The organism is Moritella sp. PE36 (assembly GCF_000170855.1).
Classification (GTDB): Bacteria; Pseudomonadota; Gammaproteobacteria; order Enterobacterales; family Moritellaceae; genus Moritella.
In genome coordinates this window covers 1-50,160 of the sequence record NZ_ABCQ01000034.1, presented here as the reverse complement: position 1 = coordinate 50,160, position 50,160 = coordinate 1, and the positions used below count along the sequence as shown (strand labels likewise).

42 protein-coding genes are annotated in these 50,160 nt (G+C 43.2%); 31 read left to right on the top strand and 11 right to left on the bottom strand.

Annotation, left to right across the window (positions count from 1 at the left end; all coding sequences use genetic code 11):
* Window positions 1–130: 130 nt before the first annotated feature.
* The gene (locus PE36_RS16505) at window positions 131–1,591 is read left to right on the top strand and encodes a NarK family nitrate/nitrite MFS transporter (RefSeq protein WP_043994663.1); all 1,461 of its coding nucleotides are present in this window, start codon (window positions 131–133) and stop codon (window positions 1,589–1,591) included.
* A gap of 89 nt (window positions 1,592–1,680) precedes the next feature.
* Here PE36_RS16505 and PE36_RS16500 read toward each other — a convergent pair whose 3' ends face one another.
* Window positions 1,681–2,184: a glycine cleavage system protein R gene (locus PE36_RS16500; RefSeq protein ID WP_006033189.1), complete on the bottom strand. Its 504-nt coding sequence runs from the start codon at window positions 2,182–2,184 to the stop codon at window positions 1,681–1,683.
* Between the two features lie 241 nt (window positions 2,185–2,425).
* On the opposite strand from PE36_RS16500, the gene PE36_RS16495 reads away from it, so the two are divergent.
* The 7 genes from PE36_RS16495 to PE36_RS16465 all read left to right on the top strand — a co-directional run bounded on the left by PE36_RS16495 (window position 2,426) and on the right by PE36_RS16465 (window position 12,568).
* Complete coding sequence (locus tag PE36_RS16495; RefSeq protein WP_006033188.1) at window positions 2,426–4,636, top strand: ABC transporter permease subunit; 2,211 nt, start codon at window positions 2,426–2,428, stop codon at window positions 4,634–4,636.
* 27 nt (window positions 4,637–4,663) lie between these two features.
* Window positions 4,664–6,310: a phosphate ABC transporter permease PstA gene (pstA, locus tag PE36_RS16490; RefSeq protein WP_043994662.1), complete on the top strand. Its 1,647-nt coding sequence runs from the start codon at window positions 4,664–4,666 to the stop codon at window positions 6,308–6,310.
* Between the two features lie 8 nt (window positions 6,311–6,318).
* Window positions 6,319–7,137: a phosphate ABC transporter ATP-binding protein PstB gene (gene pstB, locus PE36_RS16485; protein ID WP_006033186.1), complete on the top strand. Its 819-nt coding sequence runs from the start codon at window positions 6,319–6,321 to the stop codon at window positions 7,135–7,137.
* A 56-nt stretch (window positions 7,138–7,193) separates the two neighbouring features.
* Window positions 7,194–7,901 carry a phosphate signaling complex protein PhoU gene (gene phoU / locus PE36_RS16480; protein WP_006033185.1) on the top strand — a complete coding sequence of 236 codons (708 nt, stop codon included), beginning with the start codon at window positions 7,194–7,196 and terminating at the stop codon, window positions 7,899–7,901.
* A gap of 202 nt (window positions 7,902–8,103) precedes the next feature.
* Entirely contained in the window at window positions 8,104–9,009 is a 906-nt protein-coding gene (locus tag PE36_RS16475; RefSeq protein WP_006033183.1) for an alpha/beta hydrolase, read from the top strand.
* A gap of 253 nt (window positions 9,010–9,262) precedes the next feature.
* On the top strand, window positions 9,263–10,879 hold the full coding sequence (aceB, locus tag PE36_RS16470; RefSeq protein WP_006033182.1) for a malate synthase A: 1,617 nt from the start codon (window positions 9,263–9,265) through the stop codon (window positions 10,877–10,879).
* Window positions 10,880–10,963: 84 nt separating this feature from the next.
* Window positions 10,964–12,568: an isocitrate lyase gene (locus PE36_RS16465; protein WP_006033181.1), complete on the top strand. Its 1,605-nt coding sequence runs from the start codon at window positions 10,964–10,966 to the stop codon at window positions 12,566–12,568.
* 222 nt (window positions 12,569–12,790) lie between these two features.
* Here PE36_RS16465 and PE36_RS16460 read toward each other — a convergent pair whose 3' ends face one another.
* The 3 genes from PE36_RS16460 to PE36_RS16450 form a co-directional block, all read right to left on the bottom strand.
* Window positions 12,791–13,579 (bottom strand): slipin family protein, encoded by a 789-nt coding sequence (locus tag PE36_RS16460; RefSeq protein WP_043994661.1) that lies wholly within the window; start codon window positions 13,577–13,579, stop codon window positions 12,791–12,793.
* On the bottom strand, window positions 13,560–15,086 hold the full coding sequence (locus PE36_RS16455; RefSeq protein WP_043994660.1) for a nodulation protein NfeD: 1,527 nt from the start codon (window positions 15,084–15,086) through the stop codon (window positions 13,560–13,562). The genes PE36_RS16460 and PE36_RS16455 overlap by 20 nt, the downstream gene beginning before the upstream one ends.
* A 135-nt stretch (window positions 15,087–15,221) precedes the next feature.
* Window positions 15,222–16,922, bottom strand: a complete 1,701-nt coding sequence (locus tag PE36_RS16450; RefSeq protein WP_006033178.1) for a methyl-accepting chemotaxis protein — start codon at window positions 16,920–16,922, stop codon at window positions 15,222–15,224.
* Between the two features lie 389 nt (window positions 16,923–17,311).
* Here PE36_RS16450 and PE36_RS16445 point away from each other — a divergent pair, with 389 nt between their 5' ends.
* Window positions 17,312–18,676, top strand: a complete 1,365-nt coding sequence (locus PE36_RS16445) for a sodium:alanine symporter family protein (protein WP_006033177.1) — start codon at window positions 17,312–17,314, stop codon at window positions 18,674–18,676.
* Window positions 18,677–18,878: 202 nt separating this feature from the next.
* Entirely contained in the window at window positions 18,879–20,066 is a 1,188-nt protein-coding gene (metC, locus tag PE36_RS16440; protein ID WP_006033176.1) for a cystathionine beta-lyase, read from the top strand.
* A 91-nt stretch (window positions 20,067–20,157) separates the two neighbouring features.
* Here the strand turns inward: metC and cobD are convergent, their stop codons facing one another.
* The 3 genes from cobD to PE36_RS23800 form a co-directional block, all read right to left on the bottom strand.
* Complete coding sequence (cobD, locus tag PE36_RS16435; protein ID WP_006033175.1) at window positions 20,158–21,186, bottom strand: threonine-phosphate decarboxylase CobD; 1,029 nt, start codon at window positions 21,184–21,186, stop codon at window positions 20,158–20,160.
* Window positions 21,187–21,288: 102 nt separating this feature from the next.
* The gene (cbiB, locus tag PE36_RS16430) at window positions 21,289–22,239 is read right to left on the bottom strand and encodes an adenosylcobinamide-phosphate synthase CbiB (RefSeq protein ID WP_006033174.1); all 951 of its coding nucleotides are present in this window, start codon (window positions 22,237–22,239) and stop codon (window positions 21,289–21,291) included.
* Window positions 22,236–22,829 (bottom strand): histidine phosphatase family protein, encoded by a 594-nt coding sequence (locus tag PE36_RS23800; protein WP_006033173.1) that lies wholly within the window; start codon window positions 22,827–22,829, stop codon window positions 22,236–22,238. The genes cbiB and PE36_RS23800 overlap by 4 nt, the downstream gene beginning before the upstream one ends.
* Before the next feature lie 396 nt (window positions 22,830–23,225).
* Here PE36_RS23800 and PE36_RS16420 point away from each other — a divergent pair, with 396 nt between their 5' ends.
* The 13 genes from PE36_RS16420 to cobM all read left to right on the top strand — a co-directional run bounded on the left by PE36_RS16420 (window position 23,226) and on the right by cobM (window position 35,122).
* The gene (locus PE36_RS16420; protein WP_006033172.1) at window positions 23,226–23,423 is read left to right on the top strand and encodes a CbtB domain-containing protein; all 198 of its coding nucleotides are present in this window, start codon (window positions 23,226–23,228) and stop codon (window positions 23,421–23,423) included.
* 71 nt (window positions 23,424–23,494) lie between these two features.
* On the top strand, window positions 23,495–24,226 hold the full coding sequence (locus PE36_RS16415) for a CbtA family protein (RefSeq protein WP_006033171.1): 732 nt from the start codon (window positions 23,495–23,497) through the stop codon (window positions 24,224–24,226).
* Between the two features lie 61 nt (window positions 24,227–24,287).
* Complete coding sequence (locus PE36_RS16410) at window positions 24,288–26,057, top strand: ATP-binding protein (RefSeq protein WP_006033170.1); 1,770 nt, start codon at window positions 24,288–24,290, stop codon at window positions 26,055–26,057.
* Between the two features lie 73 nt (window positions 26,058–26,130).
* Complete coding sequence (locus tag PE36_RS16405) at window positions 26,131–27,447, top strand: cobyrinate a,c-diamide synthase (protein WP_043994657.1); 1,317 nt, start codon at window positions 26,131–26,133, stop codon at window positions 27,445–27,447.
* Window positions 27,448–27,451: 4 nt separating this feature from the next.
* Window positions 27,452–28,138: a hypothetical protein gene (locus tag PE36_RS16400; RefSeq protein ID WP_006033167.1), complete on the top strand. Its 687-nt coding sequence runs from the start codon at window positions 27,452–27,454 to the stop codon at window positions 28,136–28,138.
* Window positions 28,139–28,142: 4 nt separating this feature from the next.
* On the top strand, window positions 28,143–29,240 hold the full coding sequence (locus tag PE36_RS16395) for a cobalt-precorrin-5B (C(1))-methyltransferase (RefSeq protein ID WP_006033166.1): 1,098 nt from the start codon (window positions 28,143–28,145) through the stop codon (window positions 29,238–29,240).
* Window positions 29,241–29,246: 6 nt separating this feature from the next.
* Window positions 29,247–30,029, top strand: coding sequence for a precorrin-6A/cobalt-precorrin-6A reductase (locus tag PE36_RS16390; protein ID WP_006033165.1), 783 nt, complete (start codon window positions 29,247–29,249; stop codon window positions 30,027–30,029).
* Between the two features lie 62 nt (window positions 30,030–30,091).
* Window positions 30,092–30,733 carry a precorrin-8X methylmutase gene (locus PE36_RS16385; protein WP_006033164.1) on the top strand — a complete coding sequence of 214 codons (642 nt, stop codon included), beginning with the start codon at window positions 30,092–30,094 and terminating at the stop codon, window positions 30,731–30,733.
* A complete protein-coding gene (locus tag PE36_RS16380) occupies window positions 30,734–32,071 on the top strand; it encodes a bifunctional cobalt-precorrin-7 (C(5))-methyltransferase/cobalt-precorrin-6B (C(15))-methyltransferase (protein ID WP_006033163.1) in 1,338 nt (445 codons plus the stop codon).
* Window positions 32,061–32,786 (top strand): precorrin-2 C(20)-methyltransferase, encoded by a 726-nt coding sequence (cobI, locus tag PE36_RS16375; RefSeq protein ID WP_006033162.1) that lies wholly within the window; start codon window positions 32,061–32,063, stop codon window positions 32,784–32,786. The genes PE36_RS16380 and cobI overlap by 11 nt, the downstream gene beginning before the upstream one ends.
* Before the next feature lie 3 nt (window positions 32,787–32,789).
* Window positions 32,790–33,566 (top strand): cobalamin biosynthesis protein, encoded by a 777-nt coding sequence (locus PE36_RS16370; RefSeq protein WP_006033161.1) that lies wholly within the window; start codon window positions 32,790–32,792, stop codon window positions 33,564–33,566.
* 21 nt (window positions 33,567–33,587) lie between these two features.
* Window positions 33,588–34,364, top strand: coding sequence for a precorrin-3B C(17)-methyltransferase (gene cobJ, locus PE36_RS16365; protein ID WP_006033160.1), 777 nt, complete (start codon window positions 33,588–33,590; stop codon window positions 34,362–34,364).
* Window positions 34,361–35,122 (top strand): precorrin-4 C(11)-methyltransferase, encoded by a 762-nt coding sequence (gene cobM / locus PE36_RS16360; RefSeq protein ID WP_006033159.1) that lies wholly within the window; start codon window positions 34,361–34,363, stop codon window positions 35,120–35,122. Before cobJ ends, cobM begins: the two co-directional genes overlap by 4 nt.
* Window positions 35,123–35,278: 156 nt before the next feature.
* Here cobM and PE36_RS16355 read toward each other — a convergent pair whose 3' ends face one another.
* Window positions 35,279–36,367 carry a sirohydrochlorin chelatase gene (locus tag PE36_RS16355; protein WP_006033158.1) on the bottom strand — a complete coding sequence of 363 codons (1,089 nt, stop codon included), beginning with the start codon at window positions 36,365–36,367 and terminating at the stop codon, window positions 35,279–35,281.
* A gap of 166 nt (window positions 36,368–36,533) precedes the next feature.
* Between PE36_RS16355 and cobW the strand changes: the two genes are divergently transcribed.
* The 7 genes from cobW to cobO are packed head-to-tail and all read left to right on the top strand — an operon-like array spanning window position 36,534 to window position 45,214.
* Window positions 36,534–37,634 carry a cobalamin biosynthesis protein CobW gene (cobW, locus tag PE36_RS16350; protein WP_006033157.1) on the top strand — a complete coding sequence of 367 codons (1,101 nt, stop codon included), beginning with the start codon at window positions 36,534–36,536 and terminating at the stop codon, window positions 37,632–37,634.
* Complete coding sequence (gene cobN / locus PE36_RS16345) at window positions 37,634–41,581, top strand: cobaltochelatase subunit CobN (protein ID WP_006033156.1); 3,948 nt, start codon at window positions 37,634–37,636, stop codon at window positions 41,579–41,581. Before cobW ends, cobN begins: the two co-directional genes overlap by 1 nt.
* A 34-nt stretch (window positions 41,582–41,615) precedes the next feature.
* On the top strand, window positions 41,616–42,644 hold the full coding sequence (gene cobT / locus PE36_RS16340; protein ID WP_006033155.1) for a nicotinate-nucleotide--dimethylbenzimidazole phosphoribosyltransferase: 1,029 nt from the start codon (window positions 41,616–41,618) through the stop codon (window positions 42,642–42,644).
* Window positions 42,641–43,426 (top strand): adenosylcobinamide-GDP ribazoletransferase, encoded by a 786-nt coding sequence (locus PE36_RS16335; protein WP_006033154.1) that lies wholly within the window; start codon window positions 42,641–42,643, stop codon window positions 43,424–43,426. Before cobT ends, PE36_RS16335 begins: the two co-directional genes overlap by 4 nt.
* Complete coding sequence (gene cobU, locus PE36_RS16330; protein ID WP_006033153.1) at window positions 43,423–43,950, top strand: bifunctional adenosylcobinamide kinase/adenosylcobinamide-phosphate guanylyltransferase; 528 nt, start codon at window positions 43,423–43,425, stop codon at window positions 43,948–43,950. The genes PE36_RS16335 and cobU overlap by 4 nt, the downstream gene beginning before the upstream one ends.
* Complete coding sequence (locus PE36_RS16325) at window positions 43,951–44,568, top strand: histidine phosphatase family protein (RefSeq protein WP_006033152.1); 618 nt, start codon at window positions 43,951–43,953, stop codon at window positions 44,566–44,568. It begins immediately after the preceding gene.
* A gap of 43 nt (window positions 44,569–44,611) precedes the next feature.
* Window positions 44,612–45,214, top strand: coding sequence for a cob(I)yrinic acid a,c-diamide adenosyltransferase (cobO, locus tag PE36_RS16320; RefSeq protein ID WP_006033151.1), 603 nt, complete (start codon window positions 44,612–44,614; stop codon window positions 45,212–45,214).
* 77 nt (window positions 45,215–45,291) lie between these two features.
* Here cobO and PE36_RS16315 read toward each other — a convergent pair whose 3' ends face one another.
* On the bottom strand, window positions 45,292–46,185 hold the full coding sequence (locus PE36_RS16315) for a DMT family transporter (RefSeq protein ID WP_006033150.1): 894 nt from the start codon (window positions 46,183–46,185) through the stop codon (window positions 45,292–45,294).
* A 156-nt stretch (window positions 46,186–46,341) separates the two neighbouring features.
* Window positions 46,342–47,226: a DMT family transporter gene (locus PE36_RS16310; RefSeq protein WP_006033149.1), complete on the bottom strand. Its 885-nt coding sequence runs from the start codon at window positions 47,224–47,226 to the stop codon at window positions 46,342–46,344.
* 226 nt (window positions 47,227–47,452) lie between these two features.
* Between PE36_RS16310 and PE36_RS16305 the strand changes: the two genes are divergently transcribed.
* The gene (locus tag PE36_RS16305) at window positions 47,453–48,667 is read left to right on the top strand and encodes a hypothetical protein (RefSeq protein WP_006033148.1); all 1,215 of its coding nucleotides are present in this window, start codon (window positions 47,453–47,455) and stop codon (window positions 48,665–48,667) included.
* Between the two features lie 72 nt (window positions 48,668–48,739).
* On the opposite strand, the gene PE36_RS16300 is transcribed toward PE36_RS16305, so the two are convergent.
* Window positions 48,740–50,160: methyl-accepting chemotaxis protein (locus PE36_RS16300; RefSeq protein ID WP_006033147.1), on the bottom strand; the 1,421-nt coding region annotated here is incomplete at its 5' end.

The following is a 50,160-nucleotide window of genomic DNA, read 5'->3' as shown; positions in this document are numbered from 1 at the left end:
AACGTATGTTCGTAAGTGATTGATAATTAGTATTTTTATTGGGTTTCATTAAGTTGGCCTTAGTATTGCTTTGTTCTAGATAAGATAAAATTTTTTAAACTTTGTTTTATATATCTTAGAGGGATTTTTTATGGGACAGGAAAAATTTAACATATTGTCTTTTACAGGGAAGATGAAAACATTACATCTATCATGGATGGCTTTTTTTATTACGTTTGTGGTTTGGTTTAATGCTGCCCCCTTAATGCTGGCGATTAAAGATAGTATGGGGCTCACAACGGAAGAAGTGAAAACCTTACTTATTCTTAATGTGGCATTGACGATCCCAGCCCGGGTTATTATTGGCATGTTAACCGATAAATATGGGCCTCGGATTGTTTACTCTACGTTATTAGCGGTCTGTTCAATTCCATGCTTTATGTTTGCGTTGGCGACCACATTTGAACAATTGGCGATAGCGCGTTTCATGATGGGCTTGATTGGTGCTGGCTTTGTGGTCGGTATCCGTATTGTCAGCGAATGGTTTCCAGCGAATGAACTCGGTACTGCTGAAGGTATCTATGGTGGCTGGGGTAACTTTGGTTCCGCTGCTGCGGCATTCACATTACCAACAGTGGCATTATTGTTTGGTGGTGAAGATGGCTGGCGTTATGCGATTGCCATTACCGGTTTAATGAGTCTGCTATTCAGTGTGGTGTACTACTTTAATGTCACTGATACACCAAAAGGTGCGACTTATTTCCGTCCGAAAAAAGGCGGCGCAATGGAAGTCACCAGTAAAGGTGATTTCTATTTACTGCTGTTCATGAAGTTACCTATGTATCTCACGCTAGGTCTATTAGCGTGGAAATTATTACAGATTAGTATGTTCACTGAGACGACCACTAATGCGATTTATATTGGCTTAGCGGTACTGTATGTTTTTGATTGTTGGAAAACCTACCAGGTAAACAGCGATATTTTTGTTAACGATGTACCTGAGATAGAACGTTATAAGTTTAAACAAGTAGCGGTACTGAACGTATTATATTTTTCTACATTCGGTTCTGAGTTAGCGGTTATTTCTATGCTGCCATTATTCTTTGCGGAAACATTTGGATTAGGGATGGCGGAAGCGGGTATGGTCGCTGCGTCTTACGCCTTTATGAACCTTATGTCACGTCCAGGTGGCGGTTGGATCAGTGATCGCTTTGGTCGTAAGAAAACCTTATTGATTTTAACCGCTGGTTTAGCCGTTGGTTACTATGCAATGTCACAAATTACGGCTGCTTGGTCATTACCATTAGCTATCGCCACCGCCATGGCATGTTCATTCTTCGTGCAAGCCGGTGAAGGTGCGGTATTTGCTGCAGTACCTATGATTAAACGTCGCCTAACGGGACAGATCGCCGGTATGACAGGTGCTTATGGTAATGTCGGTGCGGTATTCTATTTAACGCTGTATTCAATCGTATCAACGCAAATGTTCTTTTACGCCATTGCGATCACTGCGGTCATTGGTTTTATGGCCTTATTCTTAATGGAAGAGCCAAAGGGTCATATTGCGGAAGTAGATGAAGACGGTAAGGTGACGTTAATTAATGTGTCATAAATAGCGTTAATAACAGTTATTGAAGTGCGGCGTCATTATCATGGTTTGGTAATGGCGCCGTATTGTTTGTGTGCCTATCTAACCATGACCTATGCTGTGGTCATTTCAGCAATCAAGGTAGGTGAAATTTTTGCTAGGTCAATATTAAACATCTCAAGATCTAAGCTATCAGGTAGTGCGAGCTTAAGTTTGGCATAAAATTGATTATTCTCCGATTGCCATAAGTCTTTGCAATGGGTAGTTATCGCTTTCAATTCAATATCATGTTGAGTCAGTACCTTAGATACTTCATTAATAATACCCGGACGATCGCTGTCTTGAATTATCAGGCAAGGAGATTGTTGCCAAATACTTTGATTTTTACCTTCAGCGAAATTAATAGTCAGGCCTGGGATCAGGCTTAATGCTTCGCATAAATCACGGTAATATTCATCTTCGACTGAAATTTGTAAAATGCCTGCAAATTGTCCTGCTAGCTCACTCATGTTACTTGCTAGCCAATTGCCCTTATGCTCGGCGACGACACGTGATAAATTGTTTATGAGACCTGATTTATCATCACCAATAAGCGTTACGATAAGTTGTTTAAGCATTACTAAGCCCTATGTAAGAAATTCCAGCTAAAACGTTTCGTGTTAGCTATTTTCATCACTCAATATGATGCGCCATACTATATGCAAAGAATATGCATAAATATAGTCTCGTCATCGAAATATCAGAACTTAGTCCAGCTAAATTAGAATTTATTTAATGTTGTTGAGTGATGTCATATAACTGTCATAAATATTACATATAATCGCGTTGTGATTAATTACAGCTAAAGACGAGGAAGAGATGGCTGAACAGTTTTCTTTAACGATTGCGGGCTCCCGCAAACGCTTACTTAAAGATAAACTCGCAGAATATGGCATTAAAATGGGTGGTGGTGTTGTACTGATGACACTGTTGCTAATATTTTTCTACCTTCTGTATGTGGTTTATCCGGTTTTTGAATCTGCGAAAGTAGAATCTAAAGCACAATACAGTCAGTCTTTTGCTGGTACTACTTATGCGTTAGCAATGGAAGAGCAAAATGAAATTGCTTACCGTTATAGTGAGTTAGGGATTAACTTCTTTAATACTTTAGATCCAAACGTTGAGTTAATGCAATATGCATTACCACAGTCGGCGATCTCATTTGGTCAAAGTGGACCAACATCGTCAGCCGTGGTATTCGGTTTTAATGATGGTAACGCATTAATTTTGGAAGCCGATTTTGATGTGACGTATCCTAACGATAAGCGTCTTATTACCCCACAAATTAAGTTTCCATTTGGCGAACAACCTATTGCAGTTGATAGCCAAGGGCAAGCATTACAACACATCGCGATTGAGGTTGAAGGTGAAGATGCGGCTATTGTCGCGGTGACTGCTGATAACCGCGGTGTATTAGTACGCTATGTGGCAGAAGAAAACTTCATGACGGAAGAGTTGGAATGGAGCAGCGAGATAATTGAACTGCCTTCAATGCCAAAGGATATTGAACAAGTATTGTTAACACCAAACTTCCGTTTTATCTTCATGCGCAGTGGTAACAAACTGTCTATCTATGATATTCGTGATACCGATGATATTTCGATTGTGGAAGTATTAGACATTAATGAAAAACAGCAAAACGTTACCCACGTTGCATTGTTAACTGGCGCTAGTTCATTACTGGTCGCGAATGATAACGGTGTAGTGAGTCAGTGGTTTGAAGTGGCGAAAGATGGCGAGCGTAAGTTTACTAAAATTCGTCAGTTTGATGCACAAGCCAGTGTCATCGATATTACCACGGAATATTCTCGTAAAGGTTTCATGACGGTTGGGGTGGATAATAGCCTTACCATTTTTCACGCCACAGGTGAAACCAAACTATTACACCAAGATCTTGGTATGGGGTCACTTAAGCATATTGCAATTTCTCCTCGTGCTAACGCTTTCTTAGTTGAATCAGAACAAGGTATTGGTTTTTACAAGTTAACCAATGAGCATCCAGAAGTGACATGGAGCGCGTTGTGGCAAGAAGTTTGGTATGAAGGCTATCCGGAACCCGATTACGTCTGGCAGTCAACATCAGCATCCGATGACTTTGAACCGAAACTAAGTTTAGTACCAATCACATTCGGTACCATTAAAGCGGCATTTTATGCGATGTTATTTGCGGTGCCAATCGCGGTAGCGGGCGCCATTTATACTGCTTACTTCATGAACTCGGGTCTGCGTAAAGTGATTAAACCTACGGTTGAAATCATGGAAGCATTACCCACTGTGATCCTGGGTTTCCTTGCTGGTCTATGGTTAGCCCCGTTTGTGGAAATGCATTTACCGGGGGTGATGATGATAGCCGTGCTCTTGCCATTTTCAACTGTGTTGGTGGCGGCCATTTGGCATTTCTTACCCCAAAAAATCATTAACCGTATCCCGCAAGGGGCGCATGTAATTATTTTAATACCTGTGCTACTGCTCGTCGGTTACTTCTCGGTATTAGCTAGCCCGCTTGTGGAAGACTTAGTCTTTGATGGTGATGCACGTGCTTACATCAATGATATCTTTGGCTTCGACCAACGTAACTCTTTAATTGTTGGTATTGCGATGGGGTTTGCGGTTATTCCGACTATTTTCTCAATTGCGGAAGATGCCATTTTCAGTGTACCAAAGCATTTAACCCAAGGTTCATTAGCGTTAGGTGCGACCAGCTGGCAGACGCTGATTAACGTCGTATTGTTAACCGCTAGTCCAGGTATTTTTTCCGCCGTGATGATGGGCTTAGGCCGTGCGGTTGGTGAAACCATGATTGTGTTAATGGCCACCGGTAATACCCCGGTAATGGACTTCAATATCTTCTCGGGTATGAGAACGCTAGCGGCTAATATTGCGGTAGAAATGCCAGAATCAGAAGTGGGTAGCTCGCACTACCGCGTCCTGTTTTTAGCCGCATTCGTCCTCTTTATTCTGACGTTTATATTCAACACGATTGCTGAATATGTAAGACAGCGTTTACGTGAAAAATACAGCGCGATTTAATCTAAGGCTTGTAACTAGGATATTAAAATGAAAAATTGGTTTCGCTCAGGATCGCCTTGGATATGGATGACAGGTGGTGCTGTAAGTATAAGTTTGATTGCCGTTCTTGGTTTGTTAATGTTGATCGCATGGCGTGGTCTCACTTACTTCTGGCCAAGTACGATACATGAATTTAATGTACAGCTTGAAGATGGCTCTAGTCGCATTGTTATTGGCGAGATCTATGATCGTGAAGTTGTGCCTATTCAACGTCTACTTGAAGCGGGTGTGAAGATCGACCCAACGTTAGAAACGGTAGAGCGTATCTTGGTGAAAACCGGTAACCGTGAATATGTTGATCTCGATTTCAGCTGGTTACTGGGACCGGCAATTACGCAACAATCAACACCCGCGGCGGTGGCGGTGTTTGAACGTTTCACTAACGGTAACTTTTATGGCTACCCTGTTGCTGTCGAAGAAGACGGGGTAACCAAAACGTTAACTTCTGCCGAGCAATTAGATGTCTTGATTGAGCGTGCGGTTGAACTAAACGACAAATCGCAAGGTTTACAGAAAGGTGAAATCAGTTCGGTTAACTACGAATTAGAACGCATTCGGTTAAAATTACGTAGCTACGAATTAAAAGATGAACTGACCAGTGAAATTGAAACGAAATACCAAAAGATTGCAGATACATTGCGTGCAAAATATCAAATTTATGAAGCGCAATTATTCAGTTATCGTGACCAAGCTAATCGTGATGCGGTGATTGTCAGAGACATGCGTGGTGTGGAAGTGCGCATTCCATTATCAAATGTTCTGGAAGTCACGTACCCGAATGACATGGGTATTGTGAGTAAAATCACCCACTGGTTTGGTAATATTGGTAGCTTTATTAGCAGTGATCCACGTGAAGCGAATACCGAAGGTGGTGTATTCCCCGCGATCTTTGGTACTATCTTCATGGTGATGTTGATGGCTGTTATCGTCACGCCATTAGGGGTGGTTGCGGCTATTTACTTACACGAATATGCCCCTAAAAATGGGCTAACGAAAATGATCCGTATTGCGGTGATTAACCTCGCTGGTGTACCATCAATCGTATACGGTGTATTTGGTTTAGGTTTCTTTGTTTACATGCTCGGTGGTTCAATTGATGATCTATTCTACCCTGAGTCATCACCATCACCGGTATTTGGTTCGCCTGGGGTATTATGGTCGGCATTAACACTGGCTATCTTAACGCTACCCGTAGTGATTGTATCAACGGAAGAAGGTTTATCCCGTATACCGACATCATTACGTCAAGGTTCGTTAGCACTGGGTGCCACAAAGTTTGAAACGTTATGGCGTATTATTATTCCAATGGCGAGCCCCGCTATTATGACGGGTCTGATTCTCGCTGTTGCGCGTGCCGCAGGTGAAGTTGCACCCTTGATGCTGGTGGGTGTGGTTAAATTAGCACCAACCTTACCGGTTGATATGAACTTCCCTTATATTCACGTTGAACGTAAGTTTATGCACTTAGGTTTCCATATTTATGATGTTGGTTTCCAAAGTCCAAACGTAGAAGCGGCTAGACCACTCGTTTATGCCACGTCGTTCTTGTTAGTCACGGTTATTATCGGACTCAACTTAACGGCCATTGCTGTGCGTAACCATTTACGTGAAAAATTTAAAAATCTAGAGCTATAGGAAAGAAAATGATTGATATGAGTTCAAATCTTACTGATGGAATAAGCCTAGATGTTGCTAACTTATCGGTAGAAGATACGGCATTAGAAATTAAAAATTTAGACTTATTTTATGGCGACAAACAGGCATTGTTTGATATCAGTATGAAAATACCGAAAAAACAAGTCACCGCGTTCATTGGCCCATCAGGTTGTGGTAAATCAACACTATTACGTTGTATTAACCGCATGAATGATTTAGTTGATATTTGTCATATTACAGGTGATATTAATTTACGGGGTAAAAATATTTACGACCGTGATGTTGATGTCGCGACACTGCGCCGTAACGTTGGTATGGTGTTCCAGCGTCCGAATCCCTTTCCTAAATCTATATATGAAAATGTGATTTATGGTTTACGCTTACAAGGCATCAAGGACAAACGTCATCTGGATGACGCAGCTGAATCTTCATTACGTGGTGCGGCGATCTGGGATGAAGTAAAAGACCGGTTACATGATAATGCCTTTGGGTTATCTGGTGGTCAGCAACAGCGTCTGGTGATTGCCCGTGCCATTGCTATTGAACCTGAAATCTTATTACTTGATGAACCAACATCAGCACTGGATCCGATTTCGACATTGGTGATTGAAGAGTTGATCACGGAACTGAAGAAAAAATTTACGGTTGTTATCGTCACCCATAATATGCAACAAGCGGCACGAGTATCAGATCATACGGCCTTCATGTATATGGGTAAATTGGTCGAATATTCAGATACCAATACCTTATTTACCACACCAGCTAAAAAGCAAACAGAAGATTATATTACGGGTAAATACGGTTAATTAAGATTTGCTTATATTTAATAAAGAATTAGCGTTATTAGTTTAAAGGATAACAAATGGATAATTTAACATTAGGCCGTCATATTTCCGGTCAATTTAATGCAGAATTAGAAAGCATCCGTAATCAAGTCATGGTGATGGGTGGTTTAGTTGAAGAACAGTTAAATTCAGCAATTGAAGTATTAACGTCACAAGATTTAGACATGGCGAACAAGATCATTGATACCGATAAAAGCGTCAACTCAATGGAAGTGGCTATTGATGAAGCTTGCACGCGTATTATTGCTAAGCGTCAACCTGCGGCAAGTGATTTACGTTTAGTGATGGCGATTATTAAAACCATTACTGATTTAGAGCGTATTGGTGACGTAGCCGATCGTATTGCCCGTACTGTCATTGAAAACCGTAACAAAAAATCACCACCACTGGTTAGCGTGGAAAATATGGGGCGTCATACCGTAAAAATGTTGCATGATGTACTGGATGCATTTGCCCGCATGGATGTGGATGCGGCATTTAAAGTGTATCAAGAAGATGCCAAAGTTGACCGTGAATACGAAAGTATCATTCGTGAATTGATGACGTATATGATGGAAGATCCACGTTCAATCCCACAAGTGCTGAATGTATTATGGTGTGTGCGTGCTCTCGAACGTGTTGGTGACCGTTGTCAGAATATTTCTGAATACATCATTTACTTTGTAAAAGGTAAAGATATTCGTCATATTAACCATGATGAAGTCAGAGACTTATTAGCAAAATAAGCGCGTTATATTGCGCATACTAGTTAGTGACTTAAGCCTTGTTTATCATTTGATAAGCAAGGCTTTTTTGTTTATTGTCGATCCTTAATGTTTGAGTTGGCATAAATAACATTTCAGCTTCATTTCGCTTTACAAGTCTAGTCAGCATGCGACTATATTCATCATTAACTTGATCTTGTATTTAACCGATAAGGATATAGTAATGCATTCTGTGCTGACGGCGAGTGATGGCCGCGAGATAAAATTATTTGCTTGGCTACCAGAGCAAGAGGTTCGTCACGTGATGGTACTAAGCCACGGCATGGCAGAGCATATACAACGCTATGAAACGTTTGCGTTAGCCTGTAATGCGGCGGGTATTGCGGTGTATGGTGCTAATCATCGTGGTCATGGTGCAGATGCGCCAGTATTAGGTCATTATGCCGATGATAACGGTTGGCAGAAAGTGATCAGTGATTTAGACCTTATCATTGATGAAATCGCTAAGCGTCATACTGTACCCTTAGTATTATTTGGTCACAGTATGGGCTCTTTTATTGCTCAGCAATATGCCATTTTACACGGTAATAAACTCAATGGTTTGATATTGAGTGGTTCTAATTACCAACCCCCGATCATGTATAAACTGGCTACCTTGGTCAGTAAAATTGAAAAAGTGCGTATTGGTGCTCGTTCGCCAAGTCGCTTTTTAGATTTTGTGTCATTTGGCGCGTTCAATCGTAAATTCAAACCGCCGCGCACAGCATCGGATTGGTTAAGTCGTGATCCTGAGCAAGTCGATAAGTACATTAATGATGATTATTGTGGCTTCCCCTGTAGTCCACAATTTTGGCTCGATTTCATGTCGGGTTTAATTACCATCAGTCAAAAATCAGAGATAGCTAAAATCCCCAATCAATTGCCGATTTATATTTTTAGTGGTGAGCAAGATCCGGTCGGTTTACAAGGTAAAGGTGTATTAGCATTAAAACAACATATTGTTAACAGTGGTTGTGAGCAAGTGCAATATAAGCTTTATCCCGGTGGTCGCCACGAGATGCTAAATGAATCCAATGCCAATGAGGTATTTAACGATGTAACGGATTGGGTTACATCAACAATTGTCTAATTAGCATGGGTGAAATTAGCTTCATTTGAAAGTGCGTTTTGCTTCAGTTTTAGTTGTTTTTTGCTAAAGCGAAACGATATAATTTGACACTGTGTCATCAGTGTGAAATTTGTTGCATTTATTGCTAAGTTGTTGCAATGTGTAGGTTGAGAGAGCAATTCGTACACATGTTTAAAACAATGGGACGTTATGCTTCCAGCGTTTAGATTGTGATGAATTGTGGTCAATACATATATTTCAACGGAGTGAAGCTATGACTGCCAATACCCAGTCTAATGAAACAGGTTCTCTGATTTTCCATGGGGAAATCAATCAAGAACAACAACAGATCCTAAATCCTGCAGCAGTTGCTTTGTTGACTGAGTTAGTAGAAAAGTTCGCTCCTCAAGTCGATGAGTTACTAAACCAACGTGTAAAAAAACAAGCACGTATGGATGCTGGTGAGCTTCCAGACTTCTTACCTGAAACTGCCCATATCCGTGAAGGCGATTGGAAAATTCAAGGTATCCCAGCAAAACTTCAAGACCGTCGCGTAGAAATTACTGGTCCAGTTGACCGTAAAATGGTGATTAATGCCTTAAACGCACGCGTTAAAGTATTCATGGCTGATTTTGAAGATTCATTCGCGCCAACATGGGCGGGTGTATTAGATGGTCAAGTAAACTTACGTGATGCTGTAAATGGCACGATTGAATATACCAACCCTGCGAACGGTAAACATTATACTTTAGATGAAGATCCTGCGACGCTTATTTGTCGTGTTCGTGGTATACACCTACCAGAAAAACACATTACCTTTAACGGTAAAATTGTACCGGGTTGTTTAGTTGATTTTGCACTGTTCTTCTCTAATAACTACGAAGCGCTATTAGCCAAAGGTGCCGGTCCTTATTTCTACATTCCTAAACTACAAAGTCATCATGAATCAAAATGGTGGAGTGAAGTATTTAGCTATGCAGAAGATAAAGTAAATCTAGATCGCGGTACGATCAAAGCAACACTATTGATTGAAACTATTCCTGCTGTATTCGAAATGGAAGAAATTCTATATAGCATGAAAGAGCACATTGTTGCCCTTAACTGTGGTCGTTGGGATTACATCTTTAGCTACATCAAAACATTACGTAAACACCCAGATCGCGTACTACCAGACCGCCACTCAGTAACCATGGATAAATCTTTCCTTAGCGCTTACTCACGTTTATTAATCAAAACATGTCATAAACGTGGTGCCCTTGCGATGGGCGGTATGGCTGCATTTATTCCAGCTAAAACAGCCGAAGCAAATGATAAAGTATTATCTAAAGTAACCGCAGATAAGACCCTAGAAGCAAAAAATGGTCATGACGGTACTTGGGTTGCTCACCCTGGCTTAGCTGATACTGCGATGGGTGTAATGAACGAATACATAGGTGCAGGTAATGCTAACCAAATTAACGTTTTACGTGAAGACGATGCACCGGTTACGGCTGCTGAATTACTTGAACCTTGTTCTGGTGAACGTACTGAAACGGGTATGCGTTTAAATATTCGTATCGGTGTACGTTACCTAGAAGCATGGATCTCGGGTAATGGTTGTGTGCCTATTTACGGTCTAATGGAAGATGCGGCAACCGCTGAGATATCTCGTGCGTCAATTTGGCAGTGGATCCAACACGGCAAAACATTGAGCAACGGTAAAGTTGTCACAAAAGAGTTATTCTGCCAATTATTACAAGAAGAACTTGTGGTCATTCGTGATGAAGAAATTGGCGTTGAAGCTTACGAGAAAGGTCGTTTTGCTGAAGCATCTAAACTGTTTGAAGAGCTAACGGTCAGCGACCATCTTGCTGAATTCTTAACGCTGCCTGGTTATGATTTCTTAGATTAGAAATTTTTGGGATAGGGCGAGGTTAGATTATCTCGTCATGTTCTTGTTGTATCAAGTATTAAAATAATTATTAAAGGAATAAAAATGTCTATATACAAAAGTGATATCGATGCAGTTGCAACGCTAAAAGCTGAACAAGGTTCTAAATGGGCCGCTATTAACCCTGAATATGCAGCGCGTATGCGTACTCAAAACCGTTTCAAAACAGGTCTTGAAGTGGCACAGTTTACAGCTGATATCATGCGTGCAGATATGGCTGAATACGACCAAGATTCTTCACAATATACGCAGTCTTTAGGTTGCTGGCATGGTTTCACTGCGCAACAAATGATGATGGCTGTTAAACGCCACGAAAAAACAACGAAGAAAAGCTACGTTTACCTTTCTGGTTGGATGGTTGCGGCACTGCGTTCTGAGTTCGGTCCTTTACCTGACCAATCAATGCACGAAAAAACGTCTGTACCGGCACTAATCGAAGAAATTTATACGTTCCTACGTCAAGCAGATGCACGTGAACTCGATATTTTATTCAACGAACTAGATGATGCCCGTAACAACGGCGGTGACGTAGTAGCAGCACAAGCCGCTATCGACAATCACGAAACACATGTAGTGCCAATCATTGCTGATATCGATGCCGGTTTTGGTAACGAAGAAGCAACGTACCTACTTGCTAAGAAAATGATTGAAGCCGGTGCATGTTGTATCCAAATTGAAAACCAAGTATCTGATGCTAAACAATGTGGTCACCAAGCGGGTAAAGTAACGGTTCCACACGAAGATTTCCTAGCGAAAATCAACGCGGTACGTTATGCATTCCTTGAATTGGGTATCGACAACGGTATTATCGTTGCACGTACTGACTCATTAGGCGCTGGCCTAACGCAAAAAGTACCTGTATCTCAAACGCCAGGTGACTTAGCATCGCAATACAATGCATTCCTAGAAACAACACCAGTTGAATCTGCAGCAGACGTTGCCGAAGGCGACATGATCATCAAGCTAAATGGTAAATTAGTTAAACCAACACGTTTAGCGTCTGGTCTGTATGCATTCCGTGAAGGCACAGAGATTGATCGTGTGGTACTTGATTGTATCGTTAGCTTACAAAACGGCGCTGATTTATTGTGGATTGAAACTGAAAAACCACACGTAGGTCAAATCGCTCACATGGTTAACGAAGTACGTAAAGTGGTTCCTGATGCGAAACTTGTTTATAATAACTCACCATCATTCAACTGGACGCTTAACTTCCGTCAACAAGAATACGCAGCATGGGTTGAAGCAGGTAAAGATGTATCAGCATACCCAGACCCAGCAACAGACCCACGTGGCCTGATGGATGAGAAGTTCGATACAACAGAACTTGCAATCGCAGCAGATAAGAAAGTACAAACATTCCAAGCTGATTCAGCACGTGAAGCAGGTATCTTCCATCACCTAATCACATTGCCGACTTACCATGAAACAGCACTGGGTACTGATATTCTTTCTGAAGGTTACTTCGGTGAACTTGGTATGCTTGCATATGTACGTGATATTCAACGTAAAGAAATCCGTCGTGAACAGGCATCTGTTAAGCACCAAAACCTAGCGGGTTCAGATATCGGTGATGCTCATAAAGGTTACTTCTCTGGTGATAACGCGCTTAAAGCTGGCGGCGAAGATAACACGATGAACCAGTTCTAATAATCGTTAGACACGCATTGTTTTAGATTCATCAGTTAATATGAAAAAACCAGCTTCGGCTGGTTTTTTGCGTTTTGTAGATTATATATAAATAGAGACCCCCTCCCAGCCTCCCCCTAAAGTTAAGGGGAGGAGCAAAAACAAAAGCTAGCTCCGCACTGCTCTTGTTCCCTCCCTTCTATTTTCTATAAAAAGTAGGGGAGGGTTAGGGAGGGGTCTATGTCATTCTTCATCTTTATTTTTCGATATTTTCCCCGGCATTAAATTGGCAAGTAATTCGGTTGGCATTGGAAATAAAATGGTCGAGTTTTTCTCGCTGGCGATCTCGGTTAACGTTTGCAGATAACGTAGTAGGATTGCATTTGGCTCTTCGGCTAGTTTCGCTGCGGCTTGTACCAATTTGTCGGAGGCTTCCATTTCCCCTGATGCATGAATGACTTTTGCCCGTCGTGTTCTCTCTGCTTCCGCCTGCCGTGCAATTGCTCTGATCATGGTTTCGTTTAAATCAACGTGCTTTATTTCTACGTTAGATACCTTGATCCCCCAGCCATCGGTGCGTGAATCTAAGATCTCTTGAATATCGACATTGAGCACCTCTCTGTTGGCTAACATTTCATCCAGCTCATGTTGACCTAATACCGAACGTAATGTGGTCTGTGCGAGTTGTGATGTCGCCTGCAGGAAGTTTTCGACATTGATAATGGCTTTTTGTGAATCAATGACTCGAAAATAAATTACCGCATTTACGCGCACAGAGACATTATCTCGACTGATCACATCCTGGCTCGGTACATCCATGACTACGGTACGTAAATCGACGCGTACCATTTGCTGAATGAGTGGTATCACGATGATCAAACCGGGTCCTTTTACTTTTTCAAAACGACCGAGAAAAAAGATAACCCCACGTTCGTACTCACGTAAGATCCGAAACATGCTGATGATTAACAGGAGTAATAAGAATATGATTGCTCCGGTAAATAACATGCCGCTACTGAGGATTGCTTGCATCATTAACCTCCAACTCTGTGATTGGCAATAGGATCAGGGTCAAGCCATCAATGCCATTGATTTGCACCACTTGTCCTGCGATCAATTGCTGTGGGCAATAAGCCGCCCAACGCTCACCATTTATATTAATATAACCTTGACCAATGAACCCTGTATCTATGGTGGCTTCAGCGCCAATTAATGCTTCTTTACCACTGACTACTTTGTTTTTGCGTATATCCCACAAATAGCCAAATATAAAGATAAAGAACAGCAATGAGACGACGGCAAGGGCGGCAATAAGTTGTATGGATACTTGAAATTGCGGTAGATCAGTATCAAATAAAAATATGGAACCTAGGGTAAAAGCAATGAGACCGCCGAGCCCAAAAATACCCACGCTCGGCGACATTGATTCTGCGATGAGCAATGCAATGCCCAGTAATAATAACGCCAGTCCGGCATAATCGAGCGGTAACAGTTGGAAGGCATAGAGTGCAATGAACAAGGAGATCGACCCTGTTACACCGGCGATACCAATTCCTGGGCTGTAGAATTCGAGTAAGATGCCGTATACCCCAATTAACATCAGTATATAAGCAATATTTGGGTCGGTGATAGTGCCGATAAAGTTGCTGCGCCAATTGGGTTTACGTAGCTCCAGTTGGACGTCGGTTAATGTCAGTAATCTTTGCTGTTGCTTGATGGTAACGAGTTGACCATCAAGTTTTTTTAATAGATGTTGTGGCGATTGTGCTAATAGATCAATGACGTTTTTATCTAATGCTTCAATGGCTGTGAGTGTTGCTGCCTCTGTCACCGCTAATTCTGCCCATTCGACATTACGGTTACGTAGTTGCGCTAAAGAACGGATATAAGCAACGGCATCATTAAGTACTTTCTTTTCCATGGCTGTTTTTTCAGCCTTTGGTGGAGAGTCTGATGGCGCGGGAGAGGGTTGCGGCTCGTTAGCATCAGGATCAGATTCATCTGGCTGGGTATTGGGTTTATTATCCGAGTTTGGTGCCGGTTGGTAAGGGTTAGCTGGTTTCTTGTCACCAGAGGGTAATGGATTACCAATACTGACTGGGGTTGCGGCTCCTAAAGTGGTGGTGGTCGCCATCGCTGCGATATGACAGGCATAGAGAATATAGGTACCAGCACTGGCGGCTCTTGCACCGGGAGGATGAACCAAACAGGCAATCGGAATATCTGAGTTTAAGATAGCTTGGTTAATATCTCGTAAGCTGGAGACTAACCCCCCCGGGGTGTCGATAGTAATGATGATTAACGGTGCGGTTGAAGTACTGTTGTTGCCTGCATCAGTACTGCTTTGCTGATTCGCACGGGTAATTTCGCTGGTAAGATAATGGCTAACTGCAGGGCCGATAGCACCTTTGATGGTTAATACGGGCACAGTAATAGCGACGTTGTCGGTGACGGGATCCGCAGGTTCAACTACGTTAGCATTTAACATACTGCTGTAAATCAATAGCATGCTTATCAGCAAGTAATACATAGGTAACATCTCACAATCATGTTACCTATTATTCTAGTTCATTAATACCGTGCCCGCGTCTTTGTGCATGGAAATTGTTCACGGTCTTTGTTCATGGTAATTGTTCATGGCAATCATCGCGGACAGATTAATATCATGCTTGTGCTACGAGAGCTTGAATTGGCTGAGCAGAGTTTCTAATTCTTCGCCAGCTGCGGATAAGTCAGTGGAAACTTGTGTTGTTTCATGACTTGATGCTAATAATTGGGTAACCACATCTCGAATGTTGATCATGTTACGGTTTATTTCATCGGTTACTGAACTTTGCTCTGTTGCGGCGGTGGCAATATGCGTTGTCATATCATTAATCACATCAACAGCATCGGTGACGGCTGACAAACTCCCGCTGATTTGGGTTGATGATTGCATCACGTGAACACTGGTTTCTTGGCTGGTTTTCATGGCACTAACCGCTTTCGCGACAAATTGATGTAAGCCATCAAGCATCACTTTAATTTCTAATGTGCTGTCTTGTGTCCGACTTGCTAAGCTGCGCACCTCATCAGCTACGACGGCAAAACCACGGCCTTGCTCGCCGGCTCTTGCCGCTTCAATCGCGGCATTCAGTGCTAATAGGTTAGTTTGTTCGGCAATCGCGCCAATCACTTGTAATACATGGTCAATTTTTTGTGATTGCTCATGAAGTGAATTCATATGGCCACTGGCCTGCTCAACTTCATCAACGAGGTTAGTGATCGCGGTATTTGATGTAGCAACATTATCTTGTGCTAATAAAGAATCTTGGGTTGCTAATTGGGTTGCGTCAGCGACCTGGGTGGCATTTTCAGCGACATCATTAGCCGTGGCATTCATTTGTGTAACAGCGGTAACGACTTGGTCAGTCTCATTATTATGAATGATGAGTTGCTCGGTGGTTTTTTGGGTTTGCTGGCTTAAACTACTCGCAGAGTCAGAGACATGATGGGTCACGTCAGCTACAGCACTGATAATGCGCTGTAATTTAGACGTGAAACGGTTAAATGCAGCGCCAAGCTGAGCTATTTCGTCACTGCCTTTAATATCTAAGCGACGCGTTAAATCACCCTCTCCGTCAGCAATATCATTGAGTGTGTGGAGCATCTCATTAATGGGTTTTGCAACGCGTTTGGCGATCCATAACATCAGTAAACTGGTGAGAATAACCAGTACAATCGCACTGCTAATAACGGATTGTATTTGAGTATAAAGTTGTTGCCATACTGACTCACTGAACGTCACTAAATCTTTTTCAATATCATCAATATAAACACCTGTGCCGATAAACCAATTGGTACCAGCAATGGGGGCAGAATAACTTAACTTGGGTTGTAATGTATCAGTACCAGGCTTAGGGTAAACATATTCAACAAAACCGCCACCGGACTGGCTGGCCTTGATTAATTCTTGGATCAGCATTACGCCATTTTTGTCTTGCAGTTCGAAGCGATTTTGACCGTGATTTTTTTCGTTGCTCGCATCGGCAATATTGTAACCTTTGCTGTCGTAAATAAAGAAATACCCGAGGTTGTTATCGCCATAACGAGCACGCTTAAGGAGATCGCGAACTGCAGCCAATGTTTGCTGTTGGGTTTTATTTTGAGCCGCTGCGTTGGTGATTTCTCGCTGTACTATGTTCTGGGTTATTTTTACCACGTTACTGAGTTGTGTCTGACGCTCTGAACGTAAAAGTGAATAATGATCACTGATCATGCTTGTTACTGCGTTAGCCTGTAAATTAGTGATTATTGCTAATGCCACTAACAATGCAATGACCATGGGAACTATCGCAATAAGTAGTAGTTTATTCTGCATTTTCAAGTTATTCATGAGCAACCTTATGATCCAGTAAAAATAACAATATGTCTTATTAGCTCATTTTTTTATCCATATTTATATATTCTTGTGTCTAAATTGTTAACTTAGTGTTTATTTTTTTTGGTTTCTTTGTTGTCGCTATCGATAGTGGATATAACAGGGTGTTATTTTTGTTGGCGCCTGTTCTGATGCGGCTTTAACGTGTGTTTTTATGATCTTATCAATGAAATTATGAGATTGTGATGGCGGGATATTTTCACGGAATATAATGTTTTGTTCTTTTATGTGAGCGATATTTGGTGCATGTTAATCGGTTGTAGGTATTATGTTTGTCTGTTTGTTGAATAAGTAACCCGATAATGTACGTGCGCATTATCATAAATCTAAGGGAAGGAATGTTGATGGAAGCTTTAACAAATTTTATTTCTGCGGTAAATAGCGTGGTATGGGGTGTTCCTATGCTAGTCATGATCCTCGGGGTTGGGTTATACCTATCTTTGGGACTGAGATTAATGCCTATTTTGAAATTAGGTACTGGTTTTAAGCTACTTTGGGCCGGACGTTCTGCTGGTGCTAAAAGCGAAGGTGAAATTACGCCGTTTAATGCGTTAATGACATCACTTTCTGCCACGATCGGTACCGGTAATATTGCCGGTGTCGCAACGGCGATCTTCTTAGGTGGTCCGGGTGCACTATTTTGGATGTGGTGTACTGCGTTAGTGGGCATGGCGACTAAGTTTGCTGAAGCTGTTTGTGCGGTTAAATACCGTGAAAAGGATGCTAATGGTAACTTCGTTGGCGGCCCGATGTACTACATCAAAAATGGTTTAGGCCGTAAGTGGGCTTGGCTAGGCACTGCGTTTGCTGTCTTTGGTTCTATCGCTGGTTTTGGTATTGGTAACACAGTACAGTCAAACTCGGTATCCGCTGCATTATCGAGCAGTTTTGGTATACCACCATTGGCTTCAGGTCTGGTGATGATGGTATTAGTGGGTCTGGTCTTAATGGGCGGCGTAAAGCGTATTGCTGATGTCGCTGGTAAATTAGTCCCGTTAATGGCGATCTTCTATATCGGCGCTGGTTGTGTGGTTCTATTCATGAATGCGAGCGAGATCCCAGCTGCATTTGCCTTAATCTTTGAAAGTGCATTTACGCCAGTTGCTGCCGAAGGTGGTTTTGCTGGTGCTGCGGTTTGGGCTGCTATTCGTTTCGGTGTCGCTCGTGGTGTGTTCTCGAATGAAGCCGGTTTAGGTAGTGCGCCTATTGCACATGCTGCTGCACAGACTAACGATCCGGTACAACAAGGCCTTATCGCGATGTTAGGTACCTTTATTGATACCCTTATCGTTTGTACTATTACTGGTTTGGCGATTATTGTTACTGGTGCTTGGACATCGGGCGACACGGGCGCGGCATTAACATCGGCTGCTTTCGCCAGCGCGTTGCCAGGTATGGGTAACTACATTGTTGCTATTGCCCTGTCGGTATTTGCGTTCACTACGATCCTTGGTTGGAGCTTCTACAGCGAAAAATGTGTGCAGTATCTATTTGGTGTGAAAGCGATTGTACCTTTCCGTATCTTGTGGATCATTGCCGTGCCAATCGGTGCGACAAGCTCCCTCAGCTTTGTGTGGTTACTGGCGGATACATTAAATGCGATGATGGCGCTGCCTAACTTGATCGCACTGGCACTGCTTAGCCCTGTGGTATTTAAGTTAACCAAAGAATACTTTGCCAAGCAAGGTGAGTCTGCTAAAGAATCGTAAGCAGTAACTTTCTCGTCTAGAGAGCCTCTGCTAACAAGTACGATAAAACCCCGGTTTGATTTTCTTTGGAAAATTGGCCCGGGGTTTTATTTTATCCAGCCACAACGAATATTATTCATTGCCTGCCACTCTATCTTTCGCTAATGTGTTTTTATAGATCACCATTTTATAAAAATACAAATGAGCAGGGAAAGACATTAATATGAGTTCAGATAAATTAGCCACACAACTTGTCTCGGCAGGACGTGATAAAAAATTCTCACACGGTGCAGTGAATCCTGTTGTGCAGCGAGCATCCTCAATTGTATTTGACTCAGTGAAAGCGAAAAAAGCGGCAACAGCAAAACGCGCTGACGGTGCACTATTTTACGGTCGTCGTGGCACTCAAACTCATTTCTCTCTGCAGCAAGCGATGACCGAGCTTGAAGGTGGCGAAGGTTGTGCGCTTTATCCTTGTGGCGCAGCTGCAGTGACCAATTCGATCTTGTCATTTGTAAGCGCGGGTGAGCATATCCTCATGACCGGTGCGGCCTATGAACCAACGCAAGATTTTTGTAATGTCATGTTAGCTAAAATGAACGTAGCGACGACCTATTATGATCCTATGCTAGGCGAGGGCATTGCAGCGTTAATGCAACCGAATACCAGCGTGGTATTTTTAGAATCACCAAGTTCGATCACGATGGAAATACAAGACATTCCTGCGATTGTAAAAGCGGTGCGCGCGGTAAATCCTGACGTGATCATCATGATCGATAATACCTGGGCTGCAGGGGTATTATTCAAAGCCCTTGAACATGATATTGATATTTCAATTCAAGCCGGTACTAAGTACATCATTGGCCATTCTGATTACATGTTAGGCACGGCAGTGGCGAATGAACGTTGCTGGGCACAATTACGTGAACAGTCATACCTAATGGGGCAAATGGTTGACGCTGATACTGCCTATATGGCGAGCCGTGGTTTACGCACTATGGGTATCCGTTTAAAGCAGCATGAACTGGCCAGTATTAAAGTCGCGAACTGGTTAAGCACACGACCAGAAGTTGAACGTGTTAATCACCCTGCATTACCAAGCTGTAAAGGTCATGAGTTCTATAAACGTGATTTTAAGGGTTGTAATGGTTTATTCTCATTTATCTTAAAAGACAAACTGAGCAATGAGCAATTAGCTAACTATTTAGATAACTTTGCCCATTTCAGTATGGCGTATTCATGGGGCGGTTATGAGTCATTAATCTTGGCTAACCAAGCTTCAGAACTAAACCGTATTCGTCCAGCAGGTGATGTTGATTTCACCGGTACCTTGGTACGTTTACATATCGGTTTGGAAGATGTTGAAGACCTGATTGCTGATTTAGATGCTGGTTTTTCTCGATTAAAATAACCAATACTGGTAAATATCCTGTTGTAAGCGCCATTATCACTTGCGGTTAATGGCGTTATATTCAAGTTAGTGGCGATGCTAATTATGTTGATTACTTAGCTAGTTGCTGCAATACCTTGGCCAATTTAACTAATCCATTCTGGTCTGGTATGCCAAACCGTAACGCATTCTGTTCATCACACAAGCGTACATAAACCCCTTGTTGACACAATAATATATATACCTCTGGCGCGTTGTCTAACCGTATGGTTTTAAATAACGCAGACCCTGCGACAGGACAATCAAACGTAGTCATCAACAATAGCTCTAGTGTGGCCGATAAAGCCGTGAGACTTAATAATTGCTGCTGTTGCCATTGTCTGTCCATTAACGCGATTTCGGTAATATATTGTGCGGGTCCATTGACTTCCCACGGACTAGATAATTTCTCCAATGCTTGCAACCACTGCGGATGTGCACTTAAAAAACCCAGGCGGATCCCGGCTAAACCAAAAAATTTACCCACAGAGCGCAATACCAATAGGTGCGGATTATCTGTGTGCGAGATAATAGATTGACTGGGCTCGACGACATCCATAAAGGCCTCGTCAAGGATCAACCATCCTTTTAGGGTTTGAATATTATCAAGTAATGCCAGTAGCGTATTACGGGTGAAAAGTTCTCCCGTCGGGTTATTGGGGTTGATCACCACGACAATACAGTTTGCTGTTAATTGCGCGCTAGTCGGTAGTTGAGTGTATTGCTGGATCGTAAAACCTTGTTCACGCCATGCTCTTTCATGTTCTTTATAACCGACTAGCGGTAACCACACTGTGCTAGTACCTGTGCTTTGTTCTGATATGAGTTGCTCAGCTACGTGTTGTTTAAATATGCTGGGTAGTTGCTTTATCACGGCTTGACTACCACTGGTCGCAACAATATTGTCAGTACCGTAATAGTGTTTGGCTGCAGTGATGAGTGACTGACTCGGTTGTGGTAGCTGCTGCCAAACAGACGTTGGAATGGACGGTATCGGATAGCTAGTTGGACTGATACCAGTGGAGAGATCTAACCACTCAGCAATGGGTCTGGCATATTGCAGTGCAACTTGTTGCAGTTGCCCGCCGTGTACTAATGTCATCTAAAAGTCCTTGTTTGCTCTTTTTTGACTATTGTTGATGAGTCAGTGTTTACTTGAATAAGCGCTTATTCATTATTTGAATCTAAGTTTAAATAAAATCGGTTATACAGCGGCAATCAAACTAACGAATAAACAGCTGATGATAAAAATAATTGCGGCATTGCGGACTAAATTTAGGCTGGGAACAATATCTGCAGTAGTAACCTGCGGACCTTGACCTAGGGTGACAGATTCAACAACTTTGCCATCATAAATACCTTGTCCACCCAATGATACATTCAATACGGTTGCACCGGTTGCCATTGCCCAACCACCATTTAAACTTTTATATTGTCGACCTTGGCGCAAGCCGTTGCGCAGCGCGTTGAACATGCTGGTATGGCGACACCATAAGGCCTGACTTGCATACAGTAAACTCGATACTTTCGCGGTTGGCCAGCCGAGTAAATCGTCCATCCGGGCTGCGCACCAGCCAAAATATAAAAACTGTGGATTTTTGTATCCCCACATAGCATCTAGAGTATTCACCAAGCGATGTAAGATCACTAAGGGCGCACCACCAATCGCAAACCAGACTAAAGAAGCAATGACTGCATCATGGCCATTTTCTAATACCGACTCTGTGGTCGCGCGCGCAATTTCTTGTTCGCTCAGATTGCTGGTATCACGGCTTACTATGTAAGAACAAAAATGCCGTGCTTGTTGAATATCATCATTCATTAAAGGCGCAGCTATCTGTTTGGCATGTTTAACCAGACTATTATAACCAATAGCAGAATAGACAATGACAGCGTCGAGGCACCAGAATAGCAGTGTATCTTGATGCAACCAAAAATATCCCAAGGGCAGGGGAAGGGTGAGTAAGGCCCAGCCACAGATGCCTACTAATCTGGCTTGCCAAGGTTTATTGTGTTTGTTGTTTAACAAGCATTCTAACTTTTTGGTGATATTACCAAAGCCTACCAAGGGGTGATAACGACGTGGCTCACCCAGTAATATATCAAGTATAAATGCGGCGATAAGGATCACGCTGACGGTTATATAATCATTCATGCTTGCAGTGTACCGCTAATAGAAAAAGACTGCTTAAGATGATCAAAAGCGGTGGTGGACACACAGCAATTCGCATATAACGGCAATTCATCATTGGCAGAGGCTTGATTAACCTGCGCTAAGAAACAGCGTAAAATATCACCGTGGGTCATGACTAAAATGGTTTGTTGTGGATAGGTTTCGGCAATTTCAATCAATGCATTTTTGAAACGCAGGGCACAAGCTTCGCCTGTTTCACCATTTGGCGGTGCATCAGCGGTTACTTGCAAAAATATATTATTGTAATCGGAATGTGTACTGACGTCAGTAATGAGTGAGCCTTGCCAGTCACCAAAGTGTCGTTCGATGAGTGCTGGATGTTGCTGTAGTGGCAGACTAAGCGTTTGATTAATTATATTGGCGGTCATCTCTGCCCGTGGCAGTGGCGAACTGATAATACGATCTATGGCTGGTGTTGCTAATAGCACGGCGAGTTGCTGGGCTTGCAATAGACCGGCTTCGGTCAGCGGACTATCTAACTGACCTTGGAGTTTTTGTAGCTTATTCCATTGGGTTTCACCATGACGGGCGAGAAAAAATAACGTTTTCATGATTAATAGGTTACATATTGCGAGATATAATAAGTCATGATTTTATCATGATAGTGAAACGCTGAACAATCGTTAGGTTCGGGTTTGGAGTTTTGAATTGGATGGCATTTTAATTTAAGTTTTTAAATTGGCATTTTACTTCCCCGTTGGTGTTTAATGCTTTAAACGTTGATTATCTTGTTGATAGTGGATGAGTTTATATCGTTAGCCAGCGTGGCGACTGGCTTGCTTGTTAGCGACTATAATAGTATTATTTTGCCGCTATAAAGGATGATATAAGTGTCGTATTTACGATCAGGTTGATCATGGTAGTAAAGTACTTTTGAGCCCTTTTTAAACATTATCTACATTAGATCTTTATTCATCATCAGCACAATGACGTGCCTAGGGTTTTTTATGCCAACATCAGTGACGACAAATCAAGCAATAAATTCTACTCAAACAACGCCTTTAACACGCTCTGAATCATTACAGCATGCTGCTATATTTGCATTTGGTGCGTTAATCATTTTTGCTGTTGGCTTTGCACCGATGCAAATAGTACATAACGCTGCGCACGATACGCGTCATTCAATTTCATTCCCTTGTCATTAATTTAATTATTCAGTGTTGCTATTGAAGGTTGTTATTGATTATTTAGTGATGAATTTATTGGAGCGTGTTTGATGTTTTTTCGTCGTATTATGTTTAGTGCCGTGATGATCGGTATACTTACTGGCATATTATTGAGTGCAATCCAAGTCATTGGTGTTACTCCGATCCTGTTAGATGCCGAAGTATATGAAGTGGCTGGTGAGCCGGCTCAAATAATGCCGGCACATATGGATGCCGAATCACATCACAGTGATGAAGCGTGGGGACCCGAAGATGGTGTTGAGCGTGTTGGTTATACTGTGTTGGCGAATGTATTAGCAGCCATTGGTTTTGCGTGTATGTTGTTAGTTGTCATGAGTCAGTTTGAATCTCGTGGTTTGGTTAAACTGACTAAGTTGCAGGGTATACTCTGGGGATTAGCGGGGTACTTTATCTTTTTTGTGGTGCCAGGTGTCGGTTTACCACCAGAGGTACCGGGTTCTTCTGCCGACTTACTTGAGCATCGTCAATCTTGGTGGTTGTTGGCCGTTTGCGGCGCAGCAATTAGCTTGGTTACGTTTGTATTCGCCCCAGTTAAATTCAAATTATTCGGTTTACTTAGTCTGGCATTGCCCTTCGTTGTCGGTGCGCCACACTTTGATGGACCACTGTTTTCGAATCCTGATGCCAATGCTGTCATGGCGCTGACTGAATTACATCAGCAGTTTATTGTGGCGACGACGGTCAGTAATTTTATTTTCTGGATAGCCCTCGGGATATCTTGTGCGTGGATGCTGAAAAGTTCGTTGCACGCTAGATTATAATAAATAATAAATAATAAATAATAAATAATAAATAATAAATAATAAAGGTTAAATATTGCTGATGTCCCGAGTTAACTTTCCATTTACGGCCGTATCGGGTCAGTCACTGTTTAAGACTGCACTGATCCTGGCGGCGATTAATCCTGGTATTGGCGGGGTATTGGTGAATGGCCCACGCGGCACGGCTAAATCTACGTTAGCCCGCGGTTTTGCAGACATATTACCGAATGAATTACAAAACTTTGTGACCTTACCTCTATCTGCGACAGAAGAGATGCTAGTGGGCACGCTGGATTTACAATTGGTATTGAGCGAGCAAAAAGTTAATTTCAAACCGGGTATTCTGGCCAAGGCTCATCAGGGCATTGTGTATGTTGATGAAGTTAATTTATTGGCAGATTCACTGGTGGATCTATTATTAGATGTATCGGCCAGTGGTATCAATTATATTGAGCGTGATGGGATCAGTCATCAACACGAATCCCGCTTTATATTATTAGGTACAATGAACCCTGAAGAAGGCGAATTACGTGCTCAGCTATTAGACAGATTCGGCTTATCTGTTGAGTTATCAGCGCAATATAGCATTAACGAACGGGTTGAAATTGTCTGCTTACGTGAAGCGTTCGATCAAGACCCTAGCGCATTTATAGCGAAATACGCAGACCAACAGCAGCAGTTACAGCAAGATATAACTAACGCGCAGGCCTTACTTGGGCAAGTGAGTTGTCCGCTGGCATTACGTCAGTTTATTGCCCAACGTTGCCATGATGCGAATGTTGACGGTTTACGTGCTGATATCGTTTGGTTTAAAACCGCGCTTGCCCATGCAGCTTGGCAAGGTCATAGCGAGGTGACGAAAGCGGATATCCTCGCGGTTGAAGAATTGGTGTTAAACCATCGCCGCAATGCGGGTTCATCACAATCACCACCGCCAGTAGAAAATAATCAACACCAGCCGCCATCATCGACATCACCATTTTCTCGACCAGAGTCGACATACCCACAAACGTCACAATTTTCGCCGCCATCGACTTCAGCAGAACCGTCTTCATCAGAGCAAGCTGATTCAAATATGCAGCAACAAAGCGACAGTAGCGAATGGGGAAGTATGCCTGCGGTTTCTCAGCCTATAACCAATATTCAGGCCGTAGAGCTACCGATTAAACAACAAGACGCTAAAAAAAAACTAATCGATAAACTTGCCTTAGCATCAAAAAATAATCAAGGTGCGGTGTTAGGTGGGCAAAAATCTAGCAAGAACACCACCGCTTCTCCCGATTGGTTTGCTACTTTGGTTGCGTCATTAGGACGTTGGCCGCCTGCGGGTTTACGCTTTAAAAAAGCCAAAACCGGCCAGCCAATATTACATGTTATTTTATTGGATACCTCGGGTTCGACATTAAAAAAGCTACAATTATCGCGTGCCAAAGCTGCCATCATGCATATTGCTGAGCAGGCTTATAAACAACGTGAGTTGTTGTGTATTTTTGGTTTTGGTAACGATGTGATTGAAGCGGTTATGCCAAAGCAAAAAGCACCAAAATATATTCAGCATCTGCTTGATAGTATTACCGCTGGCGGTGGCACCCCAATCCGGGAAATGTTAACGCAAATACGTGCCTATCAAGCTAACTGCCAAAAACAACAAGGCGGGTTAGCGTTTCGCAATTATTTACTGACTGATGGGCGTATTAGCCAAGATGTGGATGATCTTAAATTAACGGGTCATACCGTGTTGATAGATACTGAAGACAGTGCCATTAAACGTGGCCGTGGAGCTGAAATTGCCCAGCAGCTCGATTGTGAATATTTAGTACTACCGACTTAAATCTATTTGTAATTGGACGTAAATAAATAGCAGTATTTCCTAACATCACCATTTGTTGTAAGAGTTGTAATCAATGACCAGAGTTCTTTGTCCTGCACTAATATTAGCGGCACCTTCGTCTAGCCAAGGTAAAACCACGATCACTGCCGCATTGGCTTCCATGTTGACCAAGCAAGGCAAACTGGTTCGGGTATTTAAGGTGGGTCCAGATTATCTCGATCCACAAATACTACGTCAGGCATCCGGGCAACCTGTTGAACCGTTAGATTTATGGATGGGCGGCCCTGAGTATTGCCAGCAAAAAATGTATGAAGCGGCGCTGGTGGCCGATATTATTTTAATCGAAGGGGCGATGGGGATTTTTGATGGTGATCCATCCAGTGCCGATCTTGCTGCGCATTTTGGTATTCCGATTGCGATTGTGATGGATGTAAAAGGCATGGCACAAACTGCGGCCGCAATCGCAGTGGGTTTAGCTAATTTCCGCGATGATTTTGATGTTGCCGGACTGATTGCCAATAATTGTGGCAGTGAACGCCATGCGCAATTGATCCGTGATGCGCTGCCGGCAAGTTTGCCGTTACTGGCTACATTAAAGCGTACCGATACGATCACGTTACCCGAGCGACACCTTGGTTTGGTGCAAGCTGAAGAGATCCAAGCGGAATTGAAGCAAAAATTAGCGGCTGGTATCGACTGGATTGAAGCATCGGACTTAAAGCATATTCTTGATGTGGTCAAACCGATTGAGTTTCATCCTGTTGCGAAGGACAAATTATTACCCATAGCGCCTGAACTGGCTGGAAAGACCATTGCGATCGCTAAAGATACCGCGTTTAGTTTTATCTATGATGCTAATTTACGCTTGCTAACCGATCTGGGCGCGAGTTATGTATTTTTCTCACCTATGTATGACGAAGTGATGCCAGAAGCGGATGCGTTGTGGTTACCGGGCGGTTATCCAGAACTGCATGTCGATAAATTGACAAGTAACTTATCTATGTTGCAATCGATTCGTGACTTTGCCCAAACCGATAACGCTATTTTGGCTGAATGTGGTGGATTCTTGTATTGCCTTGAGTCGTTGGGTGACTTGCAAGATAACTCATTTACCATGTTGGGATTACTGCAAGGTAAAGGTCAAATGCGTGAGCGTGGTGGCTGCCAAGGCATGCAAACCGCACCGTTACCGGAAGGTGATATTCGTGGTCATTCTCATCACCGTTCATTGAGTTTTGATACGCCAGAGCCGATTGCCACCGGCCGTCGGCCTAAACACCCAGCACCGGGTGAATCTATTTATCGCGTTGGCAATATTACCGCGAGCTACTTACATTTATTTTTTCCATCAAATCCACAGGCTATCGCAGCACTTTTTAAGGAATTATAGACTTATGTTAATTGAACAGTTACCGATTATTTTATTGGGTTTTACCCTCGGTATGATGCATGCGCTGGATGCGGATCATGTGATGGCGGTTTCCAGTCTGAGTAATCAGAAACCAAGCCTACGCCGTACGGTATTGTTCAGTGCTAATTGGGCCATTGGTCATGGCGGTGTGCTGGTGGTTAGTGGCTTGCTGTTATTTGGTCTTGGTATTGCATTGCCAGAAGCGCTTATCCATGTTGCTGAGATGAGTGTTGGCGTATTACTTATCGTGCTAGGTTTGTATTCATTTTGGCAGTTTAGACAACAAAAATTAGTGATAACTAAGCATCGTCATGGCGATGTAGAACACAGTCATTGGCACCATGATGAACATGGTAAAGATGTAGAACAAGCAGCGACCAAAGACGGTCATTTACCGGTAATGGTTGGCGTCTTACATGGTTTAGCGGGGAGTGCTCCTGCACTGGCGTTGATCCCTGCTATCGGACAAACCGAGTTATCTGTGGTTATCGGCTATTTACTGATGTTCTCGATTGGCGTGATGTTATCTATGATGGCATTTGGCCTTGGTCTTGGCTCACTGCAAGGGTTATTAAAACAGCGTTACGACATGTTATTTTATTGGAGCCGTCGCGTGATCGCGTTAGCTTCAACCGTGTTAGGCTGTTTCTGGTTGTATCAGGCGGTTTAATTTTATGTGGCCAGAGAGTGATGAAACCAATAAAAAACTAAGAACCGGTTTAACAACAGGTTGTTGTGCAACTGCCTGTTGTGTGGCTGCTGCGCATCATTTATTTAGTCAAACCACCACTGATACGGTTAATGTGACGTTACCCAAAGGTCTGATTGTTGACCTGAGTATTATTCAATACCATTTTTTGTCACCTCTGAGCACGCGTGCTGATGTGACCAAAGATGCGGGTGATGATCCCGATGTGACGCATGGCGCGACAATATTTGTTGAGTTAACGCTAACGCCGCAATCGGGCATTGTGTTTAAAGCCGCGCAAGGTGTTGGTATTGTTACTCGTGAAGGACTTGCTCTGGCCGTGGGGGAACCGGCAATTAACCCGGTTCCGCGTCAAATGATGACGGAACACTTGCAATTCATGGCCGCAGAACACGATTATCAAGGTGGCTTTGAAGTCGCGGTCGGTGTTGAAAATGGTGAGGAAATAGCATTAAAAACCATGAATGGCCGCTTGGGTATCGTTGGCGGTTTATCAATTTTAGGCGTATCAGGGATTGTTCGACCCTTTTCCTGTTCTGCCTATATCGCCTCTATTTTTCAAGGTCTGGATGTGGCCACGACGAATGGTCATACCCACATTGCCGCCTCCACAGGCAATCGCAGTGAAGATGCAATTAAAGCGTATTATCAGCTGCCCGATATCGCGCTAATTGAGATGGGCGACTTTGTTGGTGCGGTAATAAAACACCTTAAAAAAGTGCCTGTGAGCAAACTGAGTATTTGTGGTGGTTTTGGAAAAATAAGTAAACTAGCCATGGGTAAATGGAATCTGCACAGTAAGGTTTCTGCTATTGATCTACCTTTTTTAGCGGAGCTCGCCCAGCAACAGGGTGCAAGTCCTGAGTTAATGACATTGATGGTCAATTCGAATACCTCGATTGAAGCGTTAAACCATTGTTATACGCATAAAATTGATTTGGCGACCGCTGTGTGTCAGGCTGCATTTACACAGGTGCGCAGTAAAATACCTGCACATACAGAATTAGAAATATGGGTTATTAACCGACAGGGAGATTTGATTGGCTTTGCTGATCATAACTAAGTCAAAATGAAATTATTATTACTCGGTGGCACTGCCGATGGCCGAAAACTGGCAACACAATTACATGCCAGTCATATTCCCTTGATTTACAGCGTCGCGGGACTCGTACGAGTACCGAATGTCGGATGTGAAATCGTCAGTGGTGGTTTTAGCCAGTTTGGCGGATTAGCGCATTATATTAATGCGCAAAACATCACGGCAATTTTAGATGTGACCCACCCTTATGCGCAACAGATGAGTAGCACTGCAGCGCAAGTTGCCAAAGATTGTGGCTTACCTTATTGGCGTTTTCATCGGCTGCAATGGCAGCAAGGACGAGATGATAATTGGCAAACATTCACTAGCTGGCCACAATTATTAACCTTGTTACAAGCACAAGCCAGCGTTGAATCAGAACAGGCTAGCCAGCTCTGTCCTTTCTTCACTGTCGGGCAACTAGAGCCGCAATTACTCCGTTTAATAGCGGATTCCTCATTGCTGTCATTACCGCAATTAGTGCGTACTGCAGTCAAACCCAAAACCGCATTATTACCTGCCATGCAGTGGCTAAAAGCAATCGGGCCATTTGCGGTTGACGACGAAATGTCCTTATTCAAGCATTACGGTATCAATGCGCTGATCACAAAAAACAGTGGTGGCGATTCAACTATCGCGAAGTTAACTGCAGCGCGGATATTAGGAATACCGGTATTCATGCAAACACGGCCAAGCTTACCGCCAGCGGATGTTGAATTTACCAGTCGAGACGAATGTCATGCGTTTGTTTGTCAGCGATTTTTAACCTTTTAACTTATTAGCCTTTTAACAGATTAATTGGTTTAACCAATTAACAAGAATAGTAGCAGTATTATATGGATTATAATTACGAAGTTAGACCACAGAACATTGAGCAAGAAAGCTTTCGCCAAATACGCCAATTAACCGCATTAGACCATTTGAGTAAAGAACAGCAACAAGTGGTGATGCGTATTGTGCACAGTGTTGGTATGCCTGAGGTGAGCGAGCAAGTGCGCTTTAGTCGTCATGCTTGTGAGAACGGGCTGCAAGCAATCAATGCGCAGGCACCCATTTTATGTGATGTAGAAATGGTGCGCCACGGTATTACCAAACGCATGATCTCACAGCCGCCACTTTGTTATCTTAACGATCCGCGCGTGCCTCCTCTAGCCAAACAAAGAGGTGAAACCCGTACCATGGCGTCGTTAGAATTTTGGCAGCAAGATCTGGCCAACAGCATCGTCCTCATCGGCAATGCACCAACCGCATTGTTCAGATTATTAGAAATGATCGCCAATGGTGCACCAAAACCAGCATTGATTATAGGTATGCCGGTGGGCTTTGTTGGTGCCGCAGAATCAAAACAAGCATTGTGGGATGCCCATGAGAAATTGGGGATTGAATGTATCACCTTGCTTGGTCGTCAGGGCGGTAGTGCAGTGACTTCTGCTACCTTAAATGCCTTGTTACGTTGCGTAAATGGCGAATGGTATTAAATGATGCAAGATAGCGATAAGGACATTAATAAGAAAGGTCGCCGAACCTGTATTGATGTGATTGGCTTGGGTGTTGCAGAACACGCATTGTTAACACCTGCTGCGCAGCAAGCCATACAGCAAGCTGAGGTGATAATTGGTTCTGACCGTCAGTTAGCCGTGATTAGCCAATTGTTGACGGGTAATATTGACGAGCATCAGGCTCAAGCGAAACCTGAACCAAAGCAAGTGATCTTGCCGTCTCTATCTCAGTTACTTGCGTTATTAGCGACGCATCAGCAACAGCGTGTGGTGATATTAGCGTCGGGCGATCCGTTACATTATGGTATTGGTCGTTGGTTGCTGACTAAATTTGGCAAAGATAATTTACAGTTTCATGCGGGTATTTCGAGTATTCAAGCGGCTTGCCATGCATTAGGTTTGGCACTGCAAGATGTTGAAGTATTAAGTTTGCATGGCCGACCCCTAGCCAAAATTCGTACCCGTCTTAAAATTAAACAAACCTTAGTAATACTGACTGATAAACACAGTCAGCCTCAGCATTTAGCCCAAGAATGTATTAATGCCGGATTTGATCAATCGATTATTTGGGTGTGTGAATTATTGGGTTATGCCCAGCAGCGTATACGTGCATTTACAGCTACGCAATTAATCGCGACACCGGAATTAAGCTTTGACCCATTGCACGTATCTGTGGTTGAGCCACTTGGTACTGGCGGCATATTGCCAAACTTTCCGGGCATTGAAGACCAATACTTTGTCACCGACCGTGAAGCGGGTAAAGGCATGATCACCAAACGTGAAGTGCGTCTGCAGATCTTGTCACTGATGCAGCCTGCTAAAGGCGATGTAATCTGGGACATTGGTGCAGGTTGTGGTGGTGTGGCGGTTGAGTTGGCCTATTGGCAGCAAGACGCACAAATATATGCCATTGAACATCATCCTGACCGGTTAAGTTGTTTAGCCGCAAATCAACAACGCTTTGGTGTGGTGGCTAACTTAGCGATTATTGCGGGCCGTGCGCCTGCTGAATTAGCGACATTACCAGTAGCGAATAAAGTATTTATTGGTGGCAGTGATGGTGAGTTAGCGTCGGTGCTAGCCCTAAGTTGGCAGCAATTACCTGCTGGTGGGGTATTAGTTGCGAGTGCGGTAACGGAAACCACCAAGTACCAATTACAGCATTTTGCCCAGTCGTTGTCCGATCTACAAACGGAAACCTTGCAAGTCGCGATTAGCAAAGGCACTAAATTAGCGGGTCAGTTAATGTATAAACCGAACCTGCCGGTGACCTTATTTAAATTTACCAAATATGAAGAAGTCGATAATGAAGTATAACCAGTCCGGTAAATTAATTGGTGTTGGCGTGGGCCCGGGTGATCCTGAGCTGATGACGTTAAAAGCATTTCGTTTGTTACAGCAAGTGGACGTGATCTGTTATTTAACCAATGACGATCATGTCTCGCAGGCCAAAATGATCGCCAGTGACGCGATTGCCGCCAGAAAGTCACCTGCTATTGAGATCGGCATTGTGATGCCTATGAGTAAAGACCGTACCTTAGCTAATCAAGCTTATGATGATGGTGCGGCGCGTGTGCAGCAGCAATTAGCGCTAGGTAAGGATGTGGTTTTTATCTGTGAAGGTGATCCGTTATTCTTCGGTTCATTCAGTTATTTGTTAGAACGCTTACAAGATCAGTTTGTCTGTGAAGTGGTACCGGGTATTTCGTCGATTAATGCCGCCGCGTCCGCATTGGTGAGCCCTCTCACGGCATTAACAGATTCTTTTGCTGTGGTGAGTGGTCGGCATAGTGATGAATTCTTACGCCAAACCTTAACTGAACACAACAGTGTGGTGATCATGAAGGCGGGTCAATCTCGTCCGCGTATTTTAACTGCATTAGCGGCAACAGGACGCACCCAAGATGCTAGCTATTTAGAATATATCAGCCGTGAACAACAAATTATCGAGAAAGACGTGACTAAGCTGGCGCATGAAGCCGGGCCGTACTTTTCCTTATTTGTGGTTCGTCATAACGCAACAACGAGGTAAACCATGATCCGTATTGTGGCGTTAACGGAAGCGGGCGAAAAGCTCGCGAAACAAATCCAGCACGTACTGCCTGAGCAAAGCGACATCTGGTTTAAACCAAAACCGTTCACGGCACAGGTGCAGCAGGCATTTCAAGCCGGAGAACGGCTGATCTTGATCTGTGCGACGGGGATTGCCGTGCGGACATTAGCGCCGGTATTAGCGCATAAAAATACCGATCCCGCGGTCTTGGTATTAGATGAAGCGGGACAGTTTGTGATCCCGTTATTATCTGGTCATGAAGGTGGCGCTAATGACTGGGCTGATAATGTCGCGACCTTGATTGAGGCGCAATTAGTGATGACTACCGCTAATCCTTATTTGGCTCCGGTATACAGTGTTGGTATGGGCTGTGAGCGACATTGTCCAGTGGATAAGTTACATGAATTATTAATGACTTGTTTAACGCAAGCTAATTTAACCCTAGCGCAAATAAGTCATATTAACAGTATTGATATTAAAGCCGATGAACTCGGTTTAATTGCATTAGCGAAACAGATCAATAAACCTTTTGTTACTTGGGATAAATACCAGTTACGAGAAATGGAAGACTTATTAAGTACCAAGTCAGATTATGTATACAGTGTTGTTGGGGTATACGGGGTCGCAGAATCGGCCGCCTTATTTGATGTACAGCAGATCACCCAGCAACAGGGTGAATTAATTTTAACCAAGCAAAAATCAGCGGTAGCTACCTGCGCAATAGCCAGAGCATATCCAAATAATAACAAAGCAAAATAGCGTAGTTACAAAGGTGATGAAATGAGTAAATTATTTTTAATTGGTACCGGTCCAGGTGATAAAGACTTGATTGCACCAAAGGCGATTGCCGCTATTAAAGCCAGCACAGATCTAGTGGCTTATGGCTTGTATCTGGATTTATTAGGTGATGTCTGTGATGGTAAAACCCATCATGACTTACCACTCGGGCAAGAAATTGATCGTGCTCGTTTAGCATTGAGTTTAACCGCCAGTGGCAAAGATACGGCGTTAGTATCAAGTGGTGATATCGGTATTTATGCGATGGCTACCTTGGTATTTGAATTATTAGATCGCCAGCTGCAAGGCCTAGAAGATCACCCTGAGTGGTTAGATGTGGATATTGAAGTGGTACCCGGTATTTCGGCAATGCAAGCAGGCGCCAGTCGGGTTGGCGCTATGCTCGGTCATGATTTTTGTACTATCTCGTTATCGGATTTGTTAACACCTTGGGAAACCATTGAGAAACGTATCCATAGCTGTGGTACCGGGGATTTTGTGGTGTCGTTTTATAACCCAAGATCGAAAAAACGTGATTGGCAGATTAATACTGCGCGAGATATTTTACTGCAATACCGTCCCGCAAATACGCCAGTATTATTAGGACGTCAACTTACCCGTGAAGATGAAAGTATTACCATGACCACATTAGACAAGCTACATTCTGATGATGTTGATATGTTCACTATGGTGACGGTGGGCAATAGTCAGTCTCGTCATATCATCAACGGCCAAAAAGAATGGATTTATACACCGCGAGGATATAATAAAAAATTATGACAGTTTATTTCATCGGTGCAGGACCGGGTGATCCCGAGTTGATCACGGTCAAAGGGCAGAAACTAATAAATAACTGCCCCGTTATTTTATATGCAGGATCATTGGTGCCTCGGGCATTATTTGCGGATGTGGAAGAGACTGCGGAGCAGATTATTGATACCGCGCCAATCGCTTTAGATGAGATCATTGAACATATCCGGGTCGCGGATGCAGCAGGTAAAGACGTTGCTCGCGTGCATTCTGGTGATCCTTCTTTATACGGCGCGATTGGCGAACAGATCCGCCGCTTAGAGCAATTAGATATCGATTATCTAGTGATCCCAGGGGTGACTGCAACGGCGGCATCGGCAGCGTGGTTACGTAAAGAGTTAACGTTATCTGGGGTATCACAAACTATTATTTTTACCCGTTATGAAGGCAAAACCCCGTTCCCTGAGCGTGAGCGTTTACCTGCATTAGCAGCCAGTGGCGCGACACTCGCGATCCATTTAGGCGTGACTAAGATTGCTAAAATTGTCGATGAACTTATTCCGTTTTATGGTGAAGATTGCCCTGTGGCCGTTTGCTACCGTACATCATGGCCTGATCAGGACAAAGTGCTTGGTACGTTAAAAGATATTGTCGAAAAGGTCAGAGCGAAGAAATTCACGTTAACTTCTCTTATTCTGGTCGGTCATGTATTAGGCACTGAGAAGTTTGATGATTCGTATTTATACGATAAAGATCAGCCGCATATTTATCGCCCACCAGTGAAATAATAGCGCTGTTTTTTATTGCCGTAACTAAGCCAATTGAGAGTCTCTTAATTGGCTTTTTTGTTTTTAATTACAATGAAAAACAAAAAACGAGCGGTTAAGCTCGTTTCATATAATGTTTAAAAACTTGGCATCAGCAATGTAATTGTATCGCTGAATCTAGTTTTTTTCACCTGCTGCTTTTTCTTCGGCTATCACCTGTTCTGGCAATTGGCTCATGAAGTAACCGCAGATATTGTCATTCACCATGGTACGTGGACCATGTGGATGGGCAATATGTTTGTAAGGTGCATGATGATGGCCGTGACTGTGGCCATGGTCGTGCGAATGGTCATGACTATTACTGTGTTCATGACTGTGCTCACCTTCAGCTTTAAATTCGGCATGATGGTGATGAACATCTACTTCGCCACGTGCTAAGCGCGCTTGGAAGTCGGCCATTAGGGTAACGTGTGGAACAGGTTCGGTAATAGTCTCATTGATACGTAGTTCAAAAGTATTGATCACATGGTCTTGTGCACGCAGGTAATCAGCTTTGAAAAACGTAACGTCAGGGTTTTCATTGGCCACTTTATCAACGTAATTGTAGATACGGTCGATTAGCTTGCCACCGAATAAGAAATAAGGTGCAACCACGATCTTTTTGAAACCGAGCTTCAGTGCCATTTCTAAACCACGTCCTACAGACGGGAAGGTTACGCCAGAATAAACTGTTTCTGACCAGCCAAATCCCAGATTTTCACAAGCAATACGCGTCAGTTTCGCGGCATCGGCATTAGCATCAACAACCGATGTACCACGACCAACCACAACCAGCATGGTATCGTAAAGTTCACCAGCAGCTGGGATCGTGTCGTGACCAAGTGCATTGAGAATACGCTGTTGAAACGCCATGATCATTTCATCATGTAAACCTAATTCTTTACCGTATTCGATAGTCAAATTAGGGTGCTTGGCTTGATACGTCGTTAATACCGATGGAATGTCATTTTTAGCATGGGTTGCCGCAAATAACATACCCGGTACAGCATGGATCTTGGTGACACCTTGGGCCACTAAACGATCTAACGCGGTATGCATATTCGGCGCAGAATATTCCAGAAAGCCATATTCAACTTTCAATTCTGGATGACGTTCTTTTAGTCCCTTTGCTAATAAAGAAAACTCTTCTTCAGCGATCTTCGCACGGCTGCCGTGCCCACAAATAAGAACACCTGAAGTTTCAGGCAATGTTGCAATTGTTGTCATGATTAATACCTCTGCGCGCAAGTATACGACAAAATAGTTAAACACTGATAATGCTTTATAGCGTTTTCCTCCAACTTATAACAATAAACAAACATTGTAATAACCTAGGACTCAAATTATAATTTCAGCACTTTTCGCTCAACAACATGGCAGTTTGGAGCTATACATGCAATTAAACAAAATCCCCGTTACCGTAGTTACCGGTTTTCTTGGTAGTGGTAAAACCACCTTACTTTCTAATATTTTAAAACAAGCCGCGGGCAAACGTATAGCGGTTATCGTTAATGAATTTGGCGAACTGGATATTGATGCGGATTTATTACGCAGTTGCCCACTCGATTGTGACGATGAATCGACCTCGCCAAGTCAGGGGGTGAACGGTATTTATGAATTAGCCAATGGCTGTATTTGCTGTACGGTAGAAGAAGAATTTTTACCTGTGATGAAAGAGTTAGTCGCACGCCGTGATGATATCGACCATATTCTGATTGAAACCAGTGGCCTGGCATTACCTAAACCCTTGGTTCAGGCATTCAACTGGCCGGAAATAAAGCAATATTGTACGGTCGATGCGGTTATCACTCTGATCGATGGCCCGGCTGTTGCTGCGGGTCGTTTTGCCAATGATACCGACAAAGTACAAGCACAACGTTTGGCAGATGAAAGCTTAGATCACGATCCAAGTTTACAAGAATTATTGGATGATCAATTAAGTGCGGCAGACTTAGTGGTGGTCAGTAAAAACGATTTACTAACCGACGCAGAGCGTGAACAGGTTAAAATCGTCGTCGCTAACCGGGTACCAGATGCCGTTAAAACAATTTATGTCGACAATGGTGACATTGCCCTAGACGTTATTATGGGCTTAGATGCGGCAGCAGAAGAGCAAATTGATCATCTGCATAACCATCATGATCATCATCATGCGCATGGCGCACATCACGACCACGCACACGACCACTTCGATTCTTTTGTGTTGAAGTTTGGTGAAGTGGATGGTCCGCGTTTACAACAGATCTTAACGCAATTATTAACCGAGCATAATATCTTCCGTGCCAAAGGTTTTGCGGCCTTACCGGGTAAACCTATGCGTCAGGTACTACAAGCTGTGGGTGAACGTCTTGATGTGCATTTTGATCGTATGTGGAATAGCGATGAAGTACGTCAAACTCAGTTGGTGGTGATTGGTAAAAACCTTGACCGTAACGTGCTGGAAAGTGCGTTGCAACAAGCCGTTATTGGCGCTGATGATGCTGTAACTGCCTAATGCATTTATTGGCGGCACAACCCGGTGGTTTCACCGATGACGAAGGTATCATTGATCTTGAGCAATCACCTGCGGACATTGTTATTTTGTCAGCCGCCGATAGTTCATTGGCGGCATTGGCCAGTGCCGCTGAAGCATTAGACCCTGATTTCCCCTCCATCCGGTTAGCTAACTGGATGCAGTTATTAAAACCTGCCGCATTCGACCTCTATCAAGATAAAGTGCTCGATCACGCCAAAGTGGTGGTGGTGTCTTTATTGGGCGGCGAAAATTACTGGCAGTATGGTTTTGCGCAATTACAGGATTGGTTAGCGGCGGGTTCAGTCAGAAATCCCCGCCAATTAATCATAGTACCGGGTGATGATACAGCGGATGAGGCATTATTTTCGGCATCAAGTGTCGCTCGTGATGACGCGGTTGCAGTGTGGCGTTATTTGCGTGAGGGTGGCGCAGCCAATATAAACAACCTGTATCATTATCTTGCCAGCCAATACCTCAACCACAATTATGCATGGCGGCCACCACAAGTGCTGCCCAATTGCATGTTGTATATGCCCAACGCGATACTGGCAGCGCTGAGACATGATAAAAAATCGTATCAGCAAGTCAGTTTGAACGACTGGCAGCAGCGTTGGCAGCAAATCTCTGATCGCGCTGATGTGAGTGAATTAGATCGACCTATTTGTTTATTGTTGTTTTATCGCAGTCATTTACAAAGTGACAATACCGCGATGTTTGATGGTTTAATCGATTGTATTGAGCAACAGGGCATGTTGCCATTACCGATCGCGATCCAATCATTGAAAGATGATGAATCTATTGACCTAGTGAATGAGTTGCTTTTACAGACGCAAGCGAAAATCATTATTAATACCACGGGTTTTTCTTGTAACCGCGCCGCCAGTCCTGATTTAAGCGCTGAACCTAGCTCATTCATTTCACCGTTTAGCCTTAACATTCCAGTATTTCAGTTAGTGTTATCCAGTAGTACCGAACAAGATTGGCTGGATTACAAACAAGGTTTACGCAGTCGTGATATTGCTATGCAAGTGGTATTGCCAGAAATGGATGGTCGTATTCAGACGCGGGCGGTGAGCTTTAAAACCGCCGCTGATTTTAGTGAGCGTTGTCAAACCGCCATCGTTAAATATCAGTTACACCGCGAACGGGCAGAGTTTGTGGTGTCCCTGGCCTTTAAATATTGCCAGTTATCGATAAAAGCCAATCAAGACAAACGCATCGCTTTGATTATTGCTAATTATCCCACCAAAGATGGGCGCATTGGTAATGGCGTTGGTTTAGATACCCCCGAGTCAACCGTGAATATTTTAACGGCGTTAGCCGCGGCCAATTATCCGGTCGAGAATATTCCTGAAAATGGCACGGCGCTGATTCATGAGTTACTCGGCTCTATTACTAACAACCCGGATACCTTGCACCACCTAGGTTGCTGGCAAAGTATCGCGGTTGATGAATATATGCAGTATCTGCAACAGTTACCGATTGAGAACCAGCAGGCGATTTGGGACAAGTGGGGCGGACCAGAACAGGACCCTAAATATCGGGACGGTCGCTTAATGTTATCTGGCATTCGCTTAGGCCAAACCTTTGTTGGAATTCAGCCTGCGCGGGGTTTTAATATTGACTTAGCCGCAAATTATCACGATCCCGATTTGATTCCGCCACACAGTTATTTGGCGTTTTATTTTTGGCTACGTCATAGCTATCAAGTTGATGCCATTATTCATGTGGGTAAACACGGTAATTTAGAATGGTTACCGGGCAAGGGCAATGCATTATCAGAGAAGTGCTGGCCTGATCTGGTATTGGGGCCGATGCCGAATTTTTATCCTTTTATTGTTAATGATCCCGGGGAAGGCGCACAGGCTAAGCGGCGTATTCAGTCGGTTATTATCGACCATTTAATGCCGCCTATGACCCGCGCGGAAGTCTATGGCGAACTGGCTGAACTTGAAGGGCTGGTGGATGAATATTACCAAGCCATGGGCATGGATGAACAACGCGAACTCTGGCTGCGTGAAGCGATTGTAGATGCGGTGAAGAACTCGCATGTTGCCGAAGAACTCGGTGGTAATAGTTATGGAGATAGTGATAGCCGCGATGACATGTTTGCTGAACTCGATACCTATTTATGTGACATCAAAGAAGCGCAAATACGTCACGGTTTGCATATTCTTGGGGTATTACCAAAAGCGGATAAACTCAGCGATACCATCGTCGCCTTGTTACGTTTACCACGCGGTAAAGAGCATCACAGCCAAGGCATATTACATAATCTGGCGTTAGATCTTAATCTACAACAAGCGGGTGAGATATTTGATCCGTTGGCGGCCAGTAGTGATGTTTGGCAAGGGGCGAAACCATCGCTGTTAGCTGAGCTCAGTGATGATAGTTGGCGAACAGAGTTTGATACCCATGAACGTCTAGAACTGCTCGCCATGCAGTTAGTCAGTGAGCTGGTATTAGTGAATGAAGCGACAATTGCACCGGTAATTTCGCCGACCATTGCAGCCGATAAATATAATACTCTAATGACAGCGTTGCCACGCACCATGCAGCAGCTGAGTTACGTCAAAAATACGTTATTAACCGCACTAGAACAAAGTGTAGAGAATGAAATTTCAGCCTTGTTAGATGGCTTAGCAGGCTTGTTTGTGGAGCCTGGACCGAGTGGCGCACCCACGCGAGGTCGATTAGATACGTTACCGACGGGACGTAATTTTTTCTCGGTAGATAACCGCTCGATACCGTCACCTGCCGCATGGGCAATTGGTCAGCGGTCAACCCAAGCTGTGATTGAGCGTCACTTACAAGAGCATGGTGATTATCCTAAACAACTTGGATTATCGGTCTGGGGCACGGCCACTATGCGTACGGGTGGTGATGACATTGCGCAGGCATTTGCATTAATGGGCATTAAACCAATTTGGGCACCAGGTTCACAACGGGTTATCGATTTTGAAATCATTCCCTGTGCATTATTAGGTCGTCCTCGTGTGGATGTGACGTTGCGGGTATCTGGATTTTTCCGCGATGCTTTTCCCAATGTGATGAAGTTGTTCGATGCTGCGGTATTGGCATTAGCGGATTATGACGATCCCGGTGCACAAAATACCATTCAACAAAATATTAAGCAGCGAGTACAAGAATTATCTGCGCAAGGCCTGACCGACGCTGAAGCAAAACGCCAAGCGTCCTATCGGGTATTTGGCAGCAAACCGGGTGCTTACGGTGCTGGTTTACAGGGACTGATTGATGAGCGTTGTTGGCAGCAAGAATCAGACTTGGCCGATGCCTATTTGAATTGGGGTGGTTATGCTTATGGCAGTCTTGCCGAGGATGTTGATGGTGTGGTTGCCAGAGGTGCATTTGCAAACCGTTTATCACAACTTGATGTGGTGATGCACAATCAGGACAACCGGGAACATGATTTATTGGATTCTGATGATTATTATCAGTTTCAGGGCGGCATGACCAATGCGGTTCGGGTATTAAAAAATGAAATGCCGGTGGTATATCACAACGATCACTCTAATCCAGCAATGCCAAAGATCAGAACTTTAAAAGAAGAATTAAACCGGGTTATTCGTTCTCGGGTATTAAATCCGAAATGGATCGCTGCGATGCGTGAACATGGTTACAAAGGCGCGTTTGAAATGGCGGCCAGTATTGATTATATGTTTGCTTATGATGCGACAACCAATTTGATTGATGATTATCAATATGAAAAAGTGGCGGATGCATTAATTTTTGATCAAGAAAACCAAGCCTTTATGCAGGAACATAATGTTAATGCGTTAGAGGAGATGGCCGAGCGATTATTAGAAGCAACGCAACGGGGATTATGGCAAGAACCAGGTGACTACAGTGGCAAGTTACAATCGTTATTGTTAGAGATCGATGCCAAACAAGAAAGCTCGAATTAAAACAGATTTTATTTACAGGGATGAAAGGTACCGTATGTTTGATGTTAAAACGCTGGATCGCACTGACCAAGAATTTATTCAAAACAAGATCAATAATAAAACCAAACCACCGGGCGCATTGGGTGCGTTAGAATCGCTCGCGCTGCAATTAGCACTTATCACGGGCAAAGACACGATCAGTCTTAAGCAGCCGACGATATTAGTGTTCGCTGGTGATCATGGCATTGCCGAAGAAGGTATCAGTATTGCGCCGTCAGCGGTAACGCAGCAAATGGTGCTGAATTTTCTTAACGGTGGCGCGGCAATCAATTGTTTTTGTCGCAGTAACCAAATCGCCATGGACGTGATCGATGCCGGTATTTTATTACCGGTGACGGATGAACGCTTAACCATGCAATCACTAGGTAATGGTACGGCTAACTTTACTAAACAAGCGGCGATGACATTAGCTAGCGTTGAGCAAGGTTTACAGCTTGGTGCTGATGTTGCGATTAAACATTTGGATAATGGCAGTAATGTATTAGGTTTTGGTGAGATGGGCATAGGTAATACCTCGTCTGCGGCGGCGATCATGTCTGCTATCACTAAGTTACCGGTGGTAGATTGTGTTGGTCGTGGTACCGGCATTAGTGATGACGCTTATGCCAAGAAAGTCGCGTTGATTAAACAGGCAATGGCATTGCATGAAGGAAAACTTGATACTGCGATGGATATCATGGCCAATGTTGGCGGCTTTGAAATTGTGCAGATAACAGGTGCTATGTTAGCAACGGCGCAGCGTCAAAGTATCATCCTAGTCGATGGTTTTATTACCACTGCAGCAGCGATGCTAGCGGTGATGATAGAGCCTAATTGCCAGCAATACATGGTGTTCTGTCATAAATCACAAGAACAAGGCCATCAGTTAATGCTTAAGCACCTTAATGTTGATGCACTACTGACATTAGATTTACGTTTAGGTGAAGGTACTGGTGTAGCGTTGGCTTATCCATTATTACAAGCGGCAGCCAGTTTTTATAATGATATGGCGAGTTTTGCAGCGGCAGGTATTGACGCAGTATGATAAATCGACTCAAAGTTGAGTTAGAGTTGTTTTGGTTGGCATTGGGATTTTTTTCTCGTATTCCTGTGCCCGCTAATTTAGATTTTAGTGCCAGGAAGTTAAATCAATCTTGTCGTTATTTTCCTGTGGTGGGCTGGCTAATTGGCGGTTGTTGTAGCGCGGTATATTACTTTACTCAGCTCTATTTCAGTGTCGAAATTGCCATCTTGTTTGCCATGCTTACTGGGGTATTGCTTACTGGTGCGTTTCACGAAGACGGTCTGATGGACTCGGCGGATGGACTCGGTGGTGGTTGGACGCGCGAACAGAAACTCGCGATCATGAAAGATTCTCGAGTCGGCAGTTACGGTTCTATCGCAATATGGTTTGTATTAACGCTTAAATTTGCGTTGTTATTGAGCTATAGCAACATCAGTGTCTCTAGTTATAACAGTATTATGTTGGCATTGCTTATTGCCCATCCACTCAGTCGGACAGTCGCAACTGTGATGATGTTTATCTCGCCATATGTACGTGAAACCGCAGATACTAAGTCTAAATCCGTCGCTGAGCCCAAGCAACGCAGTGATTTAGTTATCAGCTTAATATTAGGATTTTTACCACTATTACTGCTGCCTGAATTAATCTTGCCTATGCTATTTGCATTAGTGGTGTTTGTGTTTTTTTTCCGTCGTTTTGTGCATAAACAAGTGGGTGGAATCACCGGTGATTTACTTGGTTTAGCGCAGCAACTCAGTGAGTTATTAATTTATATGGTATTAATTATAGGACTACAAGGATGATCCATTTAGTCATTGGCGGTGCTCGTTCGGGAAAGAGTGTTCATGCTGAAACCCTCGCGGGTGAATTAAGCCAAAGTACGGGTGAAAAATTAATTTATCTCGCCACTGCAACCATCTACGACGATGAAATGCAGCAACGCATTGACCTGCATAAGCAACGTCGTGATCAGGATTGGTCGCTGGTGGAAGAGCCTTTGCAACTGGCGAGTTGTTTGCAAACATTATCGGGCACCAATGCCGTGGTACTGATTGACTGCATGACCTTATGGCTGAGCAATTGGATCTGTTCTGAAAATTTTGCTGAATTTGAATCGCAACGCCAGGCATTTATCACTGCGTTAACGACGTTCGAGGGTGACTGTGTGATCGTCAGTAACGAAGTCGGTAGTGGTATTGTGCCGATGGGGGAGTTGTCCCGCAGTTTTGTTGATCATGCTGGTTGGTTAAACCAAGCGATAGCTAAGGTGTCTGATAAAGCGACGTTAGTAGTAGCAGGGTTACCGTTAGCATTGAAAGGGGGGTAGATGCAGACTGAATTGTATTTAGTGCGTCATGGTGAACCGCAGATCCGTAATGCGTTATTAGGTCGTACTAATCCGGAGTTATCTGAATTAGGTTGGCAACAAATGCTCGACAACAGCGCCAATCTTACTGACATTGATGTGATGATCGCGTCACCTTTACAGCGTTGTGCGTTATTCGCTGAATACATAGCAGCGCAACAACAAGTGCCTTTGCATATTAAACCTGACTTTGCTGAGTTTGATTTTGGTGATTGGGATGGGCGTTCTTATCAGGAGTTACATAATGACTTTCCGCAAGACATGCACAACTTCTTTATCGATCCGGGTAACAATACCCCGCCGAATGGGGAGTCATTAGCGGACTTTTCACAACGTGTTGAAGCTGCACTGCTTAGTGTATTACAACAGCATCAAGGTAAGCGTATTGCTTTGTTTGTGCATTCAGGCGTGATCCGCACGTTAATCGCTTGGTGCTTAAAAATAGACTATCTGCAAGGTGTACAATTTCAGCGGATTAAAATTGATTATGCCAGCATTAGCCACATCAGTGTGTTTGCCCACGAAGGCGAACACTTTCCGCAATTGTGTTACACCAATAAAGTAGCGGATCCAAAATAACAAACATTGCCAAAAAAATAGAATGACAGGGAAGGGTAAAATAATGACAGAAATGACCGAAGTAGAAAAGCATTTACGTAAATCGAGAAACCGTAAAATTAAGGTTGAAAAAGGCGTTGAAAAAGCCAAAGAAGAACGCGGTATTATGCTGGTGATCACGGGTAATGGTAAAGGTAAATCCACCGCGGGTTTTGGTAATGTCACGCGCTGTGTCGGCCATGGTTATAAAGCCGCAGTGGTACAGTTTATTAAAGGTAAATGGGATTGCGGTGAGCGTAACCTGTTAGAAAAGCTAGATGTACCTTTTGCGGTGATGGGCACTGGCTTTACTTGGAATACCCAAGACCGTGAAGTCGATATTGAAGCTGCAAAAATCGTATGGGAACAGGCTAAAGTATTTTTAAAAGACCCTGATATTCACGTGGTGCTGCTGGATGAATTAACTTACATGTTAAGTTATGACTACTTGCCAAAAGACGAGATTCTTAATGCATTAAAGAACCGCCCACGCGAGCAATCTGTGATTGTTACAGGCCGACGTGCCAGTGCTGAGTTAATTGAAATGGCTGATACCGTCAGTGATATTCAAGATACCAAACATGCATTCAGAGCTGGGATTAAAATTAGAAAAGGCGTTGATTGGTAGTTTTAATTAAATTATTGGTTAGTGGATAGAACCCCAAGTGATGTTATAACTTGGGGTTGTTTTATATAAGGGCTCGACTAAGACGGGATCGTAACTACTTTCCCTGCCGACTTCTTCGATTTCAACTGCGTCATCGCCACACCTGTAAGCACCAACGTACCACCAATAAATTGATAACTTGATAGCTGCTCATCGAGAATGAAGGTCGCCATGATCGCGGTAAAGACCGGTAATAAATTCATGAACATGGCAGTCTTATCTGCGCCGAGATGGTGAATACTCTGCATCCATAACCAAGTGGCTAATATCGAGGTTGGGATCGCAGCATACAATACTAGCGGTAATGATTCACTGCTCAGGCTGACTTGGCCGTTATACGTAAGTACCGGTAATAAAATGATGACGGCAAATACCATCTGCACATACAGCGCTATCCAGTTATTAAACGGCAGACGCCAGCGCTTGAGTAATACCCCATACAACGAGTAACTACAGGCTGCAATCAGCATTAACGAATCACCAATATTAAGCCCTTCTGCCAGCAAGTTACTCACTTGACCCTGGCTTAACATATACACCAAGCCCGTCAGTGATATTGCTGCACCGAACACCGCTCTTTTCGTTAATGTTAGCCCGAGTAATGGCACACTAAATATTAAGCTTAATAACGGCACTAAAGAAAAAATCAACGTCATGTTTGTGACTGTCGTTGTAGCTGCCGCAAAGTAGGCTAGGGATTGATTAATCGCCATGCCGAGTAATGCCAGGAATGCTAATTTGGCTAAATAAGGCTTAATCGCGTGGCGTTTTTTCCATACCGGTTTGATCAAAAAAGGCGTAAGCGCAATTAAGGCAATAAACCAACGATAGAAGGAAATAGTTTCGGGAGCGATGACATTGGTCGATAAGATATTAACAATTGAATTGCCTGACCAGATGATAACGGTGAATAGCGGGAGTAAAAAGTACATGGAGATCTGCTCGCGTATAAAAAGGCGATTGTAGCAGAGATTACGGCGTTATTGAAAAGTACTCATTTTTTAAAGTTTTAAAGGGGTTTACCCTAGATAATTTAATATTCATACAAAAATCACCTAGGGTATTGCTAGATTCAAGTCATTAAGCAATTAGCCTTGTTGCGCTAATTCTTTTTGTTTTATTCTTTGCTTAACCACTGTTTCGTTAAATATCAGTGATAGCAAAATAATACCGCCGCCTAACGCCAGCTTTCCTAAGTCGGCATCGCGGTTCCAAATCACCAGATTCACTAATAAGCCTAGCGGTACAAGCACGTTATTCATCGCGGCTAATGTACCCGCATTAACCAAACATGCGCCTTTATTCCACATGAAGTAGCCTAAGCCTGAAGCTATAATACCAAGGTAAGTTAATACACCCCATTGCGTGGAAGTCGTTGGCATTTTTTCTGTGCTGCCCAGTAACATGAACGCGACAACGGCAACTAGGAATGCGCCAATATAGAACAAACCAAATACTTCACTGTGTTTCACATCTTTCAGTTCGTTTTCAGAGAGTTTCTTATAGGCTACCTGACCAATCGCCATGGCAATATTCGCGCCTTGCACAACAAGGAAGCCAACGACGAAGCCTTCGTTAATACCGGCATATTTAATGACCACTGCACCCAATACCGCGATGATCGCCGTACCTAAATACCAAGGGTTGAAGCGTGAATGTAATAAATCATCTATTAAGGTCACGTAAATAGGGGTGAATACAGTAAACAGTAAAACTTCTGGTACAGATAGCAGCAAGAAGGACTGATAATAAAATCCGTACATAATACCCAGCTGGCAAGCACCAATCGCCATCACTTTCACAATCGTGGTACGTGATAAGTTGCCCAATTTTAAGAATGGGATAAATACCAACATGGCTAAGCCAATACGAAATAGCACCGAGAACCAAGCATCAACCTGACCAGCCAGATAAACGCCGATAAGGCTAAACGAAAAAGCCCATACCAAGTTTGTTATGATTAAAAAGTGCATTGATGGTTACCTTAATTAATTTTGTATAGGATTACAGATGTCAGTGAAGTGTAAATTACGAGTATTAGAGTTTATATTTTGTCTAAATTGCATTACAGTTTTGTGTTTGAAATTTGATGGTTAGATTTACATCGGTGTGATAAACATACACTTGTAAACATTTAAGCCTGTTAATCACCATGACTATTATTTTATAGCGACCAATCACAGCGAGATTTATAAAACGATGAAATCTAGTTCTTTATTTCTCTTTACCATTAATGTGCTGGTGGCCTGGAGTACTTATGCAAGTACTGCAATTGTTAGTCACCAAAACATAAATCTTAACTTAAACTTAAGTGCGGCAGTTACATCATCTGCAAAGCGTATTTACCAGCTAGAAAAAAGTCCTGCTCTTGGCAAGATGGTCACGCCATCTACTGCCGAGCTCTGCAGTGTTGCGAAAGGTACGCTGGATTACCTTGCCTTAGGTGAAGATTATGACCCCGGTATTATTACCGCTGGCATGACCGCGCAATTTGGTGGCGATTTAGAACGAGTAAAACGCACCCTTAATTTTATCTGCCAAATCGAGCAAGAAGATAAATTAGCCGGTGCGCCAAGCCGTTTGATGGACGCAGAGTTTATTGTTAAACATTTTGATGTGATCCGCTGGATGCCAGATAAAAAGCAAGCGCAGGGCTTTGCCAAAAATAAACCGCTGTTAAAAAACATTCCAGACGATAAAATTTTACTGACCAAATATTATATTAAACTCGCTAAAGGAACTGCGAAGCAAACCCCTGAAACTCCTTATGCGTTATATGCCATTCCGAATGATGAAAAATATCTAACACTTGAGCAGGGCGATGCTGAACGCGGCTTAACTCGTCATAAATTGACTAAACAAGATGTGTTAACTGGTATTTTGGATAAAGATAAATTAGCCGACCCTATGGTGTGGTTGTCTCGTTATGATCTGGAAGATTCATTAATGCAGGGCACTGTAAAAGTCGACATTACTAATGATGAGAGTACCAGTGGTGATATTACCAGTGACGGTAGTAGCGAGATCACTAGCCAGTTTTTCAATGTGCATCGTAATAACGGCATTGGTTATCAGCGTAATCTAAAGAAAGAAGAACAAGGTCGTTACTGGTACTTCAAGAAAACGGACTCTGTAATGGGTTACGGTAAAGATGCAAATTATAAGATCCCGGTTTATCCGTTAGTGACAGTTGCAGGTGATTTAGCGCATTTAGGTTTAGGTAAGTTAATTATGCTGACGCATAATGGCGAAAGTCGATTAACGGTATTAGCTGACACGGGTGGTGCATTTGAAAACAACCAATATCAGCTGGATTATTTAGGTGGGTATTTTAAAAACTGGGATGACTATATTAATACTTACCGTACCTTCCCTGACTATTTTGAAGCACGGATATTATTGTTGAAGGAATAACATAATCTAGCTCAATGACAGAGCCCAAATAGTGAGTAACTAGTTGGGCTCTGTAGGCATCTTTGACCTGTTCTACACCTTATATTCTGTAATGGCCGTGTTTAATGTTTCTGATTGTGCAGCCATGGAATAGGCAACCTGAGTATTCTCTTGAGAAATGTCTGAGTTCTTTCTCGATAAACTTTGCATCGAAAGTACATTCTGACCAATTTCATCTACCACATTAGATTGTTGTTCAATCGAGGTGGCAATCTGATTGCTGGTTCCCATGATAGTTTGTAAATCTGTCATGATCTGTTCAATACGCGTTTCTGCACTGTAAGCTTGCTCAACACTTAATCGACCTTGCTCCTCGCAACGATTAATATGCACAACCACATCGCGAGTCTGATTCTGTAGCTTGGCAATAATGTTGGTTATTTCTTCGGTGGAGGCACTGGTTCTTTGCGATAATGAACGAACTTCATCTGCGACGACGGCAAAACCTCGGCCTTGCTCACCTGCGCGTGCAGCTTCAATGGCGGCATTTAATGCTAACAGATTGGTTTGATCTGCAATTGAGGCTATGACCCCAAGTACTGAACCTATGCTGTCTGATAGTTGCGATAGACTGTCAATTTCATTACTGGCCTTAATGAGATCGTTAGATAAGGTATCGATACTGGCTTTGGTGGTTTTTACTTCAATTAAACCTTCGCGAGCACCTTGTTGACTTTGTGCTGCTTGATTTGCCGCACTTTCCGTATTTGCCGCTATTTCGTGAATGGTGGCACTCATCTGGGTGATGGCTGTTGCGACAGCATCGGTTTCACCTTCTTGGTGTTTGATCGTTTCTTCAGAGGAGATGCTGCGATCTTGTAATTGACTTGAGGCTATGCCCAGTTCTCCAACCGCATTTTGCACATTACCAATGAGTTCTCGGAAATTACTAATCAGGTGATTCACATCTTCTTCAATTTGTGATAATTCATCATTATGATTAATATCAGCGATGATTGTCAGGTCGTTGTTTTGGGTAATACTGGCAATGAAATCACTTAACGAGCTGATACGTTGACGAATAGAATTATTAATTAGTACCGATAACAGAAATAATCCACCGACTAACAAGATCAAGATCGTCATGGTCATTCTTACCATAAAATTTTCATAGTCGACAATACGGGATGATAAGGTTTGGTTTATATCAACGAGCTTAGTATCGACTTTTTCTGCTGCGGTTGTCGTGTTACTGCGTAGCGCTAGATTATGATTTAAATCGAGGGGCTGATAGTTGTCGACTAACTTGTTAAATGCGGTTTGATAATCAGCGGTGAGGTTAAGTAAGTTATTTAATGCTGGAATGGATACGTCAAAATCAGTTAAGTTTTGTTGTAATTGCGAGAACTCATTTTGAAAGATCGTGAACCGCTGCGAAAATTTAGCTTGGTATTGCATTTCACCCTGCAATAAAAAGTTACTTTCAATATGTCTCAGTGTTAATAAGCTCAATT

Excerpts from the sequence above, each read along its gene's own strand:
- PE36_RS16505 (WP_043994663.1), top strand. The coding sequence starts at position 131 with ATGGGACAGGAAAAATTTAACATATTGTCTTTTACAGGGAAGATGAAA.
- PE36_RS16500 (WP_006033189.1), bottom strand. The coding sequence starts at position 2,184 with ATGCTTAAACAACTTATCGTAACGCTTATTGGTGATGATAAATCAGGT.
- PE36_RS16495 (WP_006033188.1), top strand. The coding sequence starts at position 2,426 with ATGGCTGAACAGTTTTCTTTAACGATTGCGGGCTCCCGCAAACGCTTA.
- pstA (WP_043994662.1), top strand. The coding sequence starts at position 4,664 with ATGAAAAATTGGTTTCGCTCAGGATCGCCTTGGATATGGATGACAGGT.
- pstB (WP_006033186.1), top strand. The coding sequence starts at position 6,319 with ATGATTGATATGAGTTCAAATCTTACTGATGGAATAAGCCTAGATGTT.
- phoU (WP_006033185.1), top strand. The coding sequence starts at position 7,194 with ATGGATAATTTAACATTAGGCCGTCATATTTCCGGTCAATTTAATGCA.
- PE36_RS16475 (WP_006033183.1), top strand. The coding sequence starts at position 8,104 with ATGCATTCTGTGCTGACGGCGAGTGATGGCCGCGAGATAAAATTATTT.
- aceB (WP_006033182.1), top strand. The coding sequence starts at position 9,263 with ATGACTGCCAATACCCAGTCTAATGAAACAGGTTCTCTGATTTTCCAT.
- PE36_RS16465 (WP_006033181.1), top strand. The coding sequence starts at position 10,964 with ATGTCTATATACAAAAGTGATATCGATGCAGTTGCAACGCTAAAAGCT.
- PE36_RS16460 (WP_043994661.1), bottom strand. The coding sequence starts at position 13,579 with ATGCAAGCAATCCTCAGTAGCGGCATGTTATTTACCGGAGCAATCATA.
- PE36_RS16455 (WP_043994660.1), bottom strand. The coding sequence starts at position 15,086 with ATGTTACCTATGTATTACTTGCTGATAAGCATGCTATTGATTTACAGC.
- PE36_RS16450 (WP_006033178.1), bottom strand. The coding sequence starts at position 16,922 with ATGAATAACTTGAAAATGCAGAATAAACTACTACTTATTGCGATAGTT.
- PE36_RS16445 (WP_006033177.1), top strand. The coding sequence starts at position 17,312 with ATGGAAGCTTTAACAAATTTTATTTCTGCGGTAAATAGCGTGGTATGG.
- metC (WP_006033176.1), top strand. The coding sequence starts at position 18,879 with ATGAGTTCAGATAAATTAGCCACACAACTTGTCTCGGCAGGACGTGAT.
- cobD (WP_006033175.1), bottom strand. The coding sequence starts at position 21,186 with ATGACATTAGTACACGGCGGGCAACTGCAACAAGTTGCACTGCAATAT.
- cbiB (WP_006033174.1), bottom strand. The coding sequence starts at position 22,239 with ATGAATGATTATATAACCGTCAGCGTGATCCTTATCGCCGCATTTATA.
- PE36_RS23800 (WP_006033173.1), bottom strand. The coding sequence starts at position 22,829 with ATGAAAACGTTATTTTTTCTCGCCCGTCATGGTGAAACCCAATGGAAT.
- PE36_RS16420 (WP_006033172.1), top strand. The coding sequence starts at position 23,226 with ATGCCAACATCAGTGACGACAAATCAAGCAATAAATTCTACTCAAACA.
- PE36_RS16415 (WP_006033171.1), top strand. The coding sequence starts at position 23,495 with ATGTTTTTTCGTCGTATTATGTTTAGTGCCGTGATGATCGGTATACTT.
- PE36_RS16410 (WP_006033170.1), top strand. The coding sequence starts at position 24,288 with ATGTCCCGAGTTAACTTTCCATTTACGGCCGTATCGGGTCAGTCACTG.
- PE36_RS16405 (WP_043994657.1), top strand. The coding sequence starts at position 26,131 with ATGACCAGAGTTCTTTGTCCTGCACTAATATTAGCGGCACCTTCGTCT.
- PE36_RS16400 (WP_006033167.1), top strand. The coding sequence starts at position 27,452 with ATGTTAATTGAACAGTTACCGATTATTTTATTGGGTTTTACCCTCGGT.
- PE36_RS16395 (WP_006033166.1), top strand. The coding sequence starts at position 28,143 with ATGTGGCCAGAGAGTGATGAAACCAATAAAAAACTAAGAACCGGTTTA.
- PE36_RS16390 (WP_006033165.1), top strand. The coding sequence starts at position 29,247 with ATGAAATTATTATTACTCGGTGGCACTGCCGATGGCCGAAAACTGGCA.
- PE36_RS16385 (WP_006033164.1), top strand. The coding sequence starts at position 30,092 with ATGGATTATAATTACGAAGTTAGACCACAGAACATTGAGCAAGAAAGC.
- PE36_RS16380 (WP_006033163.1), top strand. The coding sequence starts at position 30,734 with ATGATGCAAGATAGCGATAAGGACATTAATAAGAAAGGTCGCCGAACC.
- cobI (WP_006033162.1), top strand. The coding sequence starts at position 32,061 with ATGAAGTATAACCAGTCCGGTAAATTAATTGGTGTTGGCGTGGGCCCG.
- PE36_RS16370 (WP_006033161.1), top strand. The coding sequence starts at position 32,790 with ATGATCCGTATTGTGGCGTTAACGGAAGCGGGCGAAAAGCTCGCGAAA.
- cobJ (WP_006033160.1), top strand. The coding sequence starts at position 33,588 with ATGAGTAAATTATTTTTAATTGGTACCGGTCCAGGTGATAAAGACTTG.
- cobM (WP_006033159.1), top strand. The coding sequence starts at position 34,361 with ATGACAGTTTATTTCATCGGTGCAGGACCGGGTGATCCCGAGTTGATC.
- PE36_RS16355 (WP_006033158.1), bottom strand. The coding sequence starts at position 36,367 with ATGACAACAATTGCAACATTGCCTGAAACTTCAGGTGTTCTTATTTGT.
- cobW (WP_006033157.1), top strand. The coding sequence starts at position 36,534 with ATGCAATTAAACAAAATCCCCGTTACCGTAGTTACCGGTTTTCTTGGT.
- cobN (WP_006033156.1), top strand. The coding sequence starts at position 37,634 with ATGCATTTATTGGCGGCACAACCCGGTGGTTTCACCGATGACGAAGGT.
- cobT (WP_006033155.1), top strand. The coding sequence starts at position 41,616 with ATGTTTGATGTTAAAACGCTGGATCGCACTGACCAAGAATTTATTCAA.
- PE36_RS16335 (WP_006033154.1), top strand. The coding sequence starts at position 42,641 with ATGATAAATCGACTCAAAGTTGAGTTAGAGTTGTTTTGGTTGGCATTG.
- cobU (WP_006033153.1), top strand. The coding sequence starts at position 43,423 with ATGATCCATTTAGTCATTGGCGGTGCTCGTTCGGGAAAGAGTGTTCAT.
- PE36_RS16325 (WP_006033152.1), top strand. The coding sequence starts at position 43,951 with ATGCAGACTGAATTGTATTTAGTGCGTCATGGTGAACCGCAGATCCGT.
- cobO (WP_006033151.1), top strand. The coding sequence starts at position 44,612 with ATGACAGAAATGACCGAAGTAGAAAAGCATTTACGTAAATCGAGAAAC.
- PE36_RS16315 (WP_006033150.1), bottom strand. The coding sequence starts at position 46,185 with ATGTACTTTTTACTCCCGCTATTCACCGTTATCATCTGGTCAGGCAAT.
- PE36_RS16310 (WP_006033149.1), bottom strand. The coding sequence starts at position 47,226 with ATGCACTTTTTAATCATAACAAACTTGGTATGGGCTTTTTCGTTTAGC.
- PE36_RS16305 (WP_006033148.1), top strand. The coding sequence starts at position 47,453 with ATGAAATCTAGTTCTTTATTTCTCTTTACCATTAATGTGCTGGTGGCC.